The sequence below is a fragment of the Streptosporangium becharense genome, from assembly GCF_014204985.1.
GTDB classification, from domain to species: Bacteria; Actinomycetota; Actinomycetes; order Streptosporangiales; family Streptosporangiaceae; genus Streptosporangium; species Streptosporangium becharense.
Genome location: NZ_JACHMP010000001.1, coordinates 2,179,944 through 2,237,614, shown reverse-complemented (window position 1 = coordinate 2,237,614; position 57,671 = coordinate 2,179,944). Strand labels below are relative to the sequence as shown.

At 73.1% G+C, this 57,671-nt stretch carries 44 protein-coding genes (2 of these 44 cut by a window edge); 17 read left to right on the top strand and 27 right to left on the bottom strand.

Features of this window, described 5'->3' with window-relative positions:
* Window positions 1-806, top strand: the 3' portion of a protein-coding gene (locus F4562_RS09605) for a TIGR03619 family F420-dependent LLM class oxidoreductase (RefSeq protein ID WP_184542735.1). Its footprint begins 19 nt before the window's first position; the window shows 806 of its 825 coding nt (coding positions 20-825); its start codon lies off the left edge, out of view; its stop codon occupies window positions 804-806.
* Between the two features lie 175 nt (window positions 807-981).
* Here F4562_RS09605 and F4562_RS09600 read toward each other — a convergent pair whose 3' ends face one another.
* The 5 genes from F4562_RS09600 to F4562_RS09580 form a co-directional block, all read right to left on the bottom strand.
* Window positions 982-3,087, bottom strand: a complete 2,106-nt coding sequence (locus F4562_RS09600) for a CHAP domain-containing protein (RefSeq protein ID WP_246473398.1) — start codon at window positions 3,085-3,087, stop codon at window positions 982-984.
* Window positions 3,088-3,653: 566 nt separating this feature from the next.
* On the bottom strand, window positions 3,654-5,960 hold the full coding sequence (locus F4562_RS09595; RefSeq protein WP_184542731.1) for an acetate--CoA ligase family protein: 2,307 nt from the start codon (window positions 5,958-5,960) through the stop codon (window positions 3,654-3,656).
* Window positions 5,957-7,594 carry a class I adenylate-forming enzyme family protein gene (locus tag F4562_RS09590; RefSeq protein ID WP_184542729.1) on the bottom strand — a complete coding sequence of 546 codons (1,638 nt, stop codon included), beginning with the start codon at window positions 7,592-7,594 and terminating at the stop codon, window positions 5,957-5,959. Before F4562_RS09590 ends, F4562_RS09595 begins: the two co-directional genes overlap by 4 nt.
* A gap of 46 nt (window positions 7,595-7,640) precedes the next feature.
* Window positions 7,641-8,003 carry a Zn-ribbon domain-containing OB-fold protein gene (locus F4562_RS09585; RefSeq protein ID WP_184542727.1) on the bottom strand — a complete coding sequence of 121 codons (363 nt, stop codon included), beginning with the start codon at window positions 8,001-8,003 and terminating at the stop codon, window positions 7,641-7,643.
* A 31-nt stretch (window positions 8,004-8,034) separates the two neighbouring features.
* Window positions 8,035-10,251 carry a serine/threonine-protein kinase gene (locus F4562_RS09580; protein ID WP_184542726.1) on the bottom strand — a complete coding sequence of 739 codons (2,217 nt, stop codon included), beginning with the start codon at window positions 10,249-10,251 and terminating at the stop codon, window positions 8,035-8,037.
* Window positions 10,252-10,446: 195 nt separating this feature from the next.
* Here F4562_RS09580 and F4562_RS34780 point away from each other — a divergent pair, with 195 nt between their 5' ends.
* The 3 genes from F4562_RS34780 (at window position 10,447) to F4562_RS09565 (ending at window position 14,255) form a co-directional block, all read left to right on the top strand.
* Window positions 10,447-11,349, top strand: coding sequence for an SDR family NAD(P)-dependent oxidoreductase (locus F4562_RS34780; protein ID WP_246473397.1), 903 nt, complete (start codon window positions 10,447-10,449; stop codon window positions 11,347-11,349).
* Between the two features lie 143 nt (window positions 11,350-11,492).
* Window positions 11,493-12,359: a cyclase family protein gene (locus tag F4562_RS09570; protein ID WP_246473868.1), complete on the top strand. Its 867-nt coding sequence runs from the start codon at window positions 11,493-11,495 to the stop codon at window positions 12,357-12,359.
* A 225-nt stretch (window positions 12,360-12,584) separates the two neighbouring features.
* The gene (locus F4562_RS09565) at window positions 12,585-14,255 is read left to right on the top strand and encodes a carboxylesterase/lipase family protein (protein ID WP_184542721.1); all 1,671 of its coding nucleotides are present in this window, start codon (window positions 12,585-12,587) and stop codon (window positions 14,253-14,255) included.
* Between the two features lie 89 nt (window positions 14,256-14,344).
* On the opposite strand, the gene F4562_RS09560 is transcribed toward F4562_RS09565, so the two are convergent.
* Both F4562_RS09560 and F4562_RS09555 read right to left on the bottom strand, forming a co-directional pair.
* Window positions 14,345-15,901 (bottom strand): AMP-binding protein, encoded by a 1,557-nt coding sequence (locus tag F4562_RS09560; protein WP_184542719.1) that lies wholly within the window; start codon window positions 15,899-15,901, stop codon window positions 14,345-14,347.
* A gap of 70 nt (window positions 15,902-15,971) precedes the next feature.
* A complete protein-coding gene (locus tag F4562_RS09555; RefSeq protein WP_184542717.1) occupies window positions 15,972-17,030 on the bottom strand; it encodes an LLM class flavin-dependent oxidoreductase in 1,059 nt (352 codons plus the stop codon).
* Window positions 17,031-17,330: 300 nt separating this feature from the next.
* On the opposite strand from F4562_RS09555, the gene F4562_RS09550 reads away from it, so the two are divergent.
* Window positions 17,331-18,590 carry an alpha/beta fold hydrolase gene (locus F4562_RS09550; RefSeq protein WP_184542715.1) on the top strand — a complete coding sequence of 420 codons (1,260 nt, stop codon included), beginning with the start codon at window positions 17,331-17,333 and terminating at the stop codon, window positions 18,588-18,590.
* Between the two features lie 102 nt (window positions 18,591-18,692).
* Here the strand turns inward: F4562_RS09550 and F4562_RS09545 are convergent, their stop codons facing one another.
* The 6 genes from F4562_RS09545 to F4562_RS09520 all read right to left on the bottom strand — a co-directional run bounded on the left by F4562_RS09545 (window position 18,693) and on the right by F4562_RS09520 (window position 25,801).
* Window positions 18,693-20,168 carry an ATP-binding protein gene (locus F4562_RS09545; protein ID WP_184542713.1) on the bottom strand — a complete coding sequence of 492 codons (1,476 nt, stop codon included), beginning with the start codon at window positions 20,166-20,168 and terminating at the stop codon, window positions 18,693-18,695.
* Complete coding sequence (locus tag F4562_RS09540) at window positions 20,165-21,829, bottom strand: NAD(P)/FAD-dependent oxidoreductase (RefSeq protein ID WP_184542711.1); 1,665 nt, start codon at window positions 21,827-21,829, stop codon at window positions 20,165-20,167. Before F4562_RS09540 ends, F4562_RS09545 begins: the two co-directional genes overlap by 4 nt.
* A 229-nt stretch (window positions 21,830-22,058) precedes the next feature.
* Window positions 22,059-22,955 carry a TrmB family transcriptional regulator gene (locus F4562_RS09535; RefSeq protein WP_184542709.1) on the bottom strand — a complete coding sequence of 299 codons (897 nt, stop codon included), beginning with the start codon at window positions 22,953-22,955 and terminating at the stop codon, window positions 22,059-22,061.
* 136 nt (window positions 22,956-23,091) lie between these two features.
* Window positions 23,092-23,715 carry a TetR/AcrR family transcriptional regulator gene (locus F4562_RS09530; RefSeq protein ID WP_184542707.1) on the bottom strand — a complete coding sequence of 208 codons (624 nt, stop codon included), beginning with the start codon at window positions 23,713-23,715 and terminating at the stop codon, window positions 23,092-23,094.
* Between the two features lie 109 nt (window positions 23,716-23,824).
* Complete coding sequence (gene glnII / locus F4562_RS09525; protein ID WP_184542705.1) at window positions 23,825-24,838, bottom strand: glutamine synthetase; 1,014 nt, start codon at window positions 24,836-24,838, stop codon at window positions 23,825-23,827.
* A gap of 201 nt (window positions 24,839-25,039) precedes the next feature.
* Window positions 25,040-25,801, bottom strand: coding sequence for a MerR family transcriptional regulator (locus F4562_RS09520; protein ID WP_184542703.1), 762 nt, complete (start codon window positions 25,799-25,801; stop codon window positions 25,040-25,042).
* Between the two features lie 350 nt (window positions 25,802-26,151).
* On the opposite strand from F4562_RS09520, the gene F4562_RS09515 reads away from it, so the two are divergent.
* The 3 genes from F4562_RS09515 to F4562_RS09505 all read left to right on the top strand — a co-directional run bounded on the left by F4562_RS09515 (window position 26,152) and on the right by F4562_RS09505 (window position 29,356).
* The gene (locus tag F4562_RS09515) at window positions 26,152-27,231 is read left to right on the top strand and encodes a thiolase C-terminal domain-containing protein (protein WP_184542701.1); all 1,080 of its coding nucleotides are present in this window, start codon (window positions 26,152-26,154) and stop codon (window positions 27,229-27,231) included.
* A 104-nt stretch (window positions 27,232-27,335) separates the two neighbouring features.
* Complete coding sequence (locus F4562_RS09510; RefSeq protein ID WP_184542699.1) at window positions 27,336-28,319, top strand: FecCD family ABC transporter permease; 984 nt, start codon at window positions 27,336-27,338, stop codon at window positions 28,317-28,319.
* Window positions 28,316-29,356, top strand: coding sequence for a FecCD family ABC transporter permease (locus tag F4562_RS09505; RefSeq protein WP_184542697.1), 1,041 nt, complete (start codon window positions 28,316-28,318; stop codon window positions 29,354-29,356). The genes F4562_RS09510 and F4562_RS09505 overlap by 4 nt, the downstream gene beginning before the upstream one ends.
* A 122-nt stretch (window positions 29,357-29,478) precedes the next feature.
* Here the strand turns inward: F4562_RS09505 and F4562_RS09500 are convergent, their stop codons facing one another.
* The 4 genes from F4562_RS09500 to F4562_RS09485 form a co-directional block, all read right to left on the bottom strand.
* Window positions 29,479-30,951 (bottom strand): enterochelin esterase domain-containing protein, encoded by a 1,473-nt coding sequence (locus F4562_RS09500; protein WP_184542695.1) that lies wholly within the window; start codon window positions 30,949-30,951, stop codon window positions 29,479-29,481.
* The gene (gene fepB, locus F4562_RS09495) at window positions 30,951-31,961 is read right to left on the bottom strand and encodes a Fe2+-enterobactin ABC transporter substrate-binding protein (protein ID WP_221207112.1); all 1,011 of its coding nucleotides are present in this window, start codon (window positions 31,959-31,961) and stop codon (window positions 30,951-30,953) included. Before fepB ends, F4562_RS09500 begins: the two co-directional genes overlap by 1 nt.
* Window positions 31,962-32,111: 150 nt before the next feature.
* Entirely contained in the window at window positions 32,112-32,795 is a 684-nt protein-coding gene (locus F4562_RS09490; protein WP_184542691.1) for a DNA alkylation repair protein, read from the bottom strand.
* 87 nt (window positions 32,796-32,882) lie between these two features.
* Entirely contained in the window at window positions 32,883-33,569 is a 687-nt protein-coding gene (locus F4562_RS09485; protein WP_184542689.1) for a TetR/AcrR family transcriptional regulator, read from the bottom strand.
* A gap of 391 nt (window positions 33,570-33,960) precedes the next feature.
* On the opposite strand from F4562_RS09485, the gene F4562_RS09480 reads away from it, so the two are divergent.
* Together F4562_RS09480 and F4562_RS09475 are read left to right on the top strand one after the other, a co-directional pair.
* Window positions 33,961-35,553, top strand: coding sequence for a glycoside hydrolase family 3 protein (locus F4562_RS09480; RefSeq protein WP_184542687.1), 1,593 nt, complete (start codon window positions 33,961-33,963; stop codon window positions 35,551-35,553).
* A 157-nt stretch (window positions 35,554-35,710) separates the two neighbouring features.
* On the top strand, window positions 35,711-36,823 hold the full coding sequence (locus F4562_RS09475; protein WP_184542685.1) for a saccharopine dehydrogenase family protein: 1,113 nt from the start codon (window positions 35,711-35,713) through the stop codon (window positions 36,821-36,823).
* A gap of 3 nt (window positions 36,824-36,826) precedes the next feature.
* On the opposite strand, the gene F4562_RS09470 is transcribed toward F4562_RS09475, so the two are convergent.
* Window positions 36,827-37,864: an AraC family transcriptional regulator gene (locus F4562_RS09470; protein WP_184542683.1), complete on the bottom strand. Its 1,038-nt coding sequence runs from the start codon at window positions 37,862-37,864 to the stop codon at window positions 36,827-36,829.
* Window positions 37,865-38,044: 180 nt separating this feature from the next.
* Between F4562_RS09470 and F4562_RS09465 the strand changes: the two genes are divergently transcribed.
* Complete coding sequence (locus F4562_RS09465) at window positions 38,045-38,878, top strand: ATP-grasp domain-containing protein (RefSeq protein WP_184542681.1); 834 nt, start codon at window positions 38,045-38,047, stop codon at window positions 38,876-38,878.
* Window positions 38,879-39,038: 160 nt separating this feature from the next.
* Here the strand turns inward: F4562_RS09465 and F4562_RS09460 are convergent, their stop codons facing one another.
* From F4562_RS09460 to F4562_RS09430, 7 genes are all read right to left on the bottom strand, one after another.
* Entirely contained in the window at window positions 39,039-41,561 is a 2,523-nt protein-coding gene (locus tag F4562_RS09460; protein ID WP_184542679.1) for a M14 family zinc carboxypeptidase, read from the bottom strand.
* A 126-nt stretch (window positions 41,562-41,687) separates the two neighbouring features.
* Window positions 41,688-42,449, bottom strand: a complete 762-nt coding sequence (locus tag F4562_RS09455; protein WP_246473395.1) for an SDR family oxidoreductase — start codon at window positions 42,447-42,449, stop codon at window positions 41,688-41,690.
* A 162-nt stretch (window positions 42,450-42,611) separates the two neighbouring features.
* On the bottom strand, window positions 42,612-43,907 hold the full coding sequence (locus tag F4562_RS09450; RefSeq protein ID WP_184542675.1) for a DUF2252 domain-containing protein: 1,296 nt from the start codon (window positions 43,905-43,907) through the stop codon (window positions 42,612-42,614).
* 191 nt (window positions 43,908-44,098) lie between these two features.
* Window positions 44,099-44,629, bottom strand: coding sequence for a hypothetical protein (locus F4562_RS09445; RefSeq protein WP_184542673.1), 531 nt, complete (start codon window positions 44,627-44,629; stop codon window positions 44,099-44,101).
* A 424-nt stretch (window positions 44,630-45,053) separates the two neighbouring features.
* Entirely contained in the window at window positions 45,054-46,256 is a 1,203-nt protein-coding gene (locus tag F4562_RS09440; RefSeq protein ID WP_184542671.1) for an FAD-dependent monooxygenase, read from the bottom strand.
* Window positions 46,257-46,397: 141 nt separating this feature from the next.
* A complete protein-coding gene (locus F4562_RS09435; protein WP_184542669.1) occupies window positions 46,398-49,631 on the bottom strand; it encodes an AfsR/SARP family transcriptional regulator in 3,234 nt (1,077 codons plus the stop codon).
* Window positions 49,632-49,779: 148 nt separating this feature from the next.
* A complete protein-coding gene (locus tag F4562_RS09430) occupies window positions 49,780-50,430 on the bottom strand; it encodes a flavin reductase family protein (RefSeq protein ID WP_246473394.1) in 651 nt (216 codons plus the stop codon).
* A 294-nt stretch (window positions 50,431-50,724) separates the two neighbouring features.
* Here F4562_RS09430 and F4562_RS09425 point away from each other — a divergent pair, with 294 nt between their 5' ends.
* The 5 genes from F4562_RS09425 to F4562_RS09405 all read left to right on the top strand — a co-directional run bounded on the left by F4562_RS09425 (window position 50,725) and on the right by F4562_RS09405 (window position 55,308).
* Window positions 50,725-51,882 carry a thiolase C-terminal domain-containing protein gene (locus F4562_RS09425; protein WP_184542667.1) on the top strand — a complete coding sequence of 386 codons (1,158 nt, stop codon included), beginning with the start codon at window positions 50,725-50,727 and terminating at the stop codon, window positions 51,880-51,882.
* 3 nt (window positions 51,883-51,885) lie between these two features.
* The gene (locus F4562_RS35740) at window positions 51,886-52,290 is read left to right on the top strand and encodes a Zn-ribbon domain-containing OB-fold protein (protein ID WP_184542665.1); all 405 of its coding nucleotides are present in this window, start codon (window positions 51,886-51,888) and stop codon (window positions 52,288-52,290) included.
* A 711-nt stretch (window positions 52,291-53,001) separates the two neighbouring features.
* On the top strand, window positions 53,002-53,751 hold the full coding sequence (locus tag F4562_RS09415) for a GntR family transcriptional regulator (protein WP_184542663.1): 750 nt from the start codon (window positions 53,002-53,004) through the stop codon (window positions 53,749-53,751).
* Between the two features lie 227 nt (window positions 53,752-53,978).
* The gene (locus tag F4562_RS09410; protein WP_184542661.1) at window positions 53,979-54,590 is read left to right on the top strand and encodes a GNAT family N-acetyltransferase; all 612 of its coding nucleotides are present in this window, start codon (window positions 53,979-53,981) and stop codon (window positions 54,588-54,590) included.
* Between the two features lie 43 nt (window positions 54,591-54,633).
* Window positions 54,634-55,308 carry a copper homeostasis protein CutC gene (locus F4562_RS09405; RefSeq protein ID WP_184542659.1) on the top strand — a complete coding sequence of 225 codons (675 nt, stop codon included), beginning with the start codon at window positions 54,634-54,636 and terminating at the stop codon, window positions 55,306-55,308.
* A gap of 6 nt (window positions 55,309-55,314) precedes the next feature.
* Here the strand turns inward: F4562_RS09405 and F4562_RS09400 are convergent, their stop codons facing one another.
* The gene (locus F4562_RS09400; protein ID WP_184542657.1) at window positions 55,315-55,497 is read right to left on the bottom strand and encodes a hypothetical protein; all 183 of its coding nucleotides are present in this window, start codon (window positions 55,495-55,497) and stop codon (window positions 55,315-55,317) included.
* Window positions 55,498-55,560: 63 nt separating this feature from the next.
* On the opposite strand from F4562_RS09400, the gene F4562_RS09395 reads away from it, so the two are divergent.
* Window positions 55,561-56,097, top strand: a complete 537-nt coding sequence (locus tag F4562_RS09395) for a hypothetical protein (RefSeq protein ID WP_184542655.1) — start codon at window positions 55,561-55,563, stop codon at window positions 56,095-56,097.
* 243 nt (window positions 56,098-56,340) lie between these two features.
* Here F4562_RS09395 and F4562_RS09390 read toward each other — a convergent pair whose 3' ends face one another.
* Window positions 56,341-57,671, bottom strand: partial view of an FAD-dependent oxidoreductase gene (locus tag F4562_RS09390; RefSeq protein ID WP_184542653.1) — the 3' portion only. Its footprint extends 22 nt past the window's final position; 1,331 of the gene's 1,353 nt are visible here — the last part of the coding sequence; the start codon falls outside the window, past its right edge; it ends in the stop codon at window positions 56,341-56,343.

Here is a 57,671-nt window from a genome sequence, read left to right as displayed (position 1 = left end):
TCGGACTCATCCACCCGGACGCGTGGCGGGACGTCGCGGTCGCCGCCGACGAGCTCGGATTCGAGTCGGTCTGGCTGCCCGAGCACCTCGTCTTCACCACCGACCTCTCCCTGGCCGTCTACCCCGGCGCCGACCGCCCCGCGATCTCCCCGGCCACCCCGCTGTTCGACGCCCCCGCGTACCTGTGCTGGCTGGCCGGGCTGACCTCGCGGGTCCTGCTCGGCACCGCCGTGCACCTGTACGCGCTGCGGCACCCGTTCGTCTCCGCGCGGGCCTTCGCCACCCTCGACCGGGTCTCCGGCGGGCGGGCCGTCTGCGGGGTCGGCGCCGGGTGGTACGAGGGGGAGTGGCGGGCGGCCGGGATCGACTTCACCACCCGGGGGGCCAGGCTGGACGAGGCGATCGAGATCACCCGCCGTCTCTGGTCCGAGCCGGTCGTCGCCCACACCGGGCGCTTCTACGACTTCCCGGAGGTCGCCTTCGAGCCCAAGCCGGTCCAGGAACGCCTGCCGATCCTCGCCGGGGGCGAGTCGGACGCCGCCCTACGGCGGGCCGCCCGGCTCTGCGACGGCTGGATCGGCATGCCGCACTCGCCGGAGACGATCCGCCCTCGGCTGGACCGGCTCGCCGCGCTCCGCGACGGCCGGCCCTTCTCGGTCACCGCGCACGCGTACGAGCTGAGCGGGCCCGGTGAGATCCCCCGGTGGGAGGCGCTCGGCGTGGACCGCATGATCGTCCGCCCCTGGCGGCGCAGCCGCGACGCCGTCACGGGCCTGGCGGCCTTCGCGGCGGAGTATCTCCGGTAGCGCTTCGTCATGGGCGGCCCGTCGCGGTCGGCCGGGGCCCCGGCCCCCTTGCGGTCGCCGGCGGTCCGGGCCGCGGTGCCGGTGTCGCCGCGTGACTTCCTCGGCCCGCCGGTCATCGCCGGGACCGCGTGCTCTCCTCGGCCTTCCCGCCCGGGTCTCCCGGGCGGGAAGGCTCTCAGATCCGCGTCCCGGCCCGGCGGCGGCCCCGGTAACCTCCGTGGACCGGAACGTCATCCGGCTCGGCGGCGGGGCCGGTGACGGCGGCGGGTGCGGCCGGTACGGCCGTGGTGACGCCCGCCGGCGCGGCCCGCCGATGACGGCGGCCGGCCAGCGCCGGGGCCGCCGGCGGCGCCGCACCCGCGGGCACGGCTGTCACGGCGGGTGCGACCGGTCCCGTCCCCGCCCTGCGCGGGCGTGCGGACGCGGTCGTGGAACGCGAAGGCGTCACCGGAAGGTCGCCGTGGGCCGCGTCGGCCCGGCGGTGACGGCGCCCGCGCAGTGGGGCGTCCTGGACGAAGGCCGGGGACCCGGCCGCGGACCGCTCCTGCAGGCGGCGGCGCCTGCCCTGGTAGGGGGCCCGGGGGCGCTCCCCGGGGCGCTGCGCGTCGAAGGCCCCCCGCCCGCGGCCGGGTACGGCGGTGTCGCGCGCGTGGTCGCCCCCGGCGGAGGCGCCGCCGGAGAAGGCGTCCCACATCTGGTCGCCGGAGAAGGCGGCCGGGGCGAGGGCGTCCCGCTCGTGGCCGGCCCCGAGGGCCGCCCGGGCGAGGTCGGCCGAGACGGCGTCCTGGGTGCGGACGGTCGCGAAGGCGTCCCAGGTCTGGTCGGTTTCGAGGGCGTCCCGGAGCCGGCGGACCGTGACGTCCCGTTCCGCGCCGGTGCCTGCGAGGAGGTCACCCGTGACACCGGCCGGGAGGGCCTCCTGGGCGGCGTCCGTCGTGGCGCCGCCCAGGACGTCGTCCATGGTGCCCGTCGTGGCGCCGGTGAGGATGTCGTCCATGGCGCTCGCCGTGATGCCGGTGAGGATGTCGTCCGCGGTGCCCGCCGTGATGCTGCCACCCGTGAGGAGGCCGCGGGTGCGGCCGGTCCCGGTGGTCTCCTCGACGTGGGCGGCGGCCGTCGTGAGGGAGGGGAACCCGGCGGCTCCGGCGGGTGTGAGCGTGGTCGTGGCGACGACCTCACGCGGACTGTGGAGCTCGTGCGTGGAGACGGGCGCGGAGAGGGACACGGCCGTCCTGCGGCGGCGGCCGGGCGCGCGGCGGCCCGGAGTCCGGCGGGACGGGGCGGCGGACGCGCCGCCCGCGGCGGCGAAAGCGAGGCGCGTCTTCGACTGCTTCGCCTTGGCGGTGGCGAGGATCGCGACCGCGGCGAGCAGGACCGGGGCGAGCATGCCCGGACTGCCGAGGTCGGCGGCCGGCGAGGTGATGTCCCGGGCGGCGGTGGCGGTGGGGGTGACCACGACCGCGTTGGTGTCGGCGGCGGCGGGCTTGGCGTGCTTGCCGGAGCCGGTACGCCCGGCGGCCGGCGCCGGCGTCGGTGTCGGGCTCTCGGAGCCCCGGGCGCCCGCGGTGTCCTTGGTGTCTGGCCGGGTGCTCTGCGCCGTGGTGCCGGAGGACGTGGAGGCCGCCGTGCCCTCGGCGGGCCGGGACGCGCTCCTGGCGTGTTTGGGGGCCGGCTTGGTGTCGGCTCCGAGGGCCTCCAGGCTCTCCCGTACGGTCCCGGGAGGCATCATCGAAAGCAGGTTGGGGCCGGAGCTCAGCTGCACCGAGTTGCCCGCACCGGCGTCGGCCGGTTTGACGACCACCTGCTTCTCGGACGCCTCCCGCTCCAGGCGGATCTTGACCTTCTCCGGGTACCCGTACCCGACGACCTTGTCGGTGTCACGCACCTTGCGCTTGGCGACACCGCCGTCGATGTTGCCCTCGATCGTGTGGATCTTGTTCCCGACGACCTTCGTCACGATCCCCACGTGGTCGATCTTGCTGATCTTCTTCGACCCGCTCCAGTCGAAGAAGACGAGCGCGCCCGGCTTCGGGACGGTGCCCCAGGCGTCCTGCTCCTTGAACCACTGGGCGTGGTAGACGGTGTAGGCGAACTGACCGACCCAGTCTTGGTAGCCCAGCTTCCAGGCCGCCCATGACAGATACATGTCGCACCAGGGGGCCGCGGTGTAGTCGGCGTCGAACTCGACCGTCTTGCCGTACCAGTCACCGAACTTCGTGTAGCCGCCGCTCCTCTCGGCGTACCCGAGTTCACTCTCCAGCAGCTCTATGAGCTTCTGCATGTCAGGGGTCATAGATCTTCCGGCGACCCCCGGCGGCCTGCGGGCGTGGTCGCGCCGCCTCGCGACCTGGCTGCCGGGAGACGGGGTCGAGCGATGGCACGTTCACGCGAGACGACCGGGAGGGCGGTCGGGACGCGTGTGGCGGCGCCGTAGGCCTGTTGTCTTCCGTGATCAGGGAGGCTACCCGGCGAAAAGGAGCGGTCAAAACATCTAAAAGAACACGTTAAGTTACATAAGATCACGTTTACTGATAAATGGCCATGTCGGAGGCCCTATGAGGGGTGGCGATCGTTAAACCACCCGGAAAAAGATCTACCTGAAGCCGGCGGTGCGGTGCGGTGCGGTGCGGTGCGGTGCGGTCGGCGGCCGGGGGCGGATGGACGTGTCCCCGAGGCCACCGGTTTCGGCTGGGGCCTCTTCGACGACGCCTACTTCCAGGACCGTCGCTTCTGCATTCGGCCCGGGGAGAGAGTGGCGAGGCTGGGAGACGCGCCATGGAGGTTCAACGACAAGGTCTCCTCCATACTGCGGACGAGCGACCACACCTGCGCCGGATGGCCGACGTTCTACTGACCACCCAGCCCCCGGACGAAGCGCCGGGCGGCGGCCACGGCCACGGCCGCCGACTCCATCGAGCGGTAGAGGGGGATCCCCGCACCGGCCGTGATCGCGCGGACCCGGTCCTCGACCCCGTACGGTGCGCACTCGCCGTTCCTGCACACCAGGGTGATCCTGACCCCCGGCAGGTCCCGCTGAGCGCGGGCCAGCTCCCGGGCGTAGGCGTACAGGGGGTCGGCGGTGGTTCCGAAGGTGAAGAAGCTCTGTGCGTTGACGTGCGCCACGACGTCGGTGTACGGCCGTCGTGCGAGGATCGCCGCGATGACCTCCCGGGCCAGCTCCGGGCGGGTCCGCGGGCCGACCGGGATCTCCAGCGGGTTGGCCGGGGAGATCCCGGGCACCCCGCCGCCCAGAACGCCGAGTGCCTGCGCCGCCCCGTCCGGCAACGGCGCCAGCTCCAGCCCCGCCGCGTCGAAGGCGTCGGCCGCCAGCACGCTCGCCCCGCCACTCGGGCCGACCACCAGAACGGAGTGGTCCCCGGAGTGCTCCGCGTCCGGCGCCGCCACCGGACGCGCAGAACTTTCCGGTACGGCGCCTCCGGGTACGGCGCCTCCAGGTACGGCGTCTCCCGGGGCGGATCTCCCGGAGGCGGATCTCCCGGAGGCGGAGCCTCCCGGGGCGGGGCGGATGAGCCGGGAGGCGTGTGACTGGAAGAACGACAGGGTGCCGACCAGGTCGTCCTGACCGGTGACCAGGGCGGCGCCCGTCTGCTCCGCCAGGGCCCGCCAGACGCGGCCGTCACCGGCCATGCCGCCGGTGTGGGAGGCGGCGGCCCTGCGGCCCTGGCCGCTTCGGCCGCCGGTCAGCAGGACGACGGGGAGCCGCCCGCGCACCGCGGCCAGGGCCTCGAACAGGGCCCGGCCGTCCCGGGGGTCCTCCAGATACATGCCGACGACCGAGGTGTGCTCGTCCGTGGCGAGCCAGCGCAGCAGTTCGGCCGGGGTGACGTCGGCGGCGTTGCCGACCGTGGCCACCCGGCTGAACGCCAGTCCGCGCCGCTCACCGACCTTGATCACCTCACCGGCCAGCCCGCCGCTCTGCGAGATCAGCGCCACCCGGCCCGGCGGGCCCTGCCGCCCGCCGACGAAGGTCTGCCGGCCGCGTGGGCTGTAGACGCCCATGCAGTTCGGTCCGAGCAGCCGTGTCCCGGCCTCCCGGGCCGCGGTGACCAGGCCGGCCTCCAGCCCGGGTTCTCCGGCCTCGCCGAACCCGCCGCTCATCACCTGGACGAACGGCACGCCCGTCGCCTGCCGCACGACCTCGGCGCATCGGCCGGCCGGGACGGCCACCAGCGCGTAGTCGACGTCCGCGTCCGCCAGCGTCGGCACCGCGGGCACGCCGCCGACCTCCGCCGCCTCGGGATGCACCGCGACCAGCGGCACTCCGGTGGCCTTGTAGAACTCCAGGAACATGTTCCCGAAGTTCGGCCTGCCGGTGGACGCTCCGACCACGGCCACGGCTCTGGGCTCGAACAGCGCGGTGAAGTCCCCCGGCCGGCTCCCGTCCTCCCGCGGTGCGGTGAAGTCCCCCGTCCGGCTCCCGTCCTCCCGGGGCCCGGCGAGGTCCCGATCCCCGTCCGGTGCGGCGGGTGTCCGGGGGGTGGGCAGGTGGCGCGCGTCCACCGCGACGGCGCCGTCCCCGGTGGCGATCACCGGATTGAGCTCGAACTCGCCGAGCTCCAGCCGTTCCCACAGCCCCCCGCGACCGCCGACCGCGAGCAGCAACCGCACCACGGCCTCGACGTCCACCGGCGGGCGGCCCCGATGGCCGTGCAGCAGCGGCGCACCCCGCAGGGAGGCGAGCATCCGCCGGGCGTCGTCCGTGGAGATCGGACACAGGCGTAGTGCGGTGTCGTCCAGGACCTCGGTCCAGACGCCGCCGAGCCCGGCGAGCAGGACGGGGCCGAAGCCCGGGTCGCACACCACGCCGACGATCAGCTCGACCCCCGGCGGCATCTGCTCCTCCACCAGGAAACCGCCGGGGACGACACCCAGGCGGGTGAGCCCGGCCAGCATCTCGGCGGCGGCCCGTTCGACCCCGGCCGGGCCGGTCAGCCCCAGCCGGACCGCCCCGGCGTCCGACTTGTGCACCAGCCCCGGGCCGAACGCCTTGAGCACCAGGGGCGAGGTCAGTGTCGCGGCGACGGCACCGGCCTCGCGGGGGGAGCCCGCCGTCGTGCCTCGCGGCACCGCCACCCCGTGCTCGCGCAGCAGTGCCTTGACCTCGTGCTCGTACGGGCCGCGGCCCGCGCTCACGCCTCGTCCAGGAGGTGCCGGTAGCGGTCCCGGATCTCCCGCCGCAGCAGCTTGCCCGGCCCGCCGGAGGCGTCCCGGAAGTGGGGCAGCTCGGGGACGACCACGACGCGGTCCGGGCGCCGGTGGGCGGGCAGGACACCGGTGAGGGCGTGGGCGATCCCGGCGGGGTCGAGCCGGTGGCCGGCCCTGGCGACCACCGCGAGCAGGATCCGCTGCTCCACCGCCTCCCGGCCCTCGGGCTGCTCGGGGACCCCGGCCGCCCCGGCCTCGGCGACGCCGTCCAGCGCGGTCGCCGCCTCCTCGATCGACGCGGGCTGCGACCAGGCGCCGCCCTTCAGGATGGAGTCCTCCCGGCGGCCGAGCACGGTCAGGTTGCCGTCCTCACCGAGGACGCCCAGGTCGCCGCCCACGTACCACTCGCCGCGCAGCACCTCGGCGGTCCTGCCGGGCAGTCCGTCGTAGCCGGCCATGCGGTGCGGCCCGGCGAGGTTGATCTCGCCGACCTCGCCGACCACCCGCTCACCGGAGGGACCGGTGACGCGCACGGCGTTGCCGGTCCTGGCCCTGCCGGAGGAGCCCGGCGGGGTGCTGCCGTCGTCGACCCGGCCGAAACAGGTGTAGGGGGCCTCGGTCTGCCCGTAGTAGGAGTAGACGCCCGCGTCGGGGAGCCGCTCCTTCATCCGGGCCAGCAGCGTCGTAGGGAGCGGCTCGCCGCCCAGCATGATGACCCGCAGGGAGGACAGATCCACCCCCTCGTGCTCGCCGGAGGCCAGGAGCGCCGCGTAGAAGGACGGGATCTGTGAGACATGGGTGACGCGCTCCCGGGGAACGACCTTCAGGAAGTTCGCCGGCCCCCAGTCCTGCTCCAGCACCAGCCGCATGCCCGCGTACAGCGCGGGACCGACCAGCGCGGGGAAGCCGATGCCCCAGATGATCGCCCCGGTGCCGAGCACCGAGTCCTCGGCGTGCGGGACGTCCAGCCAGATCTGCGCGGTGGCGAACGACGAGGCGTGCGTGTGGACCACGGCCTTGGGCAGACCGGTCGTCCCCGAGGTGTAGTAGAGCGCCAGCGGGTCGTCGCCGAAGCCGCCCAGCGGGGGTTCCTCCTCGGAGGCGCCGGCGGTGAGCGCGTCCAGGTCGACGGCCTCCGCGCCGGGCCCGCCGATCCTCACCCAGCGGGTGACCTCCGGCAGCCGGGGGCGGATCTCCGCCACGGAGCGCTCGACGGTGGAATCGTAGACGAACGCGGCGGCCCGGGAGTGCGCGACGACCTCCCGCAGGGTCTCGACCGGCCAGTACGGGTTGAGCGTCGCGACGACGGCGCCGAGCTTGGCCGCGGCCAGGTAGACCTCGGCCACGTGCAGCGTCTCGTTGAGCAGCGCCGCCACCCGCCGTCCCGGCTCGACCCCGGCGGCCGCCAGCGCGTGGGCCCGCCTGTTGACGCGACGGTCGAGCTCGGCGTAGGTGAGGCTCCGTTCGCCGCAGTAGGTCAGCGCGACCCGGTCGGGGGTGCGCAGGGCACCGGCGGTGAGGACGGCGTGCGCGTAGTTGCCATAAGGGTTGCCATAAGGGTTACCGCGGGGGGTGCCACAGGGATCGCCGTGGGGGCTGCCTGCCGGGGTCGGGTGCGCCATGGCTGGCCTCCGTTCAGGGGACGGGTCGGGACGCCACCGGGCCCGATCACGCGGGTCTCCACTGGGGCAGGTCGTCGACGAAGGTCACACGCACCGGCATGCCGATCCGCACGAGGTCCGGCGGGCACTCCACCACCTGCCCGAACGCCCGCACACCTTCGGGCAGGTCGATCCAGGCCGTCACGTACGGCTCCCGGCCCCGGAACCCGGGGGCGAACGAGCGGTGCACCACGGTGAAGGTGTGCACGGTGCCATCGCCGGAGACGGGTTCGTAGGGCAGCTCGGTGCCGCCGCAGTGGGGGCATTCGGGGGCGGGCAGGTGCACCCGCCGGTCGCAGGCCGTGCAGCGCTGGACGACCAGCTCACCGCGGCGGCAGGCGTCCCAGTAGGCGCGCGTGTCGAAGCTCATCGATCGCCAAGCTAGCGCACGCTTGGTTTGCTTACAAGGCGCGGTCCTTGCCCATTTCGCCGGGAACGTCCACGAAGCCCGCGGGCTCCCGCGCGGGGGAGGGCCGCGGGGTCGCGGCGGGCTCCCCGACCGGGACGGGCACCCGGGACGGTGAAGAATTCGGCGAGGGCACCGACGGCGGCTCTGACGGTGGCTCTGACGGCGGTTCCGACGGCGGCCCGGAGGAGGGCCCGGACGAGCAGTCGGGCAGGTCGATCCGCGCCTCGCGGGTGACCGTACCGCCCGCCGGCACGGTGGTGATCGTCACCGTCCGGACGGCGTACTCCCCACAGCGGGGCAGCGGGGCGAACTCCCCGGCGATCCGGCGCCGGTAGTCGACGGCGCCGGAGAGCGGAAGCTCCCGGACGGTGCCCGCCGGAGTGTCCCGGCCGCCGGCGACCCGCTGCGTGAAGCCGAGCCGGACGGTCACCGGCGAGGTGTCCGCCGTCCGCACCCGGAAGCCCACCACGGCGCCGTCGAAGGCACCGATCGAGACCGAGGGCGGCGCGCACGGCTCGCCCCGGACCGTCTCGGTCCGGGTGCGCGTGCCGTTCTCCGCCCGGGGGGAGGTGGAGACGGTCACCCTGCGGTAGAGCGTCCGCCCGCAGCCGGGGGTGGAGAAGGCGTAGGGGACCGTCCGGGAGTAGGCCGTCGATCCGGCGAGCGTGACGGCGCGCGAGGACGCCTCCCGGAGCCGGTCCGGGTCGTCCCCCTCGGCGAAGGCGACGGTCAGCACGACGTCCGCCGGGGTGGAGGCGCGCAGTCCGATCGTGGCGCCGTCCGCGTCGATCCCGGTGACCGCCAGGTCGCCGACCGCGTGCACCGGCTCCGGGGACGGCGTGCCCGTGGGAGTGGGGGTCGGCACGCGGGTGGGGGGCGACGTGGGAGCCGGGGTGGGGGCCTGGGTGGGGGCCTGGGTGGGGGGCCGCACCGGTGTGGGTGCGGCGGTGGCCGTCCGCGTGCGGGTCGGGACCGGCGGTGGCGGGGTGACCCGGCCGGCCCCGCCGGCCCGTGGGGGCGGTACGGGGCGTCCGGTGGCCGCGGCGGTCGGCGCCGGCTCCGGCGCGGTGGCCGGACCGGCCACGCCCGGGGCGTCGGGCACCGGTGGCGCCGGGCTCCGCCGACGCGGCGCGGGCCTCTCCCCGGCCACCGCGGGACCGGGCGGGGGAGTGAAGACGGTGCCCGCGGAGAGCCGGTCGGACGGGCGGTTGGCCGCGATGAGAGCGACGGTCACCGCGACGGTGACCACGCCGACCCCGGCCAGCGTCCGCGGGCCCGGCCGGAGGCGGCGCATCCGCCCCACCCGGCCGAGTACGGTGCCGGCGATCGAGGTGCTCGCCCGCGGGGCCGGCCTGGCCAGCGGGAACGCCAGCGCCAGCAGTGTGGCGAGCTCGGCCAGATGCCGACGTCCGCGCTGTTCCCACTCCGACCCGTAGGCGGCCAGCGCCGCCGTCTCCACCTCGTCGAGGAACGCCCGCGCGCTCACCGGCCGGTCCGCCGGGTGCTTGGCCATGCCCCGCGCGACCAGCGCGCGGACCGAGCTCGGCACCTCGTGCACCGGGATCGGGGCGTCGCGGTGCCGGTGCATCAGCACGGCGTCGTGGCCGGCCGGGTACGGCCGGTGCCCGGTGAGGCACTCGAAGAACACGCACGTGGCCGCGTAGACGTCCGTGGCGGCACTCGCCGGGGCTCCGTCCCACTGTTCCGGCGCCATGTAGGGCGGGGTGCCCGCGGCCACGCCCGTCTCCCCGACGTGCGTGGCGATGCCGAAGTCGGCCAGCTTGCTGGCGCCGTCGGCCTGGACGAGCACGTTCTCCGGCTTGTAGTCGCGGTGGACGACCCCTGCGGCGTGGACGGACGCCAGGCCCAGCAGCGAGCCCTTGAGTACGGTGAGCGCCGCCTCGGGGCTCGTGCCGCCGTGCCGGGTCAGGATCTTCCTCAGCGAGACTCCGTCGACCAGCTCCATCACGATCGCGGCGTCGAGCACGTCCTCGTAGTACTCGTAGAGCTGCACCACGTTCGGGTCGCTCAACTCCACCATGATCCGCGCTTCCTCGCGGAAGCGCGTCAGGAAGCGGTGATCGTCCTTCAGGGCCGCGTTGAGGTACTTGATGGCCACGTAGGCTCCGGTGGCGGTGTACGTGGCCAGCACCACGCGTCCGCCCCCGCCGACGCCGAGCTCTCGAACCTCGCGGTATCCCGGAACCACTGCAGATCCCCCTCAGAGTGCCGTCAACTTGTTCGACGGTCTCACCCATGGGGCTGGTTGTCACGATCGATGAATTTTGTCGTAGAGCGCGCGGTTGTCGGGCCGGGAGAAGGCCCGGCCGCGTGTTAGGCTCCGAGCGATGACCAAGCAAGCGCTCGACTAGATGGAGCGCGGGTGCGGTGGAGGCGTGGACACATGGACGGCCTGCGACTGGACGGCCGCGTCGCGGTGGTGACCGGCGGCGCGGGGGCGATCGGCGCGGCCGTCTGCCGTGACCTCGCCGCGCTCGGGGCCCGGGTCGTCGTGGCCGACGTGGACGAGGACGGCGCCGTCGCCGTCGCCGACGAGATCAACGGCACCTCCAAGGGCCCGGCCGGCCCGCCTCGACCTCCTCGCCCTCCGGGTCCGTCCGTCCCGCCCGGCCCTCCCCACCCGTCTCGTCCGCCCGAGCCGCCTGTCCCACCGGGTCCGTCCGTCCCGCCCGGGCCGCGGTCCGGGTCCCGTACGGGACCGCGGGCGCCCGCCGTCGCCCTGTGCGTGGATCTGGCCGATCCCGGCTCCGTGGAGCGGGTCCCCGACCGGACCGGGCCGGTGGACATCCTCGTCAACAACGCCGGGATCTCGATCGTGGAGCCGTTCGCCACGAGCGACCCGGCGGGCTGGGAGCTGATGTGGCGGGTCAACCTGCGCGGCCCGATGCTCCTGACCCGGCTGCTGCTGCCGGGGATGACCGAACGGGGCTGGGGCCGGCTGGTCTTCGTCTCCTCCGACGGGGCACGGGCCGGCTCCGGCGGCGAGGGGGCGTACGCCGCGACCAAGGCCGGGCTGTTCGGCCTGGCCAAGAGCCTCGCCAGGGAGGCCGCGCGGGGCGGCGTCACCTCGAACGTGGTCTGCCCCGGCCCCACCGACACCCCGATGCTCCGCCGCGTCGACGCCGAGAGGCCGGGGCTGGTCGGCAGGATCGTCAGGGACGTCCCGCTGCGCCGCCTGGGCACCCCCGAGGACGTCGCGGGGCTGGTCGCCTACCTGTGCACCGACCGGGCCGCCTACGTCACGGGCCAGACGCTGTCGGTCAGCGGCGGCGTCACGATGCACTGAGAGCGGGCGTCCACGTGAGCACCGAACCCGGCGACAGCGCCGAATCCGGCAACGGTACCGAATGCGGCAATGACACCGACCCCGGCGACAGGGCCGAGCCCGGCAACTGGGGCCGCTTCGGTCCGCAGGACCAGCGCGGCACCCTGAACCTGCTGACCCCCGCCGCCGTCCTGGCCGCCCTGGGCTCCGCGGTCACCGGCCGGGTGATCAGTCTGGCCATGCCGATCCGGGGTGCGACCTCTTCGGCCGCTCCCACGACGGTTCCCCACCTGCGGGGCCGGCCACTGCCGCAGCACTTCATGTCGGTCGACGGCGGCGACTACGCGGCCGGTGCCCGCCCGATCGGAGCCGGCCTGCGCGTGGCCGACGACGCACTCGTCGTCACCCACCACGGGACCACCACCCACATGGACGCGCTGTGCCACATGTGGTCGGGGGAGGAGCTCTACAACGGCCACCCGGCCGCCCGGGTCAGGTCGTACGGCGCCGCCCGCTGCGGTATCGAGAACGTCGGTGGGGTCGTGGCGCGGGGGGTGCTCTTCGACGTCCCCCGCCACCTCGGCCTCGCCCACCTCCCGGTGGACTTCCGCGTCTCCGGCGACCTGCTGGCGGAGATCCACGACGACGTACGCCCCGGTGACGTGGCCGTGGTCCGCACCGGCTGGCCCCTGGTCTGGGAGAGCTCCCCCGAGGCGTACTGGGCGGGCCAGCCGGGGCTGTCCGCCGACGGCGGCCGGTGGCTCGCCGCCCGCGACGTCGCCGTGGTCGCCGCCGACAACGCCGCCGTCGGCGGCCTCGACGCCCGCCAGCTCGCCGGCGAGAGCATCGAGGACGACCTGCACATGATCCTGCTCTGGCGGCACGGCATCCATCTGGCCGAGATGCTCTCACTGGAGGAGCTCGGCGCGGCCTGCGCCGGCCGTCCCGGCGGGGACTTCGTCTTCGTCGCGGCGCCGCTGCGGATCGAGGGCGGGACGGGCAGCCCGATCACGCCCCTGGCGATCCTCTGAAGGCGGCCGTCCTCCACCATCCGAACCCTTTGAAGGCATCCTCCGCGAGCCTCCGGGGGACGGCTCTCCGCCCGTGCCCGCCCGACCCAGCCCGATCCTGTCCGATCCTGTCCGATTCGGGCAGATCCCGCCCGATCCCGCCCGATCCGGGCCGGGACATCTGTCCCGGCCGATCGCGTACCGATGAGTCTGGGGCGCCGGACCCGGTCCTGACAGCGTGGAGGCATGAGTGGAGACAGGAGAGGAAAGACGGCAGGTGCCCTGGCCGCGGTGGTCGCCCTGGTGGCGGCGTGCGCGGGTCCGCCGGCGGGACAGGCGCGAGAGGCGGCCGGCGCTCCCGCCGGTGTGGGCACCGCCGGGAGCGTCGGTACGGGCACCGTCGGCGACGCCGGTGGAAGCGCCGACGGGAGCATGGTGCGGACCGACGCGGGGGCCGTGCGGGGGACGGTGACCCACGGGCACCGGATCTTCCAGGGAATCCCGTACGCGGCCCCGCCGGTCGGCGAGCTCCGCTGGAGCTCCCCCCGCCCGCCCGCCCCCTGGGCCGGCGTCAGGGACGCCACCCGGCCGGGTGCCATGTGCCCGCAGGTGGGCAGCGACTACGCGAAGATCTCCAGCTCGAAGGAGGACTGCCTGTTCCTCAACGTGACCGTGCCGCGCACACCCGGCGGCGGAAAGCCGGTCATGGTGTGGATCCACGGCGACGGCGCGCTGGGCTCGGGAGATCTCGCCGACGCGCGCCGCCTCGCCACCAGGGGGGACGTGGCGGTCGTCACGATCAACTACCGGCTCGGCGTGTTCGGCGGGTTCGGCTACCCGGGGCTGGCCGGGTCGGGGACCTACGGTCTGCAGGACCAGCAGGCCGCCCTGCGCTGGGTCCGCCGCAACGCCGCCGCGTTCGGCGGCGATCCCGGCAACGTGACCGTGTTCGGCGTCTCCTGGGGGGCGCTGAGCATCACCGGTCACCTGACCTCACCCGGTGCCCGCGGCCTGTTCGACCGGGCCGTCCTGCAGAGCGGCGAGGGCATGATGGACATGCTCGCCGGCAGCATGGGGGAGGACGTTCCCGCCCAGCCCTCCTACGGCCTGCGCACCGTGCGCGAGACCGAGGAGACGGGGAAGTACGCGGCGTCCCGGCTCGGCTGCGGCGACCTGCGCTGCCTGCGTGCCCTGCCGGTGGAGCGGATCCTGAAGGTCCCGCAGATCATGAACATGTTCCAGGCGTACGCGCACGGCGGCGAGACGCTGCCCCGTCCGCCGGCCGGGGAACTGCGGGCCGGGCGCTTCCACCGGGTCCCGGTGATCTCCGGGGCCACCCGTGACGAGCATCGCCTCTTCACCGCCCTGCTGCACGAGGCGGCGGGCAGGCCGGTCACCGCGGCGGCCTACCGCGGGCTGCTGCGCACCGCGTTCGGCCGCGAGGCGGCGGCGGTCGCCGCCGAGTACCCGCCGGACAAGCACGGTTCCCCCGCGCTGGCCTGGTCCGCCGTCGTCACCGACCGGATGTGGGCCCGCGCGACGTTCGAGCAGAACCGGCTGCTCGGCGCCGGGGTTCCGGTCTACGCCTACCAGTTCGCCGACCGGAAGGCCCCGATGTTCCTGCCGCTGAGGACGGACTTCCCCTTCGGCGCCTTCCACGCGGCCGACCTGCCGTACCTGTTCACCGAGGAGAAGGCGGCGTTCACCCCCGCCCAGCGGGCGCTGTCGGACCAGATGATCGACTACTGGACCGCCTTCGCCCGCACCGGGGACCCCAACGGAGCCGGGCGGCCCCGCTGGGAGCGCTTCGACCCCGCCGCGTCCGTCCCGCACACCCAGGCGCTCGTACCGGGTGCGGTCGGGCCCGTCGACTACGCCGCCGACCACAACCTCGGCTTCTGGCCGGAGCCGTCCTGATCCGGCCTCCCGGCGCCGGGATCGGCCGTCCTGGTCCCGGCCTTCCCGGTGCGGGGTCAGCCGTCCTGGCCCCGGTCTTCGGTGCGGGGTCAGCCGCCGGGGTAGCCGCCGCCACCGTGGGCGGCGTCGAGGGCGTCGTAGTCGGGGGTGAAGCCCTTCTTCGGGATGGCCTCGACGAAGGCGACGTGGCGGGGTCTCTTGTAGGAGGCGATCCTGGCCCGGACGTGCTCGGCGACGTCCTCGGCGGTGACCGGCCCGGCATCGTCCGCGAGGACCACGACGGCCTTGACCACCTGGTGCCACCGGTCGTCGGGCACCCCGATCACGGCCGCGTCCGCGACGGCGGGGTGGGTCTTCAGCACGCGCTCGACCTCGGCCGGGTAGACGTTCTCGTTGCCCGACTTGATCATGCGGAGCCGCGGGCCGACGAACGTGATCGTGCCGTCGGCCTCCCGGCGGCCGAGGTCACCGGTGTGGTGCCAACCGTCCCGGATCCTGGCCGCGGTCAGCTCCGGCCGGTTGAGGTAGCCGGAGAAGAGCGACCTGCCGCGTGCGCAGATCTCGCCCACCTCCCCGGCGGGCACCTCGCGGCCGTCGGGGTCCAGGATCCGCACCTGGACCAGCGGGGACGGCCGCCCGGCGGGACCGGCGGCACCGGGCGCCAGCCCGAGGAAGGTCAGCATGCCGCCCACCTCGGTCTGCCCGTAGCCGCCCATCTTCGACCGGCACCAGGGGGAGTCGTCCACCGTCGTCATCGCGTCCCACGCGGCCGAGTGGGAGACGAAGCGGAGCGAGGACAGGTCGTACCGGCCGTCCCCGTTCGCCTCGGCCACCTCGTCGATCATCCGGCCGAACAGGAACGCCTGGGTGACCTTCTCCGCCTCGACCAGCCGGCAGACCTCCTCGGCGTCGAACGCGGGGGTGAAGACGTTCGTCCCGCCGATCTGCAGGGTGGCCAGGCAGAACATCATTGTGCCCACGTGGAACAGCGGGCCGCTGTTGAGGAAGGTGAAGCCCGGCTCCATCTGGCGGACCACCAGCAGCGACACGCTGTGCGCGACCAGGGCGGCGCTGCTGAGCAGGGCGGCGGCGGGACGGCCGTCGAAGGCGGCGGTGTAGAGCGCGAGAACCGGCGCCGTGTCGTCACCGGTGTCGTCACCGGTGTCGTCGCCGGTGCCGCCGCCGGGGTCGCTGGTGCCGCCGGGGTCGCCGTCCGCGCTTCCACCGGACCCGCCGGACCCGCCGGCCAGGAACGTCTCATAACCGGCCCCCATGAGGATCCAGTCGTCCCCGCGGAGCGGCGCGGCGGCCTCCGACTCCTCCCAGACGACGGCCTTCGGGGCCAGGTCGTCCAGGACGAAGGCCAGCTCGCCGGTCGACTGCCGCCAGTTGGCCGGGCAGAAGACCGCGCCGAGCCGGGAGGCGGCCAGCAGCAGCTCCAGTACCGCGTGGCTGTTGCGTCCCAGCCACAGCACCCGGTCTCCGGCGGCGACGCCCCGCGCGGCCAGCGCGTCGGCCAGGCGGGTGACCCGCGCGTCGAGCTCGGGGTAGGTGAGCCGCACCTCGCCGTCCACCACGGCCGTCACCAGGGGGCGGCTGCGGGCGTGCTCGGCGAGGACGTCGGACAGGGTCAACCGGTGGATCATCGCGTCTCCTGCTGGGGATGGCGTGCGACCGCGGCCCGCGCCGCGGCCGGCACGCGTCGTACGGGACCGGTCACCGGAAGGCCGGCATGACCTCGGCGGCGAAGAACCGCATCACCTTCTCCAGCTCCGCCGCCGGCATCGGCCGGGTGCTGCCGAAGTCGCAGAGCAGGTTGGCGAACCCGGCGTCCCGGAGCAGCCGGATCTGGCCGATCACCCGCCCGGGGTCGCCGATGACCTCCAACTGCTCCCAGCGGAAGTCGTTGGAGAGCGAACCACCCTTGAGGTAGCGGTCCTGGTAGTACTCGAACCCCTGCGCCGCCCGGCCGGTCCGCGGGTCGATCGGTGCGCTCTCCCGGTTGAAGATCCGGCCCCGGTCGAAACCCGCCTCGAAGGCGGCCTGGTCCTCGCGGGCCCGTTCCAGGGTCGGGGCCACGTAGACGCTGCGCGCGACCACCAGCTCGGCACCGGTCACGTCGTGCCCGGTGCGCTCGGCGGTCTCCCGCCAGGTCCGCGCGGCCCCGACCACCTTGTGGAACGGCGCGGCCGGGTCGGCCAGGATCGGCAGGCCGCGTCCGGCGTACATGGTGACGGTCTCCGGCGACACGGCCGCCACGTGGATCGGCGGGAACGGGGACTGGAGCGGCCGGGGGACGAGCTCCACCCCGGTCCCGGTCCGGTAGAACTTGCCCTCGTGCCGGAAGGCCCCGGCGCCCCACAGCCCGAGGACGACCTCCAGCGCCTCGTCGAACCGGTCACGGGCCTCGGCCAGCTCGACGCCGAAGCCCTGGAACTCGAAGCTCTGGTAGCCGCGTCCGATGCCCAGCTCCAGCCGCCCGCCGGAGAGAACGTCGACCATCGCCGCCTCCTCGGCGACGTGGATCGGGTTGTGCAGCGGCAGCACCACGACGCCGGTTCCCAGCCGGATCCGGTCGGTGCGCGCCGCCATGGCCGCGAGCATCGTGAACAGGTTGGGGACCACGCCGTAGTCGCGGAAGTGGTGCTCGGCCAGCCGGACGCCGTGGAACCCCAGCTCCTCGGCGAGTTCGATCAGCCGCAGGTGGTGGTCGTAGACGTCCTTGAAGCTCTGGCCGTCGAACCGGTGGAAGAGGTGGAAGGTCGAGAACTTCATCGGCTGTCCCCTGGGGGTCGTCTCCGGCTGTCCCGTTCCGCGGCCTCGGGTACGGCGGCCCGTCCGAAACCAAGCGCTCGCTTGGGAAGCGTACCAGTTCCCCGCCCGGGGGGAAGTCCCCGCGCGGCGGTACCGGCGGACCACGGACCCCCGCCCGGCGCCGCCGTCCGCGTGAGGTCTCCGTGCACCGTCCGCGTGAGGTCTCCGTGCACCGTCCGCGTGAGGTCCCCGCGCGGCCGTGCCGGCGAATCGCACCCACCAGGCGCGGCCCCGCGCGCGAGGTTGGGTAGTTTCTCCCGGGTGACTGTCCTTCTGCCCGGTGTGGCGCTCACCGACCACACGTTCACCGTCCCCCTGGACCACGCCGACCCCGGCGGCGAGACGATAGAGATCTTCGCCCGTGAGGCGATCGACCCGGCCAGGAGGGGTGAGAACCTGCCGTGGCTGCTCTTCCTGCAGGGCGGGCCCGGAGGCAAGTCGCCGCGGCCGACCGCCGCCGACGGCTGGCTGGGACACGCGCTGAAGACCCACCGGGTGCTCCTGCTCGACCAGCGCGGGGCCGGACGCAGCACGCCCCTCACCGCGCGCACGGTGACCGGGACGGACGAGGAGATCGCCGCCCGGCTCATGCACTACCGGGCCGACTCGATCGTGGCCGACGCCGAGCTGATCCGGCGCGAGCTCTGCGGCGACCGGCCGTGGGAGACCCTCGGCCAGAGCTACGGCGGTTTCGTCACGCTGACCTACCTCTCCCGCGCTCCCGAAGGGCTCAAGGCCTGTTACATAACGGGCGGACTGCCCGGTCTCGAGGCCACCGCCGACGACGTCTACGCCCGCACCTACCCCAGGGTCCGCGCCAAGGTCGACCGCTACTTCGCCCGCTATCCCGAGGACGCCGGGCGCCTGCGGGCGGTCACCGACCACCTGCGCCACCACGAGGTCATGCTGCCGGACGGCGACGTGCTGACCGTGCGCCGCCTGCAGACCCTCGGCCTGTGCCTCGGTATGAGCGACGGCGCCGAATACCTGCACTGGCTGCTGGACGAGGCGTGGCACGGTGACAGGCTCTCCGACCTGTTCCGGTACGAGGTCATGATGGCCACCGGGTTCGTCGGCAACCCGCTCTACGCGGTCATGCACGAGGCGATCTACGCCCAGGGGGCCGCCACGGCCTGGGCGGCCCACCGGTTGCTGCCCGGGGAGTTCCACGAGGACGCCGAGCCGGCGCTCCCCGTCGGAGAGATGATCTACCCCTGGATGTTCGACGACATCGCCGCCCTCCGCCCGTTCAAGGGCGCCGCCGAGATCCTCGCCGCCGAGTCCGGCTGGCCCGCCCTCTACGACCCGGCCCGGCTCGCGGCCAACCGGGTTCCCGTGGCCGCGGCCGTCTACTACGACGACATGTACGTCGAGGAGGACCTGTCCATGCGGACCGCCGCCGCGATCGGTAACGTGCGGACGTGGGTGACCAACGAGTGGGAGCACGACGGCCTGCGGGTCTCCGGCGGCAGGGTCCTGGCCCGCCTGATGGACATCGTCAACGGCGTCCACGGCTCCTGACGCCGCCCCGGCGGGTCCGCGGCTCTCGCGGGCCCGCCGCTCCGGGTGGGCCCGCCACTGCGGGGCCCGCCGCTCCGCAGGGGAGGACGCGGCGGGAGAGGGTCAGGACGTTCCCGCGGTGCTCGGCGTCTCGGCGAGAGGCAGGCGCACCTGGAACCGGGTGTCACCGGGACGCGACTCCACCCGCAGGTCGCCTCCGTGGCGGCCGGAGACGATGCGGAAGGAGATGTCCAGGCCGAGACCGGTGCCCTCGCCGACCGCCTTGGTGGTGAAGAACGGCTCGAAGATCCGCTCCCGCAGTTCCTCGGGGACGCCCGGACCGGTGTCGCAGACCTCGATCAGCGCGACCGTGTCGTGTTCCAGCCGGGTGCGTACGGTGAGGGTCCCGGTGCTCCCCATCGCGTCCAGGGCGTTGTGGATCAGATTGCTCCACACCTGGTTGAGCTCCCCGGCGTAGGCCGGGACGGGGGGCAGCGCCGGGTCGTAGTCGGTGGCCAGGCTGATCCCCGGCGGGATCTTGCCGCGGAACATGGTGAGCGTGCTGTCGAGCAGTTCCCGCACGTCCACCGTCTGGTACGGCGCGCGGTCCATCTGGGAGTACTGCTTGGCGGAGGCGATCAGCGAGGAGATCCGCTCGGTCGCGTCGGTGACCTCGTTCAGCATCTGCGAGATCTCGATCGCCTCGGCCATCCAGTGCACGGCCGCGTTCAGGTGCCGGTCGCCCGCGGCGCCGCGGACCTTCTCCAGCACGTCGACGGTGAACCCGGCGCCCACCAGCGGCGGCGCGATGTCCCAGGCGTCCTCGACCCCGGCGTCCTCCAGGGCGTCGGAGAGCTCGTCCTCGGCGTCGGAGGTCTCCAGCGGGGAGCGCTTCGGCACCTCGCCGACGCTCTCGGCGCACGTCTCCTGCAGGTCGACCAGGGCACGGAGCCGCTCGGGCTCGATCCCGGACTCGGCCAGCTCGGCCAGCCGCCGGCGCGACATCCGTATCTTGTCCCGCAGGTCGCCCACGGCCCGCACGGCCGCGGCGGCCGGGTTGTTGAGCTCGTGGGTGAGGCCGGCGGTGATGGTGCCGAGCGCGGTCAACCGCTGCCGCCGGTCGATGAGCTCCCGCTGGGCCATCCCGCCCATGCGCACCCCGTCGAGCAGGTGCACCGCCATGGGGAACCATTCGGTCATCATCCAGCGGAACCGCTCGGCCGGCAGCACGAACATCCGCGTCGGCTTGGTGGCGCGCAGCGAGTGCGTGTAGTTCTCCGGGGCCCGGTCGCCCAGGTAGGCGGAGATCGCCCCGGCGTAGGCGCCGGGCTGGGAGGTGGGGGTCATCGTGACCGTCCCCGCGGGGGTCTCGGTGACCATCACGATCTCGCCCTCGACGAGCACGACGAAGCGCTCGGCGGGGTCGCCCTGCCTGACGATCGGCTCGCCCGCCGCGAACTCCTGCTGCACGCCGTGTGCGGCCAGCCACTCCAGCCGTTCCCTGTCGAGGTCCTCGAAGAGGAACAGGCCGCGGAGCACGTCGACGTCGACCTTGTGCTCCGCCCGGGGAACGCCGCCGGGCTCCGCCGGGCCGGTCACGCCTGCTCCAGGTAGCGGTGGACGAGGGCCACGGCCATCGCGCCTTCGCCGACGGCCGAGGCGACCCGCTTGATCGAGTCGGCCCGTACGTCGCCGGCGGCGAACACCCCCGGCACGTTGGTCTCCAGGTGGTACGGGTCACGCCGCAGCGGCCAGTTGCGGGGGCGGCTCTCGCCGGAGGTCAGGTCGGGCCCGGTGAGGATGAAGCCCCGCCCGTCGCGTTCGACGGTGTCTCCGAGCCAGTCGGTGAACGGCTCGGCGCCGATGAAGACGAACAGCCACTCGGCGTCGACCGTGCGCTCGCCGTCCGGGCCCTTCAGCGTGATCCGCTCCAGGTGGCCGTCGCCCTCGCCGCCGACGACCTCGGTCCCGGTGTGCACCTCGATGTTGGGCAGCTGTGAGATCTGCTCGATCAGGTAGTGCGACATGGTCCGCTCCAGCCCGTCGCCCCTGACGACGAGATGGACCCTGCTCGCGTAGCCCGAGAGGTGGACCGCGCTCTGACCGGCCGAGTTGGCCGCGCCGACGATGTAGACCTCGCGGTCCCGGCACTCGGACGCCTCCGTCATGGCCGCGCCGTAGTAGCAGCCGGAGCCGATGAAGTCGTCGAGGCCGGGGGCGTTCAGCCGCCGGTAGGAGACGCCGGTGGCCAGGATGACGGTGTGCCCGGCGATGCTGCCGCCGTCGGCGAAACCGACCACCTTGGCCTGGCCCTTGACCTCCAGGCTGGTCACCTTGCGCGCGGTGAGCAGCTCCGCGCCGAACTTCAGCGCCTGACGGCGGGCTCGGTCGGCGAGCTGGGAGCCGGAGACGCCGTCGGGGAAGCCCAGGTAGTTCTCGATGCGGGAGCTCTGCCCGGCCTGCCCGCCGGAGGCGTGCTGCTCGACCATCACCGTGCGCAGCCCCTCGGAGGCGCCGTAGACCGCGGCGCCCAGGCCACCGGGGCCCCCGCCGATCACGATCAGGTCGTAGAAGTCGGTGGCCGGGGCGGTGGACAACCCGACGGCCTCCGCCAGCTCGGCGGTGCCCGGCGCGGTGAGCTTGGCGCCGCCGGCGGTGATGACCAGCGGCAGCTTCGCCGGGCCGATCGTGCACGCCTCTCCGGCCGCGGCCAGCAGCTCGGAGCCCTCCGGGCTGTCGGCCAGCACCCAGCGGTAGGGAACCTGGTTGCGGGCCAGGAAGTCACGGATCTTGTACGACCGCGCCGACCAGCGTGCCCCCACCACCCGCAGCTCGTCCGTCTCCCGCCGGTCCGTGCGCTGCCAGGCGTCCAGCTGGGCGTCCAGCACCGGGTAGAACTTCTCCTCCGGCGGGTCCCACGGCTTGAGCAGGTAGTGGTCGAGGTCGACCACGTTGATCGCCTGGATCGCCGCGTCGGTGTCGGCGTAGGCGGTCAGCAGCACGCGGCGGGCGTAGGGGTACAGGTCCATCGCCTGCTCCAGGAACTCCACGCCGTTCATCTGGGGCATCCGGTAGTCGGCGAGGATCGCGGCGACGTCGTCGCCGCGCAGCCGCAGCTCGCGCACGCTCTCGATGCCCTGCGCCGCCGTCTCGGCCCGGATGATCCGGTACGACTGCCCGTACCTGCGCCGCAGGTCACGCGCGACCGAGCGTGAAACGCCGGGATCGTCGTCGACCGTCATGATGACCGGCTTGTCCATACGCTGCCTTCCCCGAGATGGAGACGATCCAGAAGGAGACAATCTCTCCGAAGGATGTCATATCTACGTTAAGAGCCATTTTTCCCCCGACGGACGATCATGGGCGTCCGAGGCGCCCGCAGGCGCCGGAGGGCACGCGCCGGCACCGGGGGGCACGGGTCGGCGCCGGGGGCGTCCGCGGGCGGCGGGGCACCCCGGGAACCGCCGGAATTCCCCGGCGGCTCCCGGATCAGCGGACGTCTCCGGGGTGCAGGGGGGCCGCCTGCGAGCCCTCCGGACGGGCCGGCGGACCGGCGGCCCGGACAAGGGCGGCGTACCGGTCGCGGGCGGCGCGCAGGTGCGCGAGCCGGGGATCGTCGGCCCAGAACCCGCGCATGGTCTCGTGGCCGACCCGTTCGGCGATGACCTGCATGACGATGTCGTTCCCGACGTACTCCACCGCCATCGTCACCACCGCCGGGTCCTCGGTGTAGACGCCCCACGCGGTGTCGCCCGCGAACCCGCCGACCAGGGTCTCCCGCCGGTCGGCCGCCACGACCAGGAGGCGCCGGCCCGGCTCCTCCAGGTCCTCGTCGAGGGAGGGGAAGCGGTGTTCGTACATGTGGCCCACCGGGTCCGCGACCGGTCCGAAGTGCAGCACCGAGGTGTCCACGCCGCGCTCGGCGGCCCGCTTGACCAGCGGGGCGAGCCGCTTCATCTCCTCGGGCCAGATCGACAGGAACAGGTCTGCGCGTGCCCCGGCGATCACGTCCTCGGCCCGTGCGAGCAGCGCGCCGGCGTCCTTGAGGCTGTGGATCAGGTGGGCTCCGGGCGGGGCCACGATCGCCGGCAGCGATGACTCCAGCGCCTCGATCGAGTCGTCGAACTCCCGCCGCAGCCGCTCCAGCAGCGACCGCGGCGGCAGGGGCAGGTAGTCGGTGGCGTCGTCGGCCCCCCGCAGTTCGTACGCCGCCCCCTTGGCCACGAGTTTGCCCAGCGTCTCGTAGACCGTGCTGCGGGGCACGCCCGAACGCTTGGCGACCTCGTAGCCGTTGAGCGGCTGTCCGGCTCCGACCAGGGTGACGTACGCCTTGGCTTCGTACCCAGACATGCCCAGGCGCTGTAATTGCTCCACTACATCGCGCATCGCAGTTATGGTACGGCGCGCGATAGCCGTTTAGCGCTGTCCTAAAGGACCTGTTTCAGGGGATTTTTTCCACATAGGTGGGTTGTGCTGGTGTTTTGTGTCGTTGGGGCAGGTTGGGGGGCCAGGGAGGAATTTTTCACCCTTTGACAGAAACCGAATCGGATTCGCCTTGAGTCGGGGCCAATGCCCGCAGGGCGAACTCCACCACCGTGTCGGCGTACTCGTGGGTCAGCGGGTTCGTCCGCAGCATCCAGCGGTGATAGACCGGTCCGAACAGCAGCTCGACGGCCACGCTCAGGTCGGCGTCCGCGGCCACCTGGCCCGCCCGCCGGGCACTGCGCAGCCGCTCCCTGGTCGCCTCCAGGATCGGCCCCAGGATCCGGCCGGTGATCTCCGAGTTGAGCGCGGGGTCGGCCAGCGCCTCGGCGCTGAGGGCACGGCTCATCGCGTCGAGCTTGGGATCGTTGTACTCGTCGACGATGGCGCGGAGCACGCCGCGCAGGTCGGCCCGGAGGTCGCCGGTGTCGGGCAGCGCAAGTTCCCCCCGCTCGTCCCGGCTCAGGTCGAGCACCGCCTCGACGAACACGGCCCCCTTGGACGGCCACCAGCGGTAGATCGTCTGCTTGCCCACGCCCGCGCGCGCGGCGATGGCCTCGACGGTCAGTTTGGCGTACCCGATCTCGGCGACCAGGTCGAACGCGGCGCTCAGAATGGCCTGGCGCGACCGTTCGCTGCGCCGGGTCGGGTTCGGGGTCTTCATCCGGTCGAATGTACCAAAAGACGAACCGGAACGTCTCGTCTTGTTAAAGGGTGAGGCCGCGGACGCCCCCGGCAGGGCGTCCGCGGCCTTCGCGGTGATCGGACCCGGGTCAGACCTGGCCGGCCTTCTCCAGGGCGGAGCAGCAGGTGTTCACGATGAGGCGGGTCACCTTGTAGGGGTCGACGTTGGCGTTCGGGCGACGGTCCTCGATGTAGCCCTTCTTGTCGACCTCGACCTGCCACGGGATGCGGACCGAGGCGCCGCGGTCGGAGACGCCGTAGCTGTACTTGTTCCACGGAGCGGTCTCGTGGTGGCCGGTGAGGCGGTCCTCGATGCCGGCGCCGTAGTTCCTGACGTGCTCCTCGGCGTTGGTGCCCAGGGCCTCACAGGCGGTGATGATCGCGTCGTAGCCCTCGCGCATCGCCTTGGTGGAGAAGTTGGTGTGCGCACCGGCGCCGTTCCAGTCGCCCTTCACCGGCTTGGCGTCCAGGGTGGCGGCGATGTTGAAGTCCTCGGCGGTGCGGTAGAGCAGCCAGCGGGCGATCCACAGGTGGTCGGCGACCTCGACGGGGCCCGCCGGGCCGACCTGGAACTCCCACTGACCGGGCATGACCTCGGCGTTGATGCCGGAGATGGCCAGGCCGGCGGCCAGGCAGTAGTCGAGGTGCTTCTCGACGACCTCGCGGCCGAAAACCTCGTCGGCGCCGACGCCGCAGTAGTAGCCACCCTGCGGGGCCGGGAAGCCGCCGAGCGGGAAGCCGAGCGGGCGGCCCTCCTTGAAGAAGGTGTACTCCTGCTCGATGCCGAACCAGGACTCCTGGTCGGCGTACTTCTCGGCAACCTCGACGAGGGCGGCGCGGGTGTTGCTCTCGTGCGGGGTCATGTCGATGTTCAGGACCTCGCAGAGCACCAGCAGGTTGTCGCCGCCGCGGATCGGGTCCGGGCAGCTGAAGACCGGCTTGAGCACGCGGTCGGAGGAACCGCCGTCGGCCTGGTTGGTGCTGGACCCGTCGAAGCCCCAGATCGGGAGCTCGGCGCCGTCCGCCAGGATCCTGGTCTTGGAACGGAGCTTGGCGGTCGGCTGCGTGCCGTCGATCCAGATGTATTCAGCCTTGAAGGTCATCGGCGGAGTCCTTGAGGAGGAAGGGGATCTGCTGCGCTAAGAGATTCGCAAGACGCGATTTCGCAACTGTTGCCCGTATGTGAACAGGGTGTTACCCAGGGCCGTTTGGGCAGGCAGCGGCGGTGGGAAAACCCCGCACAGCCCCGATTCAGGGCTGTGAGCTGCCTGTTCTCCGTTCGGGCGGGGTGGATGAGACTTCCGTCACGCCGACTGTCCGCCCCCGCCGCCGACCGGGCCGCCCCCGCCGCCGACCGGGCCGCCGCCGTCACCCGCCGGGCCGTCCCCCTCGCTTGCCGGGCCGCCGCTCTCACCGGTCGGGCCGTTCTCGCCGGCCGGGCCGAAGGTGACGGCCGAGACCGACTCGTGCGCCAGGCGCCGCATGACGTCCAGAATCCTGCCGTGCAGGACCGTGCCGAGGACCAGGGCCTCGACCGCGGCCTCCCGGGAGCCGCCGACGGGAATGGTGCCGATCTCGTGTTCGGCGACGAGCCTGGCGGCGGTCTCGGCGTAGGGACGCAGGGCCTCCCCGGTGGCGGGCATGCCGAGCCGGTCGAGGGCGAGAACCGCGTGGGCCAGCTCGTCTCGGGTGGGGGCCTCGGGGTCTATCCGCCAGCCGAGGTCGTCGATCAGGGCGTCGACCTCGGCGCGGGCACGTCGCCACCTCTCGCCGGGCGGTGGCGGCTCCACCGGCGGGGCGATGGCGTAGTGCGCGGTGCCCAGCACGCGGTGCATGCTCAGGCCCTCGTCGTCGACGGCGGCGAGCACCCTCCGGATGGACGCGATGGACAGCCGCCCCACCTCGAGCAGCGCCCGGATCAACCGCAGCCGCCGCAGGTGGCTCTCGCCGTACTCCGCCCTGGTGGCCGAGGTCTGTACGCCCGCCGGAAGGAGGCCCTCGCGCAGGTAGTACTTGATCGTCGGGATGGGCACGCCCGATGCGGTGCTGAGCTCTGATATCCGCACTGCTGGATAGTACAGCTAGCCAAGCGGCGTCCGATTCCGGTGCGTCCGGCCTGCACCCGCTTCGTGCCCGGCTCGCGTCCGGTCCGCACCTGGCTTGCACCTGGCTCGTGCCCGGCTCGTGCCCGGCTCGCGTCCGGTCCGCAGCCGGGGTGCTGAGCGCTGAGCGGCGCGTGGCCGTGGCCCTGGCGGGTGGCGGTTACTTCTCCGAGCAAGCGCTTGCCTGTAGTGGGTGTGGAGGTTAGCGTGACGGGCGATCGCCCGCGCCCGCGGCGCCCGGCGGTCCATCGACGTCGCCCGCCGGGACGGATCGCGTCCCGCCCCGGCGGGCGACCCGACCCGGCGGGAGTCACATGCGGGACAGGGCGGCCGTCGCGGGCGTCGGCATGACGGCACTGACCCGCCGGTCGGGCAGGACCGAGTTGGAGCTCGCGGTCGAGGCGGCGCGGGCCGCGCTGGCCGACGCCCGTCTGAAGGCCGCTGACGTCGACGCGGTCCTCAGCTACCACCTGAACGACTCCGCGCCGGTGGTCCAGGTCGCCCGCGCGCTGGGCGTCGAACGGCTCGGCTGGCACAACGACATCGCCGGCGGCGGCACCCAGGCGGCGTCGATCCTCGGCGACGCGGCCATGCTCGTGGCCTGCGGGGTCGCGCGCACCGTACTGATCTACCGGGCACTCAACGGCCGTTCCGGCAAGCGCATGAACACCGTCTCCACCGGCCCGCAGGAGCGCTTCACCGCCCCGTACGGCATGGCCGGGCCCGTCCCGCTGTTCGCCCTGGCGGCCCGGCGCTACCTGCACGACACCGGCCTGGGGGAGGAGCACCTGCACGCGGTGGTCGCCCAGTCGCGTGACAACGCGGCGGGCAACCCCCGTGCCCTGCGGCGCGACCCGCTCTCCCTGCGGGACTACCTGGCCGCTCCGTACATCTCCTCGCCGCTGCGCGCGGCCGACTGCTGCCAGGAGACCGACGGCGCCTGCGCTCTCGTGGTCCGCGACGCGCGGCTGGCCCCCGGCGCTCCGCGCGTCCGCGCGGTGGTGCGGGGAGGCGGCCCCGGCTGCTCCTCGATGGACCGTTCGCCCGACGTCACCGCGATCTTCTCCGCCCACGTCGCGGCCCCGCTGTGGGAGGCCGCCGGAATGCGTCCGCCGGACGTGGACGTGGCCCTGCTCTACGACGCCTACTCCTGGCTCGTCCCCCGCCAGTTGGAGGACTTCGGCCTGGTCACCCGGGACGGGCTCGGCGAGTTCCTGCTCGCCCGCCGCCATGCCGCGGTCAACCCGCACGGCGGCCTGCTCTCGGAGGGTTACGTGCACGGCCTGAACAACGTGGCGCAGGCGGTGCGGGAGCTCCGAGCCGGCCGGGAGGCGGCGCTGGTGACCGGCTTCGGCGGCAGTTACGGTAGCGCGGCCTTACTGGTGCACGGTTGAGGGCCTGAAGCCGGATCGGCCGCCTTCCGGCACTTCCGCCCCGGTTATTCCGTTGGATGGCATGTCTATTAAGGTAAGCCTCTCCTAAATGATGGGGAGGCTTGATGCGGTGGACGGTGCTCGCCGTCTCCTTCGTGGTTCTCGCGGTGACGGCGGTGCTGAGCGTCGCGGTCGGTGCCCAGACGATCCCGGTCGACGAGGTCTGGCGGCAGCTGTGGTCCCCTGACGGGGGGGAGACCGCCGCGGTCGTCCATGATCTGCGGGTTCCCCGGACGTTGCTCGGTATCTGCGTCGGCACCGCGCTCGGTCTCGCCGGGGCGCTCATGCAGGCGCTCACCCGTAACCCGCTGGCCGATCCCGGCCTGCTCGGCGTCAACTCCGGGGCCTCACTGGCCGTGGTCTGCTCCATCCTGTTCTTCGATGTCACCGACGTGAAGATATGGGTGGTGTTCGCGCTCGTGGGCGCCGCCCTGGCCACGGTCACGGTCTACGTGCTGGGCACGACGGGACGCGGCGCCGCGAACCCGGCCCGGCTGGTGCTCGCCGGCGCGGCGGTCAGCGCCTTCCTGATCGCCGTCATCGACGGGGTGCTCACCCTCGACTCCGGGGTCTTCGAGCAGTGGCGGTTCTGGGACGTGGGTGCGCTCGCCGGCCGGGACGCGGACGTCGTGCGGCAGATCGCGCCGTTCGTCGCGGTGGGCGCCGTGCTCGCCCTCGGGCTCGGGCGGGGGCTCAACGCCGTCGCGCTGGGCGAGCAGACGGGGCAGAGCCTGGGGGCGAACCTGGGCCGCATCCGGCTCGTCGGCGTGGTGGCGATCATGCTGCTCTGCGGCGCCGCCACCGCCGCCGCCGGGCCCATCGGCTTCATCGGGCTCATGGCCCCGCACACCGTCCGCGCCTTCGCCGGCCCCGACAACCGCTGGGTGCTGGCCTACTCGGCCGTCATGGCCCCGGCGCTGCTGCTCGCGGCCGACGTCATCGGCAGGGTCGTGGTGCACCCCAACGAACTGGAGAGCGGCATCGTCACCGCGTTCGTCGGAGCCCCGATGTTCATCTACCTCCTCCGCCGTCGAAAGATCACCCTGTGAGCGCCTACCGCACCGTCCGCACCCCGTCGCGCCGGATCTCGCTGCGGATCCACCTCCGGGCGGCCACGGTCGTCCTCGGTCTGCTCTCCGTCGCCGCCGTGGTCGGGCTGCTCGCCCTCGGCACCGGCTCGGCGATCTCCCCCTGGGATGCGGTCAAGACCCTGCTCGGGCAGGGCGACGGCGCGAGTGAGATGGTCGTCTACGAGGTACGTGCCCCGCGTGTGCTGCTCGCCCTCCTGGTCGGGGCGGCGCTCGGCGTCGGCGGCGCCGTGGTGCAGAGCCTGTCCCGCAACCCGCTCGGCAGCCCCGACATCGTCGGGGTGAACGCGGGCGCCGCGGCGGGCGCCGTCGCGGTGATCCTCCTCGTGGACGCCGCCACGGCCCTGGCCGTCGCCACGGGATCGCTGCTCTGCGGCCTGGCGGCCTCTCTCCTCGTCTACGCGCTGTCCTTCAAACGCGGTGTGCAGGGCAACCGGCTGGTGCTCGTCGGCATCGGCGTCACCGCGATGCTCCACTCCTTCATCGCCTACCTGCTGACCAGAGCCGACCTGTACGAGTCGCAGGGGGCGAAGGTGTGGCTCGTCGGCAGCCTGGCAGGGGCAGGCTGGGAGCGGGTGTGGCCGGTGGCGGTGGCGGTGACGCTGCTGCTTCCGATGGCGCTGGTGCTGAGCCGCTCGCTGCGGGCCATGGAGATGGGCGACGACACCGCCGCGGCACTCGGTCTCTCCGTGGAGCGCCACCGCCTCGCCCTGCTGGTCGTCGCCGTGGTGCTGTCCGGAGTGGCGGTATCCGCGGCCGGCCCCGTCAGCTTCGTCGCGCTCGCCGCCCCGCAGCTCGCCCGGCGGCTGACCAGGGCGCCCGGCGCGGGCGTCGCCGCCGGGGCGGTGACCGGGGCGGTGCTGCTGGCCACCGCCGATCTGGTGGCCCAGCGGTTGCCGACCACCGGCCAGCTGCCCGTGGGCGTGCTGACCGGCGGGCTCGGCGGGCTCTATCTCGCCTGGCTGCTCCACCGGGAATGGCGGGCGGGCCGTTCCTGAACGGTCAGACCCGGGGGTCGGGCGTCCTGTCCCGGGCGGTCAGGTCCGGCAGATCGGGCGTTCTGCCCCGGACGGCCGGGGAGAACGGGTCCTGAGCGCGGCAGGCGCTCCGTCCCGGGCGGTCAGGAGGTCCCGCGGAACACCGCGACGAGCCCGTCCGCGAGCGAGCCGCGCCAGCAGGCGCCGTCGTGACCGCCCTCGTACTCGCGGTAGGTCAGATCGCAGCCCCCGGCGCGCAGCACGTCACGCAGCCGCCGGGTCGGGCCGAGCAGCGCCCACTCCTGAGTGCCGACCTCCACGTGACACCGGGCCGGGACACGCGAGGCGCGGGCCAGCTCCGCGGTCAGCCACTCGCCGTGAGATCCGCGGGACCCGCCGGACGGATCGGGCCCGCCGGATGAGCCCGGTCCGCCCGCCCCACCGGGTTCGCCGGGCCCGCCGGACTGATTGGGCCACCAGAACGACCCGGACTGCGAGATGGCCGCTCCGAACCGGTCAGGCCGGCGGTACGCCGCGTACAGGGCGGTCAGCCCGCCCAGGCTCTGCCCCGCGATGGCGGTCCGGGACGGGGGGTGCTCCCCGGTGGGCAGTTCGTCGGCCAGGAAGGACACGAACCCGTCGTCGCACGTCAGGTCGCGGGTTCTGGCCCGATGGCCGCCCGACTCCACCAGGAACGCGGTCAGCGGCGGCACCGCTCCCGCCTCGATGAGGTTGCCGAGGATGACCGGGGCGTCCCCGGTCCAGTCTTCGCCGTCCAGCAGGACGAGCGTCGCGGCGGAAGGCCGTGCCGGGTCGTACCGCCACACGGTCCGGCCGCCGATCACGTGCCGGGTCGGCTCGCGCCGGCTCCGGCGCGGCGCGAGCGCGTGCTGCGGAGGCGCGTCCGGCATCTCGGCCACCGAGTACCCGCGCCAGGACCGCGGGTTGAGCGGGTCGGCGATCGCCCGGGCGAGCCCCAGGCACCAGCGCTCGATCGCCGCGCGCGGCACCCGCGACCCGGCGGCGATCATCGCGTCCCTTCGGCGCGCCACCTCGCCACCGAGCGGGACGGAGGACGCGAGACCCGCGGTGCCAGCGTCCGTGCCCGCGTCCGTGCCTGTCCGGCCTTGCGTGCCCGTGCCAGCGTCCGTGCCCGTCCGGTCCTTCACGTCGGTGACGGGGCGGGCTTCCGCGGCGCCGGCGCCGGGGCCCGGACGGTCCTCGGCGGCGTCCGTCCGGGAACCCTCGCGGCCGCCCGGCGCCAGCCGGTAGGAGGCTCGCCAGGCGGATCCGACGCGGTAGGTGCGGTGCCACACGTCGGTGCCGCCGAGCCGTTCCATGAGGCTCGCCTCCAGCACGCTCGGGTCGTTGAGCTTGTTGGCCATGACGAGCACGTCGTCCGCGTCCCCGCGCCACAGGAACGTCACGGCGCGGTGTACGGGGTCGCCGGGGATCTCCTCGACCAGCGGCGTGCCCTCGGCGGTCACCGCCGCCCAGAACCCCTCGAGCGCCTCCGCCCGGCCCGCCCGCAGCTCGGCGGCCAGCGCCGCGAGCCGCGGGCTCACCACGATCTCGGGCGGGGCGGGACGCGGGACCTGCGGCGGGACGTGCCGCATCAGCCGGCGAACTCCTTCTCGATGCGGTCGACGATGCTGGACGCGCTGAAGTAGTCGATGCGGAACGAGTCGAGGCCGAGGTCGTGGACCCGCTTGTCGGCGACGGCGGCCAGGTCCTTCCAGAGCGGCTTGGCCTGCGTGGCGGCGATCTGGTCGGCGCTGTGTCCGACGAAGAAGACCGAGCTGTCCCCGATCGCCTTGACGACGTTCTCCTGCTTGAGGCTCACGATGTCCGTGCGCGCGCCGCCCTCCGCGGTGGACGCGGCGGCCAGGGAGGAGTCGATGGGGTGGATCTTGAAACCGAGTGCGGTGAGCACGGCGCCCTGGGCGGACGTCTCGGTGAACACCGGGATGTCGGTGTTGTTGTCGCGCAGCACCACGATGTCCTGCTCGGGCCTCTTGATCTTGTCCTTCACCTCGGTCACGCGCTTGTCATAGGCGGAGACGACCTTCGCGGCGTTCGCCTCCAGGCCGAGGGCGGCACCCAGCTTGGTGGTGAGCTCCTGCCAGGTCGCGTTGTCGTGCCGGAAGAGCAGGGTCGGCGCGATGTTCTTGAGCCGGTCGTACACCTTCGACGTGCTGTCCGCGCCGGAGGCGGAGCCGATGATCAGGTCGGGCTTGGCGGCGATGACCTTCTCGATGTCCGCCTCGAAGCCCTGGTAGACCACTTGAACGCCGCGCTGGGTGGCGACGTCCCCCCACTGCTTGAAGAAGCCGTTCCCGTCGGTGAACGGGCCGGGCGCGGTGGCCTGCGAGGCCACCAGCGGCGCCTCCAGCGCCAGCAGGTGCCCGGTCAGCGTCACGCTCACCGAGACGACGCGCTTGGGGGCGACGGGTACGTCGGTGCTGCCGAGCTCGTGCTGGACCTTCCGGACGTCGCCCGCGGCCGGGGCGGCTCCGGTCCCCGCACCGGCGGCCGTGTCCGTGCCGGAACCGCAGGCGGAAAGCCCCAGCGCCGTCGCGACCACGACGACGGCGGTCATCCAGCGACGACGGATCGGAGATCTCATCATTACTCCACGATTAGGTATACCAAGCCTAACTAATATTAGGAAAGCCTAACCTAAAGATGATCCGGGAGACGGATGAGGGTGGGGTGAACGGAAAGAGCGCAGGTCGGGGACGCCCCGGAGGGCGGGTCTCGCTACGACCCGGGTCCGCTAGGTGACCCGGAGGTTCTTCAGCGCCTCACGGCGGCTCAGCCCCGCGATGCCGGTGTGGTCGACATAACGGAGGACCTCGCCGGGGTTGGTCTTGGCGTACTCGCGCAACGCCCAGCCGATCGCCTTACGGGCGAAGAAGTGGGTGTCGGACAGGCTCGGCGCGATGCAGGCATAGAGGAGGCCGGTGTCGGTGGCCGACTTGAACCGGTTCTGGCAGAGGATCGCCGTGCGGCGCTTCCAGAGGTCGTCGTCGTGGGCCCAGCGGAGCACCAGGGGTCGCATCGTGTCGGGGAAGGCCGCGAGCAGGCCGCCGATCCGGTGGACGGCGAGATCGTCGACATAGTCCCACCAGGCGCCGGTGACGATCATCTCCTCGTACATCGGCAGCGTCTCGGTGGTCTGGAAGCCGCGGTAGCGGCGGAAGCCGGTCAGCTCGATCGCCGCGTACCGCTCCTCGCGGTACTCGGCCTCCCGCCACAGCTCCAGCACCGCCCCGCGCCAGCCGGGGGCGTCGTCGAAGGGACGCTCGGCGAAGACCCGCCGCAGGGCGGCGCGGCGCGGCACCGCCTGCACGCCGAGAAAGGGCATGGACGACTTCATGTACGCCTGCATCGCCGGCGCCTTCGCGGGGTCGGCCACGTCGGTGAGCGCCATGCGGACGGCCTTCCGCAGTGTCTCCATGCTCGCCTGTCACTCCTCGTTCGCTCCGCGGGCGGTTCGCCCTTCGTCGGCCGCCCCGCTCACCGTGCCGGGGCCCGCCCGCGGGCGTCAGCCGTGCTGGCTGCTTCGCTCGCCGGTGGCCACGCCGTCGAACAGGACCGTGATGTAGTGCTCGGCGAGGCCGCCGGTGTTCAGGCGGCCCCCGGGGCGGAACCAGCGCACGGCCACCCAGATGGTGTCACGGATCATGCGGTAGGTGAGCTTGGGGTCGACGTCGGAACGGAGCTGACCGGCCGCCTGGCCGCGCTTGATCTGCTCGACCCACATCCGCTCGACCTCCTCCTCCGCCCTGACCAGGTAGTCGAAGCGGTTCCCGGGGAGGGAGCGCAGGTAGTTCCAGTCGTTCTGCATGACGGTGATCGCGGCGCGGTGCGGCTCCAGAGTGCTGAAACCGATGCGCACCATCTCTGAGAGGATCGTGCGCGGGTCGCCGCCCTGCTCCAGCGCGGCGCGGTAGCGGCCGACGAGGTCGTCGAGGAAGGTGGTCAGCACCTCGTCGACGATCGTCTCCTTGGAGTCGAAGTGGTGGTAGAGGCTCCCGGAGAGGATGCCCGCCTCCTCCGCGATCTCGCGGACGGTGGTCGCCTGGAAGCCTTTGCGGGCGAAGAGCTCGGCGGCGAGTTTGACGAGGTGATCACGGCGCTCCGAGGCGGAGCCGGATGCGGCGCGTTTCGTCGTGCCCTGGCGCTTGACCGGGGTCGTGGTCGAGCCGCCGGAGTTCTTTCGCGTGTTCACGCCTCCATTATGGGCCCTTGCGCAATCGCTTGTTCACCTGAACGCTCCAGCTCATCCCGTCTCCGGACGTGACCGTCTCCGGAACCGGCCGGGGGCCGGCGCCGTCGCCGCTCCCCGCCGGCGCCGGCTGTTCCCCCGGCCGGTTCCGCCCGGCATCCTCGCGGGTTCCGCCCGCCCTCCGGGCCGGTTCCGCCCGGCCGCTTCACCCGCCGGTCGCGAGGACGGCGGCCCGGCCGGTGAAGGCCCGTGGTCAGCCCACTAGCAAACAGGAAACTTTCCTATTAGATTTGCGTCGAGCCGTCGCGGGGCGATCCACGGCGGCGTCGGACAACGTGGTGTCTGCGCGTCTTCGGCATCGGATGCCGACCGGCCCTCAGGCGAGGAGGAGTGAATGAAGCGCAGCACGGAGCTGCTCCGTCTGGCGGACACCGTTGTCCTTCCGGGCTTCGAGGGCAGAATCCCGCCCGACTGGGTCCTGCGGAGGTTGGGCCGGGGGCTGACCGGGGTGGTGCTCTTCTCCAGGAACATCGGAGCCCCTGCCCAGCTCGCCGAGCTGACCGCCGCGCTCCGGGCGGAGAACCTGCAGGTCCTCGTCGGCATCGACGAGGAGTCGGGTGACGTCACCCGCCTTGAGGCGGCGGCCGGCAGCACCCGGCCGGGCAACTATGCCCTCGGCGTGGTCGACGACGTCGGACTCACCGAGGAGATCGCCGCCGGCCTCGGCCGTGACCTGGCGCTGGCGGGCGTCAACCTCAACTTCGCCCCCTCCGCCGACGTCAACTCCAACCCCCGCAACCCGGTGATCGGGTTGCGGGCCTTCGGCGCCGACCCCGGCCTCGTCGCCCGGCACACCGCGGCCTGGGTCCGCGGCATGCAGTCCGCGGGCGTGGCCGCCTGCGCCAAGCACTTCCCCGGCCACGGCGACACCTCGGTCGATTCCCATCACAGCGTCCCGCTGGTGGCCGCGACCATCGAGGAGCTGCACGAGGTGGCGCTGCGGCCCTTCCGCGCGGCCGTCGCCGAAGGGGTGCGCTCGGTCATGACCGGCCACCTGCTCGTCCGGGCCCTGGACCCGGTGCTGCCCGCCACGCTCAGCGGCCGGGTCCTGCACGACCTGCTCCGCGCCGAACTGGGCTTCGAGGGTGTCATCGTCACCGACGGCATCGAGATGGCGGCCGTCTCCGGCAGGTACGGGATCGGCGGCGCCTCGGCGCTGGCCGTCGCCGCAGGCGCGGACGCCGTCTGTGTGGGCGGTGAGCACGCCGACGAGGAGACCGCGGACGCGGTCCGCGACGCCATCGTGGACGCCGTCGTCGAGGGCCGGCTTCCCGAGGAGCGGCTGGCCGACGCCGCCCGGCGGGTCTGCGACCTCGCGCTCTGGGGCGCCTCCGCCCGCCGGTCGGCCGCCGGGCACGTCACGGCCGCCCCCGGCGGTCCCGGTGAGCCGTCGATCGGCTTGGTCGCCGCCCGGCGGGCCCTGCGGGTCACCCGCCGCTCCGCCGTCGCGGCGTTCCCGCTGCCCGCCCCGCCCCACGTCGTGGAGCTGGCTCCCGAGACGAACCTCGCCATCGAGAAGGACACGCCCTGGGGCGTCGGCGAGCCGCTCGGCAAACTCCTGCCCGGCACCACGGTCACCCGGCTGGGAGCGCCGGCCGCCACCGGGGCCGCCGCGGAGGCCGCCCTCGCCGCCGCGGCCGGGCGTCCTCTGGTCGTCGTCGTCCGCGACGCCCACCGCCACGCCTGGCAGATCGACACGCTCACCCATCTCCTGGCCGCCCGGGGCGACGCGATCGTGGTCGAGATGGGACTGCCCGCCCGTTCCGACTTCGGCGCCGTGCACATCGCCACCCACGGCTCGGCCCGGGTCTGCGGTCAGGCCGCCGCGGAGCTCCTCGCCGGGGCCGCCGGTCCCGGGGCCGGGGACGCCGGTCCCGGGGCCGGGGACGCCGGTCCCGGGCCGTCCCGCCGGTCCGCCGAGGTATAGCCCGCGAAGTCCCCGTGACGCCGGGGCCGGGCCGGTCCCGGCCGGGGAGCCGGGAGGCGGCCCCGGCGGCCGGGAAAGGCGGCACGGCACGAGATGTCACCCGGCCTGGCGCGTGCGGCCACTGCGTTCCGGGGAGTGCGCGGCGAGACTGCCGACTATGACCGCACGAAAGTGGATGATCTACGGCTGCAACGGATACACAGGCCGGCTCGTGGTCGAGCAGGCGCGGAGGCTGGGACTGACTCCCGTCCTGGCCGGGCGGCGGCAGGAGGCGGTCCGGTCCCTGGCGGACGAGGCGGGCCTTCCCTGGCGGGCCTTCCCGGTCGATGACGCGGCCGCCGCCGACGCGGCATTGGCCGACATCGACGTGCTGCTGGTCGTGGCCGGGCCGTTCTCGGCGACCTCCGCGCCGTTGCTCGACACCTGCCTGCGCACCGGCACCGCGTACCTGGACCTGAACGGCGACGTGGAGGTGATCGGAGCCACCTTCGCCCGCCGGGACGAGGTCGCGGCGGCCGGCGGGGTGGCGATCCCCGCGGTCGGCTTCGACGTCGTCCCCTCCGACTGCCTGGCCGCCCTGGTGTGCGAACGGCTGCCCGGGGCCGAGCGCCTCGACATCGCCTGGGGCGGTGACTTCCAGCCGAGCCGGGGCACGGCGCGGTCGATGGTGGAGGCGTTCCCACGGGGCGGCCTGGCCCGCCGCGACGGACGGCTGGTCAGCATCCCGGTCGCGGCGCGGGTCCGGGAGATCCCGTTCCCCACCGGCGATCGCCATGCGGTCACCGTGCCCTGGGGCGACCTGGTGACCTCGGCCTTCTCGGTCGGCGTCCCCGATGTGACGACCTACGCGGCCATGCCGCGCTCGGCGATCGGCGGGATGCGGGCGGCCGGGCGGCTGCGTCGCCTGTTCGGCGTCCGTCCGGTGGCCCGGGTGCTGGACGCGATCGTCGCCAAGACGGTGACCGGCCCGTCGGCGGAGCTGATCGGGACCGGCCGCGCGTGGTTCTGGGCACAGGCGGCGCGCGGCGACGAATACGTCACCGGCACCTTCGGCGGTCCGGAGGGCTACCTGCTGACCGCGCGCGCCGCTGTCGCGGCCGTCCAGCGGGTGCTGGCCGGGACGGTGCGGCGCACCGGCGTGCTCACCGTCTCGGAGGCGTTCGGCGCCGAGTTCGCGGCCACGATCGAGGGGTGCGCGGTGCGGGTGCACGCGGGCGAGAGCGCACTGTGGCCGACCGTGCCCGAACCGGCCTCGCCGGCACCGGCCTGACCGTCAGCCGGCGGTCCCTCCGGCCCGCCAGCGGCGGCGGGCCCGGTGGAACGACGACAGATCGGCGTATCCGCAGAGCATGGCCGTCTCCTCCAGCGACCGGCCGGCCCGCGCGCAGCGCGCCGCGACATCCCGGCGGATCATGTCGAGCAGTTCGCCGTAGGTCGTCGAGGCGTCGGCCAGGCGCCTCTGCAGCGTCCGGGGGGACAACCCGAGCCCGCGGGCGGTCTGCGCGACGGTCGGCGGGCCGTCGTGCAGCTCCCGTTCGATGACGGCGCGCACCTGGTCGAGGGTGCCGGGGGAGTGCCCGCCCGTCCCCGCCGTGGACGCCGGGTCCAGATACGGCCGGGCCCGTGGCAGCAGGAGCCCCTCCAGGAACTCCGACAGCGCCCGATCCGGCCGGGGCATCGGCGCGTCGAGCGCGTCCGCGTCGATCGTCCATTCGTTGCGGTCGGCCCAGGTCTCGGGGGCGAACCCCACCCGGGCGGCGAACTGCGCCGGATCGGCGGGACGGTGCCGTAGCCGCATGCCGCGTACCGTCACCGGAGCGCCGGCCATCCGCTCGATCAGGGTGACGGTGTCGGCGACGTACATCTCGGTCACGAGGGCGTGCGCCGGCCGCGGCGGACCCCAGGCGGTCAGAGTGAAGGTGGCCGTCGTGGGACCGCGGTCCATGGTGAAGACGTCACCAGTGGTCATGAACCGGTGAAACCGCATGATCTTGCCGAACGCCTCGCCGACGGTCTCGCTCGCCGCGGCGAGGAATCCGACGGTCTCCAGCTCCGCGGGCTCCACGGCGTCGATGTAGTCGAGGCCGAAATGCGGCGCGCGCAGCGCCTGGGCCGCCGCCTCGACCCCGGCGTAGTACGTCTCGATCGGGATGCGGTCGGTGCGTGCGGCCAGGGTGGCGCGGGTGAACCCGACCGCGCGCTCCACCTGGGCGACCTCGGCCGCGCCGCCCCGGGCGGCGACATACTCCAGCACGCCGAGCAGCCCCTGAGGCCAGCAGGTAGCCGGCTCCGCCGCTTTCCAGCGCACCATCTCTCGCCCTCTCCCGACCGGAACGGCCGCGTCACCTGGCGGCCCGCCGACCAGCCTGCCATCGGAAATCTGGCCCTTTAATATGATCAGCGATTATTGTCATGAAAGGTGGGTGAGCGTCCGCGGAAGCCCATGGGTAAGGTGCCCGATAGCACATCGGTACTTACCTGGGGGATTCTCGTGGCGATCTCTGCCGCATATGTGACGGCCGCCGACCCGAAGGGCTTCGACGACGAGAAGGAACTCGCCGTCGCGGCCTGGGCCGAAGCCGGGATCACCGGGCACATCACGCGCTGGGACGACCCGGCGGTCGACTGGGCGGCCTTCGACGCCGTCGTGGTCCGCACACCGTGGGACTACGTGACGCGGCGGGCGGAGTTCCTGACCTGGGCCCGCGAGGTGGAGGCCGTCACCCGGCTGCTCAACCCGGCCGGCGTGCTGGAGCGCAACACCGACAAGACCTACCTGCGCGATCTGCCGGTGCCGTCCATCCCCACCTTCTGGGTCGCCCCCGGCGAGGCCGCGGACGTCCCGTCCCTCGACGAGTACGTGGTCAAGCCGTCGGTGTCCGCGGGAGCGCGCGACACGATCAGGACCGCCGACCGGGACGAGGCCCTGGCGCACGCGGCGCGACTGGCCGCGGAGGGCCGCACCGCGATGGTCCAGCCCTACCTGGACATGGTCGAGATCGAGGGGGAGACCTCCCTGATCTACTTCGGCGGCCGGTTCAGCCACGCCGTGCGGCGCCACCCGATGCTGGCCGGCGCCGCCGCGGCGCCGGACTGGGAGAACGGCCGGGGCACGCTCCGCACCCCGGACGCCGACCAGGTCGCCCTGGCCGAGCGGGCGCTCGCCGAGTTCCCCGGCGTGCTGTACGCCCGCGTCGACCTGGTCCGCCTCGCCGACGGCAGCCCGGCCCTCATCGAGCTGGAACTGACCGAGCCCTACCTGTTCCTGCGCTACGCGCCCGGCGCGGCGACCGCCCTGGCCCGCGCGCTGGCCGAGGCGCTCTGACCGGTGCTCCGCGAGCGGACCGCCCCAGGAACGGACCGCCCCAGGAACGGACCGCGAGCGGATACCCGCGAGCGCACCGCCCCGCGAGCGGACCACTTCAGGGGCGGATCGCCCGGGGCGGCGCGCACCCGGCGGGGGTGCGCGCCGCGCGGGTCCGGGCTCAGCGGGGCAGCACCACCGCGAGCGGGGAGACCCCGGCGGTGCGGAGCGCACCCGGCAGCTTCGCGGCCCAGGGATGTTCGTGCGGGTCGAGGCCGCCGGGGTTGGCCACGACGAAGCGGACCGCGCCACCGGTGGCGCCCTGCTCGGTCCAGGTGGCGCCGAAGCCGTTCAGCACCGCGGCGGCCCGGTCGCGCTCGACGGCCGCGACCGTGACCCGGATCGGTGCCTCCCGGTCCGGGACGGCCGCCGCCGCGCGGGCCGCCCCGGGAGCCGGGGTGGCGGCCCGCGCACGAGCGGAGGGCAGGTCGGCGGTGATCGCGTTGGCGAGGATCTTCGCGGTGCCGTCGGTGAAGGCCCGGAAGTTCGGCTCGGCGGCGAACAGCACCGTGTGACCGGCGCCCACCGGCTCATCCACCACCGCCGCCGTCCCGCCGAGTTCCTCGGCACCCAGCGCGAACCCGGACAGGAACCAGTCCGGCGAGTCCGCCGCCGGGTAGGCGGCCACCACGTGCGACGGGTCCGCGGCCCGCATCACCAGGTCGTAGGCATAGAACTGCATCACGTCCGGCCCGACGCCCGCACCCAGCGGCCCTTCGTCCACGGTCACGCGGAACAGCGAGCCGGGCACGTCCGAGACCGGTTCGGCGAGTGTCACACCGGAGATCCCGGCGAGCGCGGCCAGCCGGGCGCCGCCCGCCCAGCCGACGTAACGCCCGCCGCCGCCGACCCAGCCGCGCAGCGCGGCGCGGCCCGCCTCGCCGAGGCCGGCGTCCGCCGCCGTGGCCGGACCGTCCGGCACGAGCAGCACGTCCAGCCCGGCCAGCTTCCCCGCGGCGACGTCGGCCGGGGTGAGCACCCGGTAGGGCAGCCTCCAGTCGCGGTCCAGGCGGTGCCGGAGCCAGCCGGTGGACTCGTTGGCGTTCCGCTCCGGGCCCGCCATCTGCAGGACGCCGATCACGCGCGAGGTGGACAGGCGGGCCGAGGGGGCGTCCACCGGTTTGACCGGGGTCGCGGCGGGCAGCAGCACCCGGCCGGAGGAGCCGCCGGAGACGTTGCCCAGCAACGGCAGGCTCCAGGCGGTCACGTCGTAGAAGTAGGGGAACGGCGTGTAGGTGTCCTCGTTCAGCATGGCCTGCACCCAGTGCTTCTGCCCCTGGGCCAGCGGGATCCAGTAGGTGCCCCTGGGCAGGGTGGTCTTCGCCTCCGGCCTGCCGTACGGCTTGAAGTCCCGCACCGTCAGCGGTTTCGTCAGCGTGAAGACCTGGACGTCCATGCGTTGCAGGCGTCGCACCACCAGGTCGGTCTCGGCCTTCTTGGCCGGGTCGTCGGCCCGCAGGAAATAGTGGCGCACCGGGCGGCCGGGCACCTGGGTGATGACCTCGTTGCCCGGGTTGTAGACCTTGTTCGGCTCCAGGCGGCCCTCGATGCCCTGTCTGAACGCTTCGGCGTACATGCCGTGCCAGGTGGTGAGGATCTCGGTCTTCCTGGCGGCGGCGGCCGAGAGCGAGACCCACTGGGTGAGCCACTGCTCGAAGGTCCGGGCGGCGATCGGCGAGGCGTTGCCCTTCTCGAAGGTCATGCCCGCCGCGTTGAAGCCGGCCGTGGGGACCGTGTCGCCGTACCCCATGTAGAACATGTCGTAGACGTCGCGGTTGAAGAACGGGATGCCGCGCCGGGTGAACTCCCCGATCATCGCGGAGCCGTAGGTGTCGTTGATCCAGTCGACCGCCGGTTCGGCGATGTCGTGGTAGATCGGGTCGGCGTTCGGCGGGAAGAAGTACTCGGTGCCGCCCATCTCGTGGGCGTCGATGAAGAGCTGCGGCGGATACCTGCGCATCAGCTCGATCTTGCCGTCGGTCTCCGGCTGGGTGCGGGCGAACCAGTCGCGGTTCATGTCGAAGGCGTAGGCGTTGCGCCGGGTGTCGGCCTCGCGGCCGTCGGGGTTCTGCGTCGGCAGGATCACCACCACGGCGTTGCCGAGGATCCGGCCGGCGGCGCAGTCGTCACGCCCGGCCAGCTCGTAGAGGGTCTTCAGCGCCGCGTCGGTGCCGCTCTCCTCACCGCCGTGGACGTTCCCGGCGACCCAGAGGATCGCGGGCGTCGTCCTGGCCAGGGCTCTGGCGGCGGGGGCCGGGGTGAGCGGGTTGCGCAGCAGCTTGATCGAGGTCTCGATCGCGCGCAGGTTGCGGATGTTGCGCGGGGTGCCGACGATCGCGTACTTCAGCGGCCGTCCCTCGGCGCTCGTGGCCAGGGTGCCGGAGACGACCCGGTCGCTGGCCCGGTCGATCGCGGTCAGCAGGGTGTCGGACTCGGCGGCGGTCACCTCGCGCTCGCCGAGGTCGAAGCCGAGAACGCTCTTGGGGGTGGGCACCCCGCCGTGGTGGGCGGGGGGAGTCCCGGTGGGGTCACAGGCGCCTGCGGGGGGTGCGACCGGGGTGGGAACCGCGTGCGCGACCCCGGCGGGAAGGGCGACGGCGACGGCCAGGACGGCCGGCGCCACGACCCTGAAACGCTTCAGCATGAGGTAAAGCTGTCATCTGCCGCAAATGACATCAAGATTTAATTTTCCCCTTCCTTTACGGAAGGGGACTCCCGGCTACGGAAGGGGACTCCCGGCGCGGCGGAGACGGCTCAGCGCGGAGACGGCTCAGCTCTGGGCGGTGATGCCGCCGTCCACCGGGATGACCGTCCCGGTCAGGTAGGCGCCGGCCCGTGACGCCAGGAAGATGGCGGTCCCCGCCATGTCCTCGGGGCTGCCGATCCTGCCCAGCGGCACGTGGGAGGCGACCACCGCGCGCGCCGACGGGTCGTCGAGGGCGAAGGCCATCATCTTCGACGGGAACGGCCCCGGCGCGATGGCGTTGACCGTGATCGACTCCTTGGCGAGCCGCTGGGCCAGGTGACGGGTGAGCATGTGCACGGCCGCCTTGGCCGCCGAGTAGGCGTAGTTCTCCATCGCCGGCACCCGGATGCCGTCCACGGACCCGATGTTGATCACCCTGGCCGGAGACTCGGGGCTCGCGGCGGCGCGGAGCAGGGGCAGGAAACGCTGGGTCAGGTAGAAGACGCCCTTGACGTTGATCCCCCAGAGCTTGTCGAAGGCGTGCTCGGGGAACTCCTCAAGCGGTGCCCCCCAGGTTGCCCCGGCGTTGTTGACCAGCACGTCCAGCCGGGACTCGCGCGCGGAGACCGCCTCGACCAGCGCGGACACGCCCTCGCCGGTGGACAGGTCGGCCGGTACGGCGGTGCATCCGAGCTCGGCGGCGGTCTTGGCGACCTCGTCCGCCTTGCGAGAGGAGATGTACACCGTGGCGCCCGCGTCGACGAACCCGGCCGCGATCATCCGGCCGATCCCCCGGGAGCCGCCCGTGACGACGACGGTCTTGCCTTCCACCGAGAACAGAGTCATGTTCTGTAGCATGCCGCACCCTGACGGTCCTCGTCCATACCGACTGGTCGGTCCCGCCCCGTGCGTCCCACGGCCCGGGCGGTGAGAGAGGGGAGGCGGGCCGGAGGTCGCGAGCCGGAGGCGCTCCTCACCGTGTCACGGTCTCCCCCGGGGTGGATGTGATCAGAGGGGCAGGCGGCCGTTGCGGAACAGGTCGACGAAGAGGCCGTGGTCGGCACGGGCCCGGGCGCCGTAGGCGTGGGCGAAGTCGACGAGCGTCCGGACGAAACCGTCGGCGTCACCGTCGATCACCGCCACGATCGCGTCCTCGGTGGAGAAGTCGACCAGGTCATGGCTCGATTCGTCGTCGGCCACCGAGTGCATGCGGGCCACGGCGCGGCCCAGGTCGCGGATGACCGAGGCCAGCTCGTCCGGCTCGTTGACGTCGCCCCAGTCGAGGTCCGCGGAGTAGGGGGAGACCTCGGCGACCAGCTGCCCCACGCCGTTGAGCGTCGTGTAACCGAGCCAGGGGTCGGCGTACGCCTGCAGTGCCCGCTGCGACTCCGCGGTGCGGTGCCCCTGGTGCTTGAAGTAGGCGCGCACCTTGTCGTCGGTGATGTACCGCGCCACCGCGGGCACCTGGGCCTGCTTCATGTAGAGGATGACGTCGTTCTCCAGGGCCTGCGTGTGGCCCTCCAGCAGCATGTTGTACGACGGCAGCCCGGCCGAGCCGATGCCGACGCCGGTACGGAGCGCGAAGTCCTTGATGCGGTGCTCGACCGGCGAGACCGCGGGCAGGGTCGTCAGGTAGTCGGCGAACGCGGCCTCGACGGCCTTGCGGGTCTCCTCGTCGATGGGGTAGCGGCCCTCCATCAGGGCGAAGCGGCGGTCGAAGTTCTCCACCGTGGTCTCCACGTCCAGCAGCGCGACCCGCGTGTTCAACCGGGCCAGCTGGAGCACCCGGTGGAGCACCCCGGTCGTCGTCTCCAGGGTCAGCGAGCCGATCGCGTCGTCCCCGCCGTGGGAGATGCCGGTCAGTTCGGCGAGGTAGCAGCGGGCGAACTCGGTCACCAGGCCGGTGATGACCTCGTCCGACAGCGCCTTGGCGTACCCGATGAGCGCGACGCTGGCCGCGAACCGCTTGAGATCCCAGATGTAGGGGCCGACGTACGCCTCGTCGAAGTCGTTGACGTTGAACACCAGGACACCCGAGGCGTTCATGTAGGTGCCGAAGTTCTCGGCGTGCAGGTCACCGTGTATCCACACCCGACTGGTCCGGTCGTCCAGGAAGGCGTCGTCGGCGAACGCGCCGGTCATGTCGGAGTAGAACAGGCAGGCGCTGCCGCGGTAGAAGGCGAAGGGGGAGGCGGCCATCTTCCGGAACTTGCGCCGGAAGGCGGCGGGGTCGCGCCGCATGGAGTCGCCGAACTCGGTGATCAGGATGTCGAGAATGTGCGCTGAGCGCCCATCGATGGTCATGGTGCGCACGTTAGGGGGTAATACCGGAACGGCACCAGTTGACGGGGGTTACGGATCGCGGACACGTGGAGACCGGCCGGCCGGGCGTCGATCAGGGCGGGCGTCACGGAGTCGAACAGGGCGGGCGGCCCACGGGTGAGATCCGGCACCCGGGGACGTCCGCCCTGATCGTCACTTCGCCGACGCGGTCGTCAGGGCTTGGAGATCGCGGCCCAGTCCTCGCACGGCAGGTAACCCACCGGCGGAAGCTTCTTGGTGACGTCGCACAGGGTGGAGTAGATCCTGCCCCCCGCCACCCGTGCGGTGATCCTCACCACGGCCTTCTTGTCGTTGAGAAGCTTCTCGACCTCCTGGGCGATGGTGATGTTGGTGACGTAACCCCCCTCGCTGTTCTTGATCCTCCGGAGGTTGTGCCATCCCGAGTTCTCGGTCGTGCGCGGGTCCCTGATCCAGGGGACGCCGTCCTTGGCCGACACCTGGAAGACATGGAACGCGGGCGGGTAGACGGAGGTCAGCACGGGGGTCGAGTCGAGCCACGTGTGCGGGTTCTCGTAGTGGTTCTCCGGGTCGTCCACGGTCACCCGGTGGCCGACGGCGGCGTTCGCGGCGGTCGAGCCCACCAGTGCCACGGGTCCGCAGGCCGCCACCGTCGCCGCGACGGCCCAGGTAAGCAGACGGCGGGCGGTACGGCCGGACGTCGCGCTGCTCTTACGAGAAATCAATTGATTTCCCTCCAAGATGAGGAATTGAACTTTCCGGTCACCGCATTGCGAGCGATGCGATTCAGAGATGCCCGCACCGTGAAACCGGGACACCTGGGCGAATATTCGATGATGGCAAACAGATGTCACATCAACCTAAAAGCCGCCCGTTTAATTATAATCTTTCCTCACCTTGTATTATTCGGGCTGCTTTAGAGTAATTCAAGGCGATATTCGGGCAGGTGGGATGGGTTCTCCGGCCGGGCGGGAAGCGGGATGCGGAGGTGTGGCGCTTCCCTGCCCGGGTGTTCGAAAGGGAGATCTCGCCATGTGCTCGGCGTTGAAATTCCGGGTGGGAATCCGTGCCCGTCACGGGACGGGCGGTTTGGTGGGGGAATCCTTTCCGGCCGCCTCGGCTCCACGCCCCGGCCGACCGGTTTCCAGGTCAGAGCCCGTAGTCCTTCAGGGTGATGGCGTTCGCCGTCTTCCGGATGTTCCTGGCGATCAACCCCTTCCCCGGCATGTACGGCAGCAGCCGATGGCTCCGGTGCACGAACCACGTCATGAACCGGTTGCCGGGCACCATCCACGCACCCACCCCGTCGGCCGACCGCTGGCACCCCCTGGCGTAGCCGCGCATGGCCTCCTCATAGCGCGCGAAACCCACGCGGTGGTCGCCGGCGGCGGCCGCCAGCTCACCGGCCAGCACATAGGCCCCGACCATGGCCAGGCCGGTGCCCATGCCCGACAGCGGCGAGGCGCAGCAGGCGGCGTCGCCGAGCAGCACCGTCCGACCCCTTGACCAGCCGTCCACGTGGACTTGGCCGATCGAGTCGAAGTAGAAGTCCGGCGCCTCCCACATCGCCTCCAGCAGGCGGGAGGTCTCCCAGCCGGCACCGGCGAACGCTTCGGCGAGGATCTTCCTCTGCAGGCCGGTGTCATGGCGGTCGTGGTCCGGCACAGGGGAGGTGAAGTAGAACATCGCCCGGGCCTCGGTGTTCCGCCGGGCGCTGTAGACGGCGACGGCCCTGCCCGGTGTGTTGTGGATGTGCCCGGTGCGGTCGAGGCCGAGAAGGTTGGGGGTGGTGAAGATCGCACAGTGCAGGCCCATCTCCCGCAGGAACCGCCGCTCCGGCCCGAACGCCAGTGCCCGGACGTTGGAGTGCACTCCGTCGGCCCCCACGACCAGGTCGAACCTGCGCGGTGCGCTCCGCTCGAAGGTGACCCGGACGCCGTCCTCCTCCTCGGCGATGGAGGTGATGGAGTCGTCGAAGACGTACTCCACGCGGTCCGCGGTCTTCGCGTGGAGGATCCGGACCAGGTCACCGCGGAGGATCTCAAGGTCGCCGCTGTAGACGTCGGCGGGCATGCTCGCGATCCTCCTGCCCGTGCCGTCGACGTACCACATGACGCCCATGTGCGTCTGCTCACGTCGGACGTCGGCCAGAACCCCCATCCGGTCGAGCACGGTGAGGTGCGCCTCGCCCCGGAAGTCGACGGCGTAGCCGCCGTCGCGGAGCGCGGCTGCCCGTTCCAGCACCGTCGGGGCGAAGCCGTGGCGGTGCAGCCAGTAGGCCAGCGCCGGACCGGCGACCCCCGCCCCGGAGATCAGGATGTTCTTGTTCTTGAGCGGTCGTGTGATGTCCATGCCCGCAAGGCTGTCCGGCGGTTATCACCGGTCGCTCACCGGAACCTCACCGGTCGTCCACCGCGGCGCGGGCGGTCCGGACGCGGCGCGGGCACGAGGGGGCGGGAGCCGGTGACGGCGCCACCGCCCGGCGGGTGCGGCTCAGCCGCGGACGGTCCGGCGGGCGGCCAGCTCACGGCCGGTGACGGAGTTGATCGGCGACATCCGGATGACGGACTCGGGCACACCGGTCAGCCGGAGCGCGTCCTGCCGGGACAGCCGCGCGCCTTCGCGGTGGGCGGCCTCGTACCCGGCGTCGCCCAGAGCCGCCCGCGCGCCGGCCGCCGTCCTGGAGACCGCGGGGTCGTCCTCGACGTGGACTCCGCGCAGGGTGCCGGCCGCGCCGAGCAGCCGGGCCGCCGTCCGGGCGTCACCCTCCCGCAGTGCGATCCCCGCCAGCGCCCCCGCCACCCGGGCGTTTTCGGCGATCAGTCCCATCCGTGCCATGACCTCCGCGGCCCGGTGGTGCAGGGCCCGGGCGCCGGGGAGGTCGCCCGATGCCTCGGTGACCATGCCCAGCCCGCAGAGCGCGCCCGCCCAGTGCTCCGCGCTCCTGATCCAGTGTTTTTCGAGCCGGTCGAGTGCCTGTTCGTACAGTCGGCGGGCCCCGGCGAGGTCACCCGCCAGCCGTGCGAGATCACCGAGGCCGCGCAGCGCCCCGGCGAGACACGTGGGGGCGCCCGCGCGCCGGGCGATCTTCGCGGCCCTCTCGTAGTCGGCGCGTGCCTCCACGAGACCGGTGCCCGCCGGCCCGCCTCCGGCGAGCGCGGCGCGGACGCGGTGGTCCCCCCGGCCGCAGAGCAGGTCGGAGACGTCCTCGATCGCGCCGAGCCGCTCGGCGAGGGCGATCGCCTCGCCGGTCAGGGCGATCGCCCTGCGATGGTCGCCGCGCAGGTTCGCCAGCCCTGCCAGCGCGTCCAGGGCCAGTGCCGTCCCCCACCGGTCGCCCAGGGACCGGAAGGCGTCGACGGCCGAGGTGAACTCGTGCTCGGCCCACGCGAGGTCTCCGTGGGCGAGCTGCGGATACCCCCACATCAGGTGGACGACGGCCCTCTCCCACGGGTCGGATCCGGCCTGTCCGCGGGCCAGCACCGAGAGCGTGACGTGCGGGTCCTCCGCGCTGGAGTTGATCATCGGCCAGAGGAAAGTGATCATCGGATGACGGTGCGGCCCGCCGGGCCCGGTGATGATCGACTCGGCCGTCGCCCGGTGACGTTCCCAGGCGTCCCGTCCCGCCTCGCCGGCCGCCGTCGCCAGCACGCAGAGCACGTACTCGTCCTGGAGCTCCCGCGGCGGGCCGTCACCGATCGCCTCCAGCAGTCCGGCCGCCTGTGCCGTCACCGAGGTGCGCATGCCGCGCATCCACAGGTACGACGACAGTGAGGCGAGCAGTTCGAGCGCGAGCGCGGTCTCCTCGGCCTCGACGGCCCAGCGCAGGGCGGTGTGGAGGTTGTCGTGCTCCGCGGTGAGGGTCTCCAGCCACTCCAGCTGCCCGGCGCGGCGCAGGAGGGGGTCGGCGGTTTGCGCCAGGCGTAGGAAGTGCCCGGCGTGCGCGTGCCGCATCGCCCGGGTCTCCCCGGCCGCGTCCAGTTGTTCGGCGCAGTAGGCGCGGATCGTGTCGAGCATTCGGTAGCGCCTGCCCGAGACCTCCAGCAGCGACTTGTCGGCGAGCGACTCCAGCAGTTCCTCGGCCTCGGCGACACCGCAGACGCGCCTCGCGGCCTCGGCGGTCGCGCCGCCGGAGAAGACCGCCAGGCGCCTGGCCATCACCTGCTCGGCCCCGGACAGCAGATCCCAGCTCCACGCCACGACCGCGCGCAGCGTCCGGTGCCTGGGATCGGCCGTACGGCTGCCGCGTGACAACAGGCGGAAGCGGTCGTCCAGGCGGGCGGCGAGTTCCGGCGCGTCGTACGTGCGCATCCGCGCCGCGGCCAGTTCGATGGCCAGCGGCAGACCGTCGAGGGCGTGGCAGATCCGCCGCACGGCCTCGGCATCGGTGCCGGGGCCCGTGCCGACGCCCGTGCCCGCACCGGGGTCGTCCATGGTGAAGCCCGCTCGCACGGCCGAGGCCCGGTCGGCGAACAGGCGCGCGGCGTGCGAGGGCGTGAGAGGCCGGACCGGCCACAGGTGCTCCCCGGTGATGCCGAGTGGTTCCCGGCTCGTCACCAGGATGCGCAGCCGCGGGCAGCCGGCGAGCAGTTCCTCCGCCAGGGTCGCCGTGGCATCGACGACATGCTCGCAGTTGTCCAGGACGAGCAGCAGCGGTGGACGCTCGGCCAGTGCGGCGATCAGGCGTGCCACGGACGGCGTCTCGCCCGGTGCGGCGGGCGGCGTGGTGAGCAGCCCTCCCTCTCGGATTCCGAGCGACCCCAGCAGGGTCTGCGGTAGCTGCCGTCCGTCGCGCAACGCCGCCAGCTCGACGAAGCAGACACCGGAGCGGCGAGCCGCGACCTCGATCGCCAGCCGGGTCTTGCCCGCGCCTCCGGGACCGAGCAGGGTGACCAGCCGCGAGGTCCCGAGCAGCTCGGAGACCCGGGCCATGTCCTGCGCGCGGCCTACGAAGCTCGTCAGCTGTGCGGGCGGCCTGGGCGGCTCGAACGGCCGCTCACCCCGGAGCAGGCCCCGGTGTATGGCCGCGAGCTCGGCGGAGGGATCCGTCCCGAGCTCCGCGGCCAGGAGCCGGCGTGTCTCCTCGAACGCGGCCAGTGCCTCAGCCCGCAGGCCGGCCGCCTGCAGAGCGCGCATCAACAGGCCGTGAAGCCTCTCCCGGAGGGGGTGGCGGGCGACCAGCTCCCGCAGCTCGGGGACGACGGCCGGATGTTCGCCCCGCCGGAGGTCGGCTTCGATCCGGTCCTCCACGGCACCGAGCCTTCGCTCCTCCAGCCGGATGATCCGCCCCCGGACGGATCCGGCGTCCGCGGCGTCGGCGAGCGCGGACCCCCGCCACAGGCCGAGGGCCTGGCGCAGGAGCGAGGCCGCCCGCGCGGCGTCCCCGTCCCGCAGGGCCAGCCGCCCCTCGTCCGCCAGTCGTTCGAAACGGTGGGCGTCGACGTCGTCGGGATCGGCCGCGATCCGGTAGCCCGCCGGGACGGCCTCGATCGTGACCTCCGGCCCCAGGGCCCGGCGGAGCCGGGACACCTGCGAACGCAGGGCGTGCGCGGCCCCGTCCGATGACCCCGCACCGTACAGGTCGTCGACCAGGCCGTCGGCCGTCACCGTCTCGCCGGCGCGGGCGAGCAGCAGGGTCAGCAGCGCGCGCCGGGCCGGGCCTCCGAGAGGCACCTCGCTTGCGTCGCCGCGCCATGCCTTCGTGGTGCCCAGAATCCCGAACCGCATGGGGCTGATTGTCCCCGGTATCCCTGCGTCTCCGGTATGTCGGCTGGATTCGTGCTGCCGCGCTCCGGGCACCCCGCTGGACGACGGCCCGGATCCGCGGCCGGAGTGCCGACGGGCTCGTCACGAGGGGCCGGTCGGTGCCCGGGGGTCAGGCCGTGAAGCGGCCGTAGCCGCCCTGGAAGAACACCAGCGGCCCGTCGTCGCCGTGGACGCCCAGGTCGTGCACCCTGGCGACGACGATGACGTGGTCGCCCGCCGGGTGTTCCGCCTCGATGGAGCAGTCGAGCCAGGCGAGGGTGCCGCCGATCACCGGGTTCCCGGCGGGGGAGCCGGTCCAGTCGAGCGTGGCGAACTTGTCACCGCCCCGGCCGGCGAGGGCCGCACAGACCGGCTGCTGGTGCTCTGCGAGCACGTTCACCGTCTGGATCCGGGCGGCGCGCAGCCGCGGCCAGCTCGTGCTGGTGTGGGCCACGCAGAAGGCGATCAGCGGGGGCTCCAGGGAGACCGAGGTGAAGGAGTTGGCCGCCAGGCCGCACGGCTCGCCGCTGCCGGGGTCGATGGCGGTGATGGCCACGACCCCGGTGGCGAAGCGGCCGAGTACGGACCGGAACCAGCGGCTGTCCGTGGCGCCACCATGGGGGGCCGCCCCGCCCGCGGGGAGGCGGCGGTCGTCGGATCCGTTGGGTGAGCCCTGGGACAGGCCGCTGTGCATGGCGACTCCGTTGGCGGTGGTGCCGCGCCGGGCCGGGACGGTGCGCGGGGGGCAGTCGGCCGGTGGCGGGGCCGCGTGGATGCTCATCGTCGTGCTCACTCCTCGATCAGGCCCGCCCGGCCTCTCGGGGGATCCGGCGGCGGACGCCGTCCGGCGTTATATTACCAAGCGCTTGCTTGGATTGCGCGGTTCCCGCCGGATTTCCCGTCCGGCGGCCCCGGTGCTCCGAGGGTGACGCCCGCCCCGCCCGGCCGCCCTCGCCCGGCCGCCCTCACCCGGCCGTCCTCGCCCGACCGTCCGTCCTCGGGGACGTCCGTTGACACCGGCGGGGTCCCGGCCTAGCCTCTGGCCAAGCGCTTGCTTGAGTGCGGGAGGGTGCGGGTGCGCGGGTTCCGGGACCGTACGGCCGTCGCGGGGGTCGGGTACACCCGTTTCTCCAGGAACTCCGGCGTCAGCACCCTCACCCTGGCCTGCGAGGCGGTGCTGGCCGCCCTGGAGGACGCCGGGTTGACGGCCGACGACGTGGACGGCATCGCCACCCACCGGGTCGGCGACTCCGCGGCCCCCTCCCTGGTCGGCCCCGCACTCGGCCTGCGCGAGCCGGCCTGGTACCTCGACCAGTTCGGCGGAGGCAGCGTCTCCCACTCGGTCGTGGGGCAGGCCGCGCTCGCGGTCGCGGCGGGGATGGCCGATACGGTCGTCTGCTACCGGGCGATCAACGCGCGCTCGGAGTTCCGGATGGGCGGGACCGGCCGGGCGGCACCCGCCGGTCCCGAGGCGCAGTACCAGGCGCCGTACGGCTATGTCGCCCCGCCGCAGCAGTACGCGATGCTCGCCCGTGCTCACATGACGAGGTACGGCACCCGCCCCGAGCACTTCGGGCATCTGGCCGTGCTCCAGCGGGCCAACGCGGTCCGCAACCCGCGCGCGCTCATGCGCATCCCGATCACCCTGGACGACTACCTGGCGAGCCGGTGGATCGCCGAGCCGTTCCGGCTCCTCGACTGCTGCCTGGAGACCGACGGAGCGTGCGCGCTCGTCGTCACCACCGCCGAGCGGGCCGCGGACCTGCGCCGGCCGCCGGTGCTGATCTCCGCGGCGGCCTGGGGTGGCGGCGTCTCCTTCCTGTCCGGCGGGCGGGCGGACACCACGGTGAGCGGTGCGGCCGAGCTGGCCCCGCGCCTGTACCGGCAGGCGGGCGTCGGCCCGGCCGGGATCGACGTGGCCGAGATCTACGACTGCTTCACCTACTCGGTGATCGTGCAACTGGAGGACTACGGCTTCTGCGCCAAGGGCGAGGGCGGGCCGTACGCCGCCTCGGGAGCGCTGGAGATCGGGGGCGAGCTGCCGGTGAACACGCACGGCGGGTTCCTCTCCGAGGGATACGTGCACGGCGTCAACCACATCGCCGAGGCGGTCTCCCAGCTGCGCGGCGACGCCGGTGAAAGGCAGGTGGCCGGTGCGGAGGTGGCCCTGTCCACCGCCCAGCCCGGCTACATCCTGCCCGCCACCTCGGCCCTGATCATGCGGAGGGGGTGAGAGGTGCGTCCGCTCACCGACCGGGACTCCGAGCAGTGGTGGGAGCGGACGGCCGCGGGGGAGTTCGTCGTCCAGCGGTGCGACTCCTGCGGCACGCTGCGCTTCCCCGCCCGCGCGTACTGCCACCGCTGCCGGACCCGCGGGTGGCGCTGGTGGCCGGTCGCGCCGGCCGGGCACGTCGAGAGCTGGATCGTCAGCCACCAGCCCTTCCTGCCCGGTGCCACCGAGCCCTACGTGGTCGTCATGGTGCGTCTGACGGACGCTGCGGAGTGCGTCATGTACGGCAACTGGCGCGGCGCGCGGCAGCCGGTCGCCGGCGAGCCCGTCCGCGCGTGCCTCACCACCGTCGGCGAAGGGGTCACGCTGGTCGACTGGGCCCCGGCGGACGACGGCGGCGGCACCGGGTAGGGGAACCCGGCGGGCCCGCGCCGCGGGGCGGTCCTCCGAAGAGGGTGCGGAAAGGGGGGCGGCGGCGCGGGCGGCGTGCGCCGGAGGCGTCCCGGCGAGTCCGTGCGCCGCCGGGTGCGCCTTCCGGGCGGAAGGTGCGTCCTGGCGGGCGTGGGGGACCCGCCAGGACGCGTTCCGCCCCGGCGTGGCTGCGGCGAGGACCCCGGCGAGGGATGGGGTCCTGCGCCGCTAGCCGCGCGCGGAGTCTGTGACGGCGGAGGCGTGGATCCGGGGATCCGCCGCCTGCGCCGGGTCGTGGCCCGGAGCGGGCCGCCGATGTTCTGCGATGAGGCGGGCGGCCCCCGCCGGGTCGTCGGCCGGGTGAGAGGACTCATGACCGCCCTCGTTCCAGACAAACAACCCGTTTCTACACCAAACGGTTAGGTCTGTCAGCACCGAGAGCACGGATATGCCGTTCCCGTTGCTCTGGTAGGTGTGGGTGAACCCGTGGCGGTGCAACGCGTAGCGCAGTGAACGCGTCGCCTCGCGGGGATCATGCCAGGGCGTGTACGGCGTACCCGGATGGAGCGAAAACACTGGTCCTCACCCCTCACCCGACTTTTCGCTGGATTTGTACCAACGATTGGATGATGCGGGTCTTGGGAGGTTGGGTCAAGGGGCTGTTCCCCACTAGAACCAGATCGTCTAGTTTGTTGGCACAAAGGGGACTAAATGGCGCGGTCAACGCTGTATCAACTGGTGGCCTCCGACCTCAGGAGAACCATCTACTCCGGTGCGCTCGCACCGGGCGATCAGCTGCCGACCGAGGCGGAGCTCATGCACGCCCACCAGGTGAGCCGCAACACCGTACGCCTCGCCCTCGGCGAGCTGGTGAACGAGGGTCTGGTGACCCGCACCCCCCGCCGGGGCACGGTGGTGCGGGAACGCCGCCCGCTGCTCATGCACCCCCAGCGTGAGCTCCGCCCCCAGCCCCAGGAGGAGACCCGCGAGGCGTTCGCCTGGGCGGTCTCCCAGGAGGGGCGAGTGCCCAGCCAGGAGATCGAGGTGTCGATCGTACGGCCGGCCGAGGAGATCGCCAGCAGGCTCGAACTGGCCGACGACGAGCTCGCCGTCGTCCGCCGCCGCCTGCGCTTCGTGGACGGCCAGCCGTACAACACCAACGACTCCTACTTCCCGCTGGCCCTGGTGGGCGACTCCGAGATCGCCCGCCCCGGGGACATCGAACGCGGTGCCAACAAGGTCCTGGAGGAGTTGGGCCACCGTCAGGTGCGCGTGGTCGACGACATCTGGGCCCGGATGCCGAACAGCGCCGAGACCGAACGACTCCAGCTCCAGCTCGGCACCCCGGTCATCGTCTACCTCCGGGTCGGCTACGACGAGGACCACACCCCCGTGCGGGTCGCGGTGTCGGTCCTGCCCGCGGACAAACACCTGATCAGATACGAGCTGGAAAGCCGTTGACGTCTCCGTGACCGCCCTGACGGGCCGGCTTCAGGCGCGTCCGCGTCGCGGACGACCACCGGGCCGTGCCCGCCGGGCGGTTGACCGCGTCCCCGTGCGCCGGCTCACCCCCCCTTTCCCCACCCCGAGCCCCTAGGCATCCGCCTAGCCCGGCACGGACACCGCGCGTCACCGTGCGGGCACTCTCCGTGTCGAATCGTGTACCGAGTGCAACGAAGGGATGAATCATGCACTCCACCACCAGTCCCACCGTCACGGGCCGTCTCACTCTGCGCGAGGCCACCGGCGCCGACCTCGACGGGGTGCTCGCGCTCCTCGCCGAGGCCGCCGCCTGGCTGAACCGCCGCGGCGTGCGCCAGTGGCCCGCCGCCGGCTTCCCCGCCGGACGCGTCGCCCCGCTGATCGAGGAAGGAGTCCTGTACCTGCTGGAGACCGGGCACGGCGGGGACGGCCCGGTCGCCACCATCGCCCTGGACGGTCACGCCGACCCCGAGTTCTGGGCCGCAGGCGACGACCCGGGCTCGGCGCTGTACGTCCACAAGCTGGCCGTCGCGCGCGCGCACGCCGGCCGGGGCCTGGGCGAGGCGCTGCTCGACTGGGCGGGCCTGCGGGTCCTCGCCCGGGGCAGGAGGTGGCTCCGGCTCGACTGCGCCAAGGACAACCCGGGGCTGCAGGACTACTACCGCGACCGGCGGTTCGCCCACGTCCGCACGGTCGACCTGCCGCACCGCGCCTCGGGTGCCCTCTTTCAGCGTCCGGGGGGCACGCGGTGCCGCCTGTCCGGCGCCCCGCTGCCCTTCGCGGACCACCGCGGGGTGCCGGTCCCCGGGCATGTCTGAACCACGGCGATCCCAGGACAAAGTCATCGGATAGCCTCACTTCATGACCGGATCCTTGCTTGAGGTGATCGCGCTCGACGTGCGTGACGCCGTCGCGGCCGAAGAGGGCGGCGCCGACCGCCTGGAGATCGTCGTGGACATGGCGTCCGACGGGCTCACCCCGGCGGTGGAGACGGTCGCGGTGATATCCGAGAAATGCACGCTGCCGCAGATGGTGATGCTGCGCGGCGACGCCTCGTTCCTGGCCACGCCCGCCTCCTTGGAGGCCCTGGCACGTGAGGCCAAGCTCCTCGCGGAGGCGGGCGCGGCCGGGTTCGTGTTCGGCTTCCTCGACCGCGAGGGAGCCGTCGACCTGGCCGCCACCGAGGTGCTCATCCACGCGGTCGCACCGCTGCCCTGGACCTTCCACCGGGCGGTCGACCACGCGGCCGACGTCCAGGCGGGCTGGCGCGCGGTCCGCCTGCTGCCCAACCTCGCCACCGTGCTCACCGCCGGAGCGCCCGGCGGGGTGCCGGACGGCCTGAAGGTGCTCAAGACCCGCTGTGAGGCCGGCGACGGCCCGCTCATCCTGGCGGGTGGCGGGCTGCGTCCCGGTCATGTCCCGCTGCTGCTGGAGTACGGTGTGCGCGCCTTCCACGTCGGCAGCGCGGTGCGGTCCTCCTGGTCCGACCCGGTGGACGTCCGCCGGGTGCGCGTATGGCGCAGCCTGATCGACTGAGCGGGGTCACACATCTCCCGGCGCCTGCTCCTCCTGCCACTCCCCGGCCGTCGAGGCGCCGAACCGGTCGGCGGGGACGTAGCCGGTGTGCGCCGGCTGCCGGCCGACCGGAGTCCCGGCGCCGCTCCATGAGTCCCGGCGCCGCTCCATGAGTCCCGGCGCCGGGCCGCGGTTCTCAGTCGAACCCAACCCGGCCGCAAGTCTCAGCCACCATAATTGTGATCTCAATGTGAATATCGTTAATGAGGTGACATGAACGGATTCAAGGGACTGTCCGCGCTGGCGGGGTCCCTGCTGGCCGCCCTGCTCCTGGTGCAGGCGGCACCCGCCGCGGCGTCCGCCGAGTCGGCCGCGGGATCGGCCGCCGCGCGGCCGAAGGTGGCCGTGACGGTCAAGGCGACCCCGGCCAAGCACGCCGGTGAGTGCCCGGTGAACGTGACCTTCACCGCGAAGATCAAGGTGGACCGGCCCACCAAGGTGGCCTACCGCTGGCTCCGGGGCGACGGCTCCAAGAGCCCGGTCAAGGTCGTCTCGGTCAAGAAGACCAAGACCCTCAAGGACCGCGCCACCTTCAAGGGCACCCTGAAGGGCTGGCAGTCCTTCGAGATCCTGGAGCCGCGCCACGTCGTGGCGAAGAAGGCCCGTTTCGCGGTCTCCTGCACGGCTGCCGGTGACGGCGGCGACAACGGGAACGGCGGCGACAACGGCGAGGCGGTCCCGCCGGGGGACTCCTCGGCTCCGGCGCCCGAGGGCTCCGGCGGCCAGCAGGGCGGTCAGGGCACCGAGTGACACCGGCTCCGGCCCGCGCCGCCCGCTGACGCGGCGGCCGGATCCGCCGAGCCTCCGGCCCCGGCCCGTTCACGGGCCGGGGCCGGCTCGTCTCCGCACCGCCCCGGCGGCCGGGCCTCCGCCCGGACTCCGCTCGCGGGACCCCGTCCGCACGGCCCCGCCCGGCCCGTCGGGACTCCGCGCCGGTCCCGCTGGGACTCCGCGCCGGGACGCCGGGGCTCCGCGCCGGCCCGCCGGGTGCCGTCAGCGGCTCGGACGCCGGTCGCAGGCGGTGAGCATGGCGGCCAGGCCGAGCAGTTTCACGCGTTCGCCGCGGCCGAGGGACCCGGCCAGCTCCGCCTCGGCGGCCTCGATGGACAGCCACTGCTCGTAGGTGACGGGGGTGACGCCCCGCGCGGCGAGGATGTCGTCCAGGTCCGCGTGGCGCACCGGTTCACGACCGGCGAGGTCGGCCAGCAGGGTGCGGACCGTCTCGGCGGCGTCGGACTTGTTGGTGCCGATCACACCGGTCGGGCCGCGTTTCAGCCAGCCCGCCACGTACTCGCGGTCGCGCACCCGGCCCGCCTCGTTCGGCACCGTCATGGTCGAGGTGGAGAAGGGGACGCCGGGCAGGGGAACGCTCCGGTAGCCGACCGAGCGCAGCACCATGCCGACCGGCAGGGTCTCGAACTCGCCGGTGCCCGTGACCCGGCCGTCCACCAGGCGGGTGCGTTCGAGCCGGATCGCCTCCACCCGGCGGTCACCGAGGATCTCCACCGGCCGCATCCAGAACCGCATCTCCACCCGGCGGGGCCGGTCCGTCACCCCTCGCGCGGCCCAGCTGCGCAGCACCTCCACGTTCCCGCGCACCTGCCGCGACGCCGCCGTGACGTCCGCCGCGCACTCCTCGGGCCGCACGCGCACGTCCGCGTTGGGCAGCTCGCCCAGCTCGCGCAGCTCCTTCAGGGTGAACTTGGCGTGCTCCGGGCCCCGGCGGCCGATCATGTGGATGCGCCTGACCCGGCTGGCCGCCAGCCGGGTCAGCACCTCCTCGGGCACGTCCGTGGAGCGCAGCTCGTCGGCGGTCTTGGCGAGGACGCGCACCACGTCGACCGCCACGTTGCCCACGCCGACCACCGCGACCTCGGGGCTGTCGAGGACGAAACGGTCGGCGGGCACGTCGGGGTGGCCGCAGTACCAGTTGACGAAGTCGGTGGCGGCGACGCTGCCCGGCAGGTCCTCGCCGGGGATGTCCATCCGCCGGTCCACCATCGCGCCGGTGCAGTAGACCACGGCGTCGTAGCAGGCCAGCAGGTCCGCGGCGTCGACGTGCCTGCCGAACTCGACGCCGCCGAGGAAGCGCACGGCCGGCAGCTCCAGCACACCGCGCAGATAGCCCGCTATCGACTTGATCGAGGTGTGGTCGGGGGCCACGCCGTAGCGCACCAGCCCGTACGGGGTCGGCAGCCGCTCCAGCACGTCCACCGTGACGGGCTCGGCGGCCTGCTTCATCAGCGCCTCGGCCGTGTACAGCCCGGCAGGCCCCGACCCCACAACCGCGACTCGCAGTGACACGTCGCCTCCCCGGCGCTGGC

Bases quoted from the DNA above. Each gene is read 5' to 3' on its own strand.
- F4562_RS09480 (WP_184542687.1), top strand. From the start codon at position 33,961: ATGAAGCGCAGCACGGAGCTGCTCCGTCTGGCGGACACCGTTGTCCTT.
- F4562_RS09530 (WP_184542707.1), bottom strand. From the start codon at position 23,715: ATGAAGACCCCGAACCCGACCCGGCGCAGCGAACGGTCGCGCCAGGCC.
- F4562_RS09395 (WP_184542655.1), top strand. From the start codon at position 55,561: ATGAACGGATTCAAGGGACTGTCCGCGCTGGCGGGGTCCCTGCTGGCC.
- F4562_RS09450 (WP_184542675.1), bottom strand. From the start codon at position 43,907: ATGACCATCGATGGGCGCTCAGCGCACATTCTCGACATCCTGATCACC.
- F4562_RS09590 (WP_184542729.1), bottom strand. From the start codon at position 7,594: ATGGCGCACCCGACCCCGGCAGGCAGCCCCCACGGCGATCCCTGTGGC.
- F4562_RS09540 (WP_184542711.1), bottom strand. From the start codon at position 21,829: ATGGACAAGCCGGTCATCATGACGGTCGACGACGATCCCGGCGTTTCA.
- F4562_RS09430 (WP_246473394.1), bottom strand. From the start codon at position 50,430: ATGAGCATCCACGCGGCCCCGCCACCGGCCGACTGCCCCCCGCGCACC.
- F4562_RS09560 (WP_184542719.1), bottom strand. From the start codon at position 15,901: ATGATCCACCGGTTGACCCTGTCCGACGTCCTCGCCGAGCACGCCCGC.
- F4562_RS34780 (WP_246473397.1), top strand. From the start codon at position 10,447: ATGGACGGCCTGCGACTGGACGGCCGCGTCGCGGTGGTGACCGGCGGC.
- F4562_RS09535 (WP_184542709.1), bottom strand. From the start codon at position 22,955: ATGCGCGATGTAGTGGAGCAATTACAGCGCCTGGGCATGTCTGGGTAC.
- glnII (WP_184542705.1), bottom strand. From the start codon at position 24,838: ATGACCTTCAAGGCTGAATACATCTGGATCGACGGCACGCAGCCGACC.
- F4562_RS09600 (WP_246473398.1), bottom strand. From the start codon at position 3,087: ATGCAGAAGCTCATAGAGCTGCTGGAGAGTGAACTCGGGTACGCCGAG.
- F4562_RS09475 (WP_184542685.1), top strand. From the start codon at position 35,711: ATGACCGCACGAAAGTGGATGATCTACGGCTGCAACGGATACACAGGC.
- F4562_RS09565 (WP_184542721.1), top strand. From the start codon at position 12,585: ATGAGTGGAGACAGGAGAGGAAAGACGGCAGGTGCCCTGGCCGCGGTG.
- F4562_RS09460 (WP_184542679.1), bottom strand. From the start codon at position 41,561: ATGCTGAAGCGTTTCAGGGTCGTGGCGCCGGCCGTCCTGGCCGTCGCC.
- F4562_RS09410 (WP_184542661.1), top strand. From the start codon at position 53,979: ATGCACTCCACCACCAGTCCCACCGTCACGGGCCGTCTCACTCTGCGC.
- F4562_RS09515 (WP_184542701.1), top strand. From the start codon at position 26,152: ATGCGGGACAGGGCGGCCGTCGCGGGCGTCGGCATGACGGCACTGACC.
- F4562_RS09405 (WP_184542659.1), top strand. From the start codon at position 54,634: ATGACCGGATCCTTGCTTGAGGTGATCGCGCTCGACGTGCGTGACGCC.
- F4562_RS09490 (WP_184542691.1), bottom strand. From the start codon at position 32,795: ATGGAGACACTGCGGAAGGCCGTCCGCATGGCGCTCACCGACGTGGCC.
- F4562_RS09415 (WP_184542663.1), top strand. From the start codon at position 53,002: ATGGCGCGGTCAACGCTGTATCAACTGGTGGCCTCCGACCTCAGGAGA.
- F4562_RS09585 (WP_184542727.1), bottom strand. From the start codon at position 8,003: ATGAGCTTCGACACGCGCGCCTACTGGGACGCCTGCCGCCGCGGTGAG.
- F4562_RS09455 (WP_246473395.1), bottom strand. From the start codon at position 42,449: ATGACTCTGTTCTCGGTGGAAGGCAAGACCGTCGTCGTCACGGGCGGC.
- F4562_RS09500 (WP_184542695.1), bottom strand. From the start codon at position 30,951: ATGCGGCACGTCCCGCCGCAGGTCCCGCGTCCCGCCCCGCCCGAGATC.
- F4562_RS09470 (WP_184542683.1), bottom strand. From the start codon at position 37,864: ATGGTGCGCTGGAAAGCGGCGGAGCCGGCTACCTGCTGGCCTCAGGGG.
- F4562_RS09440 (WP_184542671.1), bottom strand. From the start codon at position 46,256: ATGGACATCACACGACCGCTCAAGAACAAGAACATCCTGATCTCCGGG.
- F4562_RS09510 (WP_184542699.1), top strand. From the start codon at position 27,336: ATGCGGTGGACGGTGCTCGCCGTCTCCTTCGTGGTTCTCGCGGTGACG.
- F4562_RS09435 (WP_184542669.1), bottom strand. From the start codon at position 49,631: ATGCGGTTCGGGATTCTGGGCACCACGAAGGCATGGCGCGGCGACGCA.
- F4562_RS09555 (WP_184542717.1), bottom strand. From the start codon at position 17,030: ATGAAGTTCTCGACCTTCCACCTCTTCCACCGGTTCGACGGCCAGAGC.
- fepB (WP_221207112.1), bottom strand. From the start codon at position 31,961: ATGAGATCTCCGATCCGTCGTCGCTGGATGACCGCCGTCGTCGTGGTC.